Origin of the sequence: Streptococcus sp. TATVAM-FAB8 (assembly GCF_046592795.1) — a bacterium.
Taxonomy (GTDB): Bacteria; Bacillota; Bacilli; order Lactobacillales; family Streptococcaceae; genus Streptococcus; species Streptococcus ruminicola.
Genome location: NZ_JAWVPQ010000001.1, coordinates 115,343 through 171,910, shown reverse-complemented (window position 1 = coordinate 171,910; position 56,568 = coordinate 115,343). Strand labels below are relative to the sequence as shown.

Below are 56,568 nucleotides of genomic sequence, written 5' to 3'. Positions count from 1 at the left end.
AAATAAGATTTTGAATACAGTTATTTATGTATTATTAGCACTTTTTATAGTTGGAATTTTTTTCTTATTAAGCGAGTTTGAAACTGTTGTTACAGTAAGAAGTTTAATTCTTTCACCGATGATTAGTGTTATTTTAGCTTTATTTTTAAGCATAGTTGCGATATATATATCAGTCAAAAAGATTTTGTTCAAATCTTTTATTCCAATTATAGCGGGGTATTTTATTTCTGGAACATTAAGATTGGTTATTAATTTAACTGGAGTTCAGAATACTTTTTTAGACTATTTACCAGTCACTGTGATATGTGTTGGAATACTTTTATTTTTAAAACAATCACATATTATAAATTTTAAATAATCATGATAACCAAAACGAGCCTAGGTGCTCGTTTTTTGGTATACTAGTGGTATTAATTATCAAGGAGAGAGAAATGACTTTTGAAGAAATTTTGCCTGGTTTGAAGGCTAAGAAAAAATATGTGCGTACTGGCTGGGGCGGAGCAGAAAATTATGTTCAACTTTTTGACAGCATCGAGCAAAATGGTGTGGCACTTCCAGTGACACCATACTTCCTTATCAATGTGTCAGGTGAGGGCGAAGGTTTTTCAATGTGGTCACCAACACCTTGCGATGTCTTAGCTACTGATTGGGTCGAAGTAAATGACTAAGGTACTTATCACAGGTGTCAGCTCAGGAATTGGGCTTGCTCAAGCGCGACTTTTTTTGGAAAATGGCTGCGCGGTATACGGTGTTGATAAGTCGCAAGCGCCTGAGATTCAAAATGATAACTTTCATTTTCTACAGTTAGATTTGACGACGGATTTAGTTGCGCTTTACGATTTTGTATCTGACGTGGATATCTTGTGTAACACCGCTGGAATTCTCGACGCTTACAAAACTCTACTTGAGGTATCAGACGATGAATTAGAACGCGTGTTTCAGACTAATTTCTTTGCGACAGTTAAAATCACCCGCCACTATTTAGCTAAAATGGTTGAAAGACAATCAGGTATCATCATTAACATGTGCTCGATTGCTTCATTTATTGCAGGTGGGGGCGGAGCAGCTTACACAGCTAGTAAGCATGCACTTGCAGGTTTCACACGCCAGCTTGCACTTGACTATGCTAAAGACAAGATTCAAGTGTTTGGTATCGCACCAGGTGCGGTTAAGACAGCCATGACAGCTAGCGATTTTGAACCAGGAGGCTTGGCTGACTGGGTCGCCCAAGAAACACCAATTGGACGCTGGAGTAATCCTGAGGAAATCGCTGAGCTGACTGGATTTTTAGCATCAGGAAAAGCCACATCTATGCAAGGCGAAATTGTCAAAATAGACGGCGGCTGGAGTTTGAAGTAGAGGCATAAAAAGGAGGCTTCAAAATGAAGAGGAGAAAACCATAGTGGATATTTCTGTCATACAGATTGTAAGAAGAAGTAAGACAGAAAAGAATAGGAGATAAACATGAACGCACAAGAACTATGGAATGAATACAAGCAAATCAATCCCTCAATTGGTGATGACATTGATGCTTGGCAGTTTGGAGTTGAACCAGATTTATTAGCGCAATTGGTTTTAGACAGGACAAAAACAGCTACTGCCTCAGCCTATGACTTATACGCAGTTGACAATGACCCGTTACCTGAAGTTGGCTCCTATGATGTGGTATTAGATAGCAAAGACCAAGCGGTTTGCATTATTCAGATTAAAAAAGTTTCTGTGGTAGCTTTTGAAGAAGTTTCTGAGGAACATGCTTTTAAAGAAGGTGAGGGAGATAAAACTCTTGCCTACTGGAGGCAAGTTCATGAAGACTTTTTCAAACCTTATTATGATGACTATGGTTTGACTTTTAACGGTCGAAGTCTCATCGTTTTAGAAGAATTTGAAGTGGTTTATCCCAAAGGATAGTATGAGAAATACTTGTTATAGTATCAGTTTGTGAAACAAACTTGTGTTAAACTGTGCTTAGACATTAATTAGGAGGAAATCCATGAAATTAGCTATTTTAGGAACAGGAAAAATCGTTGAAGAGGTTTTACCAGTTTTAAAAGAAATTAATGGAATCGAATTATCAGCGATTTTATCAACACCGCGCAGCATTGAAAAGGCTGAAAAGCTAGCTGAGCTTTATGCGATTAGTCAAGCTAGTAGCGACTACGATAGCATTTTGGCAAATCCAGATGTGGATACGGTTTATGTTGCCCTTCCAAATCACTTGCATTATGACTACGCTAAAAAAGCTTTGCTAGCTGGCAAACACGTCATTTGTGAAAAGCCATTTACGTTAACATTAGCGGAATTTGAAGACTTGGCAAAAATTGCAGAGCAAAAAAATCGCATTTTGCTAGAAGCAATCACCAACCAATATCTAGGAAATTTTGCTTCGATTAAGGCGAATCTTGCAAAACTAGGGGATATTAAAATTGTTGAGTGTAACTATTCTCAATATTCTTCACGCTACGATGCCTTTAAACGTGGTGAAATTGCACCAGCTTTTGACCCAGCAAAAGGTGGCGGAGCTCTTCGTGACTTAAATATTTACAATATTCATTTGGTTGTTGGTTTGTTTGGTAAACCTGAAAAAGTTCAGTACTTGGCAAATGTTGAACGCGATGTGGATACTTCAGGAATTTTGATTATGGATTATGGACATTTCAAGGCTGCTTGTATTGGTGCCAAGGATTGCTCTGCGGATATTAAATCAACTATTCAAGGAAATAAAGGGTCAATTGCCGTTCTTGGTCCAACCAACAGTATGCCTGAGTTGTCGTTAAGTCTTAACGGTCAAAGCATGACAATGATTAATGAAAATTCACTTAATCACCGCATGCATGATGAGTTTGTAGCCTTTCAAGCTATCATTGAGCACCAAGATATGACAGCCATGAAACTGGCGCTTGAGCACAGCCGTTTGGTAATGGAAGTTTTAGAAGCAGCTGTTAATAGCCTCTAACGGATAAAAATGAGCCCAATGCTTATAAATGTGATATAATGGAGTAGCTTGTGTAAGTTAATGCAAGGAATTTTCCTTTCATAACTTGCAAATCTACTCTATTTTTTTAAGGAATTATAGTCATGTCAAATTATGCAATTATTTTAGCAGCTGGTAAAGGAACACGTATGAAATCTGACCTTCCTAAGGTCCTTCATAAAGTTTCTGGCATTACCATGTTAGAACACGTTTTCCGTGCGGTATCAGCTTTGAATCCAGAAAAAAATGTGACTGTTATTGGTCATAAAGCCGAAATGGTTCGTGAAGTTTTAGCTGGCAAATCAGAATTTGTCATGCAAACTGAACAACTTGGAACTGGTCATGCTGTCATGATGGCAGAAGATGAGTTGGCTGGTCTTGAAGGGCAAACACTTGTTATTGCAGGTGACACACCACTTATTACTGGTGAAAGCTTGAAAGAATTGATTGAGTTTCACGTTAGCCACAAAAACGTTGCGACTATCTTAACAGCAACAGCTGAAAATCCATTTGGTTACGGACGTATCATCCGCAACGAAAATGGTGAAGTGCTTAAAATCGTTGAACAAAAAGACGCTTCTGAATTTGAACGCCAAGTTAAAGAAATCAATACAGGAACTTACGTTTTTGATAACAAACGTTTATTTGAAGCTCTTAAAAACATCAACACAAACAACGCTCAAGGTGAGTACTACTTGACAGATGTTATCTCAATTTTCCGTAACGCTGGTGAAAAAGTTGGTGCTTATGTTCTTCATGATTTTGATGAAAGCCTTGGTGTTAATGACCGCGTGGCACTTTCTACTGCAGAAGACATCATGCGTCATCGCATCAATAAAAAACACATGGTTAACGGTGTTACTTTCCAAAATCCAGCAGCAACTTACATCGATGTTGACGTTGAAATCGCTCCTGATGTGATGATTGAAGCCAACGTTACCCTTAAAGGAAATACAAAAGTTGGCGCAGGTTCTGTTTTGACAAATGGAACATACCTTGTTGATTCAACAATCGGTGAAAATGTGGTTATCACAAACTCTATGATTGAAAAATCAGTGGTTAAAGATGGTGTTACCATTGGTCCATTTGCTCACGTACGTCCTGATTCAACACTTGAAGAAAAAGTTCACGTTGGTAACTTCGTTGAAGTGAAATCATCAACAGTTGGTAAAGGAACAAAAGCAGGTCACTTGACTTACATTGGAAATACAACAACTGGACACGATGTTAACTTCGGAGCTGGTACTATTATTGCTAACTACGACGGACAACACAAATTCAACACAACTATTGGAAATAATGTCTTTGTTGGAAGTAACTCAACAATCATTTCTCCAGTAACTTTGGGTGACAATGCTCTTACAGCAGCTGGTTCAACAATTTACCAAGATGTTGAAAAAGATGCTCTTGCTATTGGACGTGGTCGTCAAGTTAATAAAGCAGGTTATGCTCTTAATAAACCACACCACCCAAATAACAAAAAATAATCATTTTTGCTAAACTTTTTGGCATTTGAAAAGAGGATGACAAGCTCACCCTCTTTTTCTATTTTTTAGAAAAATTAAGTAGATTTCACGGATATTTCAGCAGTTTAAGCGTATTGGAATAGCAATTCTTAGGACTTTGTAGTAAAATTTAATGTGGAAATATTTTAAGGGAGATTGCTTAGTATGGATTTTGAAGAAAAAACGCTCAAGCGAACAGAGATTTTTGATGGGCATGTGATTAAAGTTGTTGTCGATGATGTTGAGTTACCAAATAATCTAGGACAAGCTAAACGTGAATTGATTTTTCACCGCGGAGCAGTTGCTGTTTTAGCTGTAACTGATGAGAATAAAATTATTTTGGTTAAACAATATCGTAAGGCTATTGAAAAAGTTTCTTATGAAATCCCTGCTGGTAAGCTCGAAATTGGTGAAAACGGCTCTGAGAAAGATGCCGCTGCGCGTGAATTAGAAGAGGAAACAGGATACTCTGGCGAGTTAAAACAAATTCATGAGTTTTACACTGCCATTGGTTTTTGCAATGAAAAAATTAAGCTTTATCAAGCAACTCATTTGCAAAAAGTGCCAAATCCACGACCACAAGATGATGATGAAGTTTTAGAAATTCTTGAATTAAGCTATCAAGAATGCATGGATTTGGTCAAATCTGGAGCAATCGAAGATGCTAAAACAATCATAGCCCTTCAATATTATGCTCTGCATTTTGGAGGATAAAAAATGGGTAGACCACTTTTAACAGACGAGATAATCGAACGTGCTAACCGTGGTGAAATCTTTTATGATGATAATTACTTAGAAGATGATGAAGAAACGAAGGTCATCCGAACAGACCAGTATGACACCTTGACTAGCTATGATCCTTATGAGGATTATGAAGACTCTCGTGGTGTTTTGGACAAATGGAAAGACCGCAAAAAAGACGATCAGCATGTTTACAAAAGTCGTCGAATTGAAAATGCGAAACGCAGTAAATTTCAACGAAAACTTAACATGATTATGTTTGTAGTTGTTGTTTTATTGATTGCACTCTTTTTCGCAGTATTTAATCTATAAAAATTAGAAGGAGAAGCAGGAGTAATAACTTTGGAAATAACAGTTGGTATTGCTCTTGTATTTTTGAGATGAAAATTGGAATTATTGCCGCAATGGAAGAAGAACTAAAACTTCTTGTTGAAAATCTTGGTGACAAAACAGAACACGATGTTTTGGGAAACACTTACTATGAAGGTAAGCTAGGCAACCATCAAGTTGTCCTTGTTCAATCAGGAATTGGTAAAGTCATGTCAGCTATGTCTGTTGCTATTCTTTCTGACCATTTTGGTGTTGATGCTGTGATTAATACAGGGTCAGCAGGTGCAGTAGCTCCTGGCTTGAAGATTGGTGACGTTGTTGTTGCTGACAAATTAGTCTACCACGACGTTGATGTGACAGCTTTTGGTTATGATTACGGTCAAATGGCTGCGCAACCACTTTATTTTGAATCAGACCAAAATTTTGTTAAAACATTTGAACAAGTGTTAACGGAAGCTAACATTGATAGCAAAATTGGTTTGATTGCGACAGGTGATTCATTTATTGCTGGGCAAGATAAAATCGATGCGATTAAAGCACGCTTCCCAGAAGTTCAAGCTGTTGAAATGGAAGGAGCTGCGATTGCGCAAGCTGCTCACAATTTGCACAAACCATTTATCGTTGTTCGTGCTATGTCAGATACAGCTGCACATGATGCCAATATTACATTTGATGAATTTATCTTGGAAGCTGGTAAACAATCAGCAAAAATCTTGATGACATTTCTTGAAAAATTAGCTTAAGTCAGAAAAAGCCTGAGGCAAGTACCTCAGGCTTTTAATATGGAATTTTAGTCAACTTTTTGAACATAAATTTGTTCAGCGATTCGTTCAGGAATCACGAGTTGTCGTGATTGATAGGCAAGAGTATGTGTCTTAGCATAGTCATCAACTTTAACCAATTCAACAGTATCGTTAATTGCTAAGCCGTGTTCTTCAAGGTAGTTTAACAAATGAGCTTCGTCGTGAGTACGGCTGATTTGATAAGTGCCAAGTTCTTCAATCTGGCTGAGTGTTTGGTTGTGAACTTCAATCAAGAGTTCGCCTTTTTTAGGAATTGTTCCACCGTGAGGACAAAATTCAGGATAATTGAGTTTTTCTTCTAGGCGATCAATGAAGATTGTTGAGACCGTGTGTTCAAGGACTTCAGCTTCTTGGTGGATTTCATCGGCATTGTAATGAAGGTGGTTAGCCAAAAAGACTTCGATGAGGCGGTGCTTACGATAGAGTTGTGAGACTAATAATAAGCCTTTTCTAGTCAGGTAGTAGCCAACCTCTTTATCCTTAACGATGAGCCCTTCAGCAATCATTTTTTTGACCATTTCAGTTACAGCTGGTGCTGAAACTTGCATTAAGGCAGCAATTCTTTTATTGGTTATCTTAGTTTTAGTTTCTCCTAGTTCATGGATACATTTTAGATAATCTTCTTTATTTGGTGTCATCTTATCTCGCTTTCTGTTCTTCTATTATAGCAAAAATCTTTTAACCGTGAGGTGGAAAGCCTGTTATTATAGGATTATTTTAGGAAAACAAGCAAAAAATCAAGGCAGGAAGTCCTAGCTTGATTTTTTAGGGATTATTTAAAGTTGTAATCTTTGACAATGTCAATCTTAGTAATGGTAATATCGCTAGTTGGTTTGTCGTTGCTATCAGTATCTACTTTAGAGATAGCATCAACAACATCCATACCATCGATAACTTGTCCAAATACAGTATAGTTTTTATCTAAGCTTGGGTTACCACCTTTGGTATAAGCGTCAATGATTGCTTTTGGATAGCTGTCGCTTGAGAGCTGACTAGATTGGTCAGCTGGATTTTGGTTGATGAAAAATTGACTACCATTGGTATCAGCACCAGCATTTGCCATAGCAAGAGCTCCTCGGATGTTATAGAGGTAAGGTGAGATTTCGTTAGCAAAACCATTACCAGAATCGATTTTCTTGTCTTTACCTTTCCAGATAGACTCTCCTCCTGTGCCGTTTCCTTTAGGGTCACCAGACTGAATCATAAAATCAGAAATCACGCGGTGAAATAGAAGACCGTCGTAGTAGCCTTTCTTAGCATGAGTTAGGAAATTTTCCACGGCAAGAGGTGCATGTTTTGGAAAGAGTTTAATGGTAATGTCACCTTTAGAGGTATGCATGATGACTTCAGCTTCATTTTGAGCAACCTCTGTTGATAATTGAGGAAAAGCAGATGCATCTGCCTGAAGAGCTTTTTTAATCTCTTTTTGGTATGCTTTTGATGATGATGCGCTGGCACTGGCTTGCGCGGCAGAAGAACTTGCTGCTGTCTTAGCATCGACATAATCATTTCCACGAATGGCTCGGGTCATGTTTCCACAACCAGATAAAGTAGCCAAGCAGACGACGGTTAAACCAAGTGACAATAGTTTTTTCATGATACCTCCTTATTGACAAATAGTTGTCATATCAGTAAATCCTTATGGTGACAAAGTGTCAATAAAATTATTGAAGTTATTTAGCTATTTCATTTTATCATAAATCTACGCTAATAACCTAAAAGCTTAAAAAATGCTATAATAAGGATATGGCAAAATCAAAAAGTAGAAGAAAAGGTCGTAAAACACGGCGACCGACAAAAGCAGAAATAAAAAGACAAAAGGCACTGGAACGCTTTATTTTAGCAATTGTGACAACGGTTATTTTTTTCTTTGCGATGGCTCGCTTGGGAATCTTTGGGATAACGGTTTACAATCTTGTGAGACTAGCAGTAGGAAGCTTGGCTTACGTGTTGATGGTTGCAGTCCTACTCTATTTTCTTGGATTTAAGTGGTTTCACAAGCAGGCTGGACTTATTGGCGGTTTTGTGGTGACCATGATTGGTCTCTTGTTAGAATGGCATGCTTACCTTTTTTCACTATCAGCCTTTCGTGATAAGGAAATCTTCTCCACAACAGCTAGTTTGATTTTTAGCGATTTGGTCAAGTTCAAAGTCACTAAATTTGTTGGTGGCGGTATGCTTGGTGCTGTTTTATACAAACCCGTTGCTTTTCTTTTTTCAAATGTTGGCACATTTTTGATTGGGGGACTTTTCATCATTCTTGGACTCTTTTTGATGAGTCCTTGGGAAGTTTATGACCTCATTGATTTCTTCAAAGAAAAATCACAAGAGTGGGCTGCCAAACATGAAATCAGAAAGCAAAAACGCTTTGTCAAACGTGAGGAAAAACGTGCGCTTGCTGAGCAAAAACGTCAAGAAAAAGCTCAAAAAGCCGAAGAAGAACGTTTGGCTCAGTTGACGGTTGATCAAGAGACTGGTGAGATTTTAGATGGTCCAGATGACAATGAAGCGTCATTATTTGACAATATTCCAGCCGAAAATGCTGCAGTTGAACCTGAAATTTTGGCTTATGAGCATGTACCAGAAGGTTTGGAAGAAACAGCTTCTGAAGAAAATCTTAAACCAGAAGTGACACCAGCTGAGCAAGAAATGATTGATCAAGAAGATGATGGGGAACCATTGGAAGTTGATTTCACAGCTAAGGCAAATCTTCTTTATAAGCTTCCAACCATTGATTTATTTGCACCTGATAAACCGAAGAATCAGTCAAAAGAAAAAAACATTGTCCGTAGAAATATCAAAGTCTTGGAAGATACCTTTAATAGTTTTGGGATTGATGTCAAGGTTGAACGAGCTGAAATCGGTCCGTCAGTTACAAAATACGAAGTCAAGCCAGCCGTTGGTGTGCGTGTCAACCGCATTTCAAACTTGGCTGACGATTTAGCGCTGGCTCTTGCAGCAAAAGACGTTCGTATTGAAGCACCGATTCCAGGTAAGTCATTAGTTGGTATTGAGGTACCAAACTCAGAGATTGCTACAGTTACTTTCCGTGAGCTTTGGGAACAAGCAGACACAGATCCAAATAAACTTCTTGAAGTCCCACTTGGTAAGGCTGTTAATGGAACTGCTCGTACCTTTGACCTCGCTCGTATGCCTCACTTACTTGTGGCAGGTTCTACAGGTTCAGGTAAATCTGTTGCGGTCAACGGTATCATTGCAAGTATTTTGATGAAAGCACGCCCAGACCAAGTCAAGTTTATGATGATTGACCCTAAAATGGTTGAGTTGTCTGTTTATAATGACATTCCACACTTGCTAATTCCTGTGGTAATCAATCCACGAAAAGCAGCGCGTGCGCTTCAAAAAGTGGTTGATGAAATGGAAAATCGTTACGAACTCTTCAGTCATTTTGGTGTGCGAAATATCGCAGGATACAATGCCAAGGTTGAAGAATTTAATGCACAGTCAGAGCAAAAACAAATTCCATTGCCACTTATCGTGGTTATCGTCGATGAACTTGCTGACTTGATGATGGTTGCCAGCAAAGAAGTGGAAGATGCGATTATTCGTTTGGGACAAAAGGCGCGTGCAGCAGGTATTCACATGATTCTTGCGACACAACGTCCATCTGTAGATGTCATCAGCGGTTTGATTAAGGCAAACGTGCCATCACGTGTAGCCTTTGCCGTATCATCAGGAACTGATAGTCGTACGATTTTAGATGAAAATGGTGCTGAAAAACTTCTTGGACGTGGTGATATGCTCTTTAAACCAATTGATGAAAATCACCCTGTTCGTTTGCAAGGTTCATTTATATCAGATGATGATGTTGAACGTATTGTTGGCTTTATCAAAAATCAAGCTGACGCAGATTACGATGATAGTTTTGATCCAGGTGAAGTGTCTGAATCTGATTTGAAATCAGGTGGAGGCGGTGCTTCGCAAGAAGGTGACCCGCTCTTTGAAGATGCTAAAGCTTTGGTTCTTGAAATTCAAAAGGCAAGCGCCTCAATGCTCCAACGTCGTTTGTCAGTCGGCTTTAATCGCGCAACCCGCTTGATGGATGAACTAGAAGCAGCAGGAGTCATCGGACCAGCAGAAGGAACAAAACCTCGCAAAGTCTTAATGACAAAGCCATCTCCAGAAGCATAATAAAAAAACGTTAGCCAGAAGGTTAACGTTTTTATTATGCAAGTGTAAAAACTAAAATTAAAACAATAATGTAAAAAATAAATGTGACGATAAAACCTGAACGCCAGAAAAATTTACCAAAACGACGGTAAGAAAATGAGTGATTTCTCTTTAAGAAAAATGCGGTTAAGCTAAGCGCCAGTAAGGATAAACAGATTAAATAGTAAAAGAAAACACTGCTATCTAAAAATTTATTAACGACCAAAGCAATCTCAAACGCAAAAAGTGGAAAAGCAAGGTCAGTGAAGAGAATTCCAAAACGTTTTAAATTGAAAAATTTAACAAGAATATAAGCAAAAATAGGTGTTAAAAAGATAAAAGAAAAGGAAAATAATTTGTACATCATCATGTCTTATATTTTATACTGAAAGTTTGAAGAAGTAAATAATTAGAAGATTATTCTTGAAAAATACTTTTAAATTTTTGATCAAGCTAGTAAAGGAAATTTAGCCGAATCAAAAAGTTGAAAGTGCTTGCTTTTAAAAACTAAGCTAAAAACTTGTCACATCAAGCATTTTTTAGGAAATATTTGATGTAAATTCCTTGCTTTTTCCTAGAATTAATGTATAATGGTAGGGTATGCTATTGAGCATATCTGTGGGAGGTAAAAATCTTAATTACCGCCAAAACCACAACAGGAGGATTTTATAAATGGCTAAAAAAGTCGAAAAAGTTGTTAAACTTCAAATTCCTGCTGGTAAAGCTACACCAGCTCCACCGGTTGGACCAGCTCTTGGTCAAGCAGGTATCAACATCATGGGATTCACTAAAGAATTCAACGCTCGTACAGCTGATCAAGCTGGTATGATCATCCCAGTTGTTATCTCAGTATATGAAGACAAATCATTTGATTTCGTAACTAAAACACCACCAGCTTCAGTTCTTTTGAAAAAAGCTGCAGGTGTTGAAAAAGGTTCAGGAACACCTAACACAACTAAAGTTGCAACAGTTACTCGTGCACAAGTACAAGAAATTGCTGAAACTAAAATGCCAGACTTAAACGCTGCAAATGTTGAATCTGCAATGCGTATGATTGAAGGTACTGCTCGTTCTATGGGATTCACTGTTGTTGACTAATCAATAGCAACCCAATTAGTGGATTAATTGAGGTAAACACACTGTACCGTTGAGATTAATTCACGCTAGACCCGCAAGACTTCATCGTAATTTGATGAGTGACGTGGGAGATTTTAAATCAAATCGATATGACCACATTACAAGGAGAATTTTAAATGGCTAAAAAAAGCAAACAAATGCGTGCTGCACTTGAAAAAATCGACAGCACTAAAGCTTACAGCGTAGAAGAAGCTGTAGCTCTTGCAAAAGAAACTAACTTCGCAAAATTTGATGCATCTGTAGAAGTTGCATACAAACTTAACATTGACGTTCGTAAAGCAGACCAACAAATCCGTGGTGCAATGGTATTGCCAAACGGTACTGGTAAAACACAACGTGTTCTTGTATTCGCACGTGGTGCTAAAGCTGAAGAAGCTAAAGCTGCTGGTGCAGACTTCGTTGGTGAAGACGATCTTGTTGCTAAAATCAACGACGGTTGGCTTGACTTTGACGTAGTTATCGCTACACCAGACATGATGGCTATCGTTGGACGTCTTGGACGTGTCCTTGGACCTCGTAACCTTATGCCAAACCCTAAAACTGGTACAGTAACTATGGACGTTGCTAAAGCAGTTGAAGAATCTAAAGGTGGTAAAATCACTTACCGTGCTGACAAAGCAGGTAACGTACAAGCTATCATCGGTAAAGTATCATTCGACGCAGACAAATTGGTTGAAAACTTCAAAGCTATCCACGAAGTTATGGTTAAATCTAAACCAGCTACTGCTAAAGGTACTTACATGACTAACTTGTCAATCACTACTACACAAGGTGTAGGTATCAAAGTAGATCCAAGCTCATTCTGATTGATACATTAATGAAGAATCCGTTTCTTTGAAACGGATTTTTTTATGGGCTGTGTGATCTTTCTAATGAAATGAAAAGGGAAATGATTTATCTGTTTGAATCACATAGTTGATCTGTTTTTAATCTTTCAAAATTCAACGAATTTTGCTAGGTAAAATAGGTAAATTATGTTAAAATAATAAAGATAAAAAAAGGAGTAACTTGAAGTGGAACCTAAGTATAAACGTATTTTAATTAAATTATCTGGTGAAGCGTTAGCTGGTGAAAAAGGTGTCGGAATCGATATTGAAACTGTTAAAACTATCGCAAAAGAAATTGCTGAAGTACATAGTTCAGGTGTAGAAATTGCTTTGGTTATTGGTGGTGGAAACCTTTGGCGTGGTGAACCAGCTGCTGCAGCTGGTATGGACCGTGTTCAAGCTGACTACACAGGTATGCTTGGAACAGTTATGAACGCTCTTGTTATGGCTGATAGCCTTCAACAAAATGGTGTTGATACACGTGTTCAAACATCAATCCCAATGCAAAACGTTGCTGAACCATACATCCGTGGTCGTGCGCTTCGTCACCTTGAAAAAAATCGCATCGTGATTTTTGCTGCTGGTATCGGCTCACCTTACTTCTCAACTGATACAACAGCTGCTCTTCGTGCCGCTGAAATCGACGCTGAAGCTATCTTGATGGCTAAAAATGGTGTTGACGGTGTTTACAACGCCGATCCTAAGAAAGATGCTAATGCTGTCAAATTTGATGAATTGACACATGGTGAAGTGATTAAACGTGGTCTTAAAATCATGGACGCAACTGCATCAACACTTTCAATGGACAACGATATTGATTTGGTTGTCTTTAACATGAACCAAGCTGGTAATATTAAACGTGTTGTCTTTGGTGAAGCTATCGGTACAACCGTTTCAAATAAAGCTGAACACCACGACAAATAATTGTCAGCTCTGCTATTTCCCAAAAAACAAGAAATGAGGACTAATACTATTTATGGCTAATGCTATTATCGAAAAAGCTAAAGAACGCTTTGAACAATCACACAGCTCATTAGCACGCGAATTTGCTTCAATTCGTGCTGGTCGTGCAAATGCATCTCTTTTGGACCGTATCCAAGTTGAATACTATGGTGCAATGACACCACTTAATCAATTGGCTTCTATCACAGTTCCAGAAGCACGTGTTCTTTTGATTTCTCCATTTGATAAATCATCATTGAAAGATATCGAACACGCAATCAACGCTTCAGACCTTGGTATTAACCCTGCTAATGACGGTTCAGTAATCCGCTTGGTTATTCCTGCCCTTACAGAAGAAACTCGTAAAGCACTTGCTAAAGACGTTAAAAAAGTCGGTGAAAATGCTAAAGTTGCTATCCGTAACATCCGTCGTGATGCTATGGACGAAGCTAAAAAACAAGAAAAAGCTAAAGAAATCACTGAAGACGAATTGAAAGTTCTTGAAAAAGACATTCAAAAAGCAACTGATGAAGCTGTTAAACATATCGACACTATGACAGCAAACAAAGAAAAAGAATTGCTTGAAGTCTAATCAGTAAGAAAAAAGGTTAGGGGGAGTGGGACAAAAATCGGTAATTTCGAAGAAATTCGATTTTGTCGTCCCACCCCCGCACAGTTGAGTAGGGTTGTAAAAGCTGATTTATCAGCGCATTAGAATCCACTCAACCACTGCGCCTTGATTATTACAATTGCATAAATAATGAGGCTGAGCACTTTTGTCTCAGCCCTTTTATAAAGGAAGAATAAATGAATAATTTACTTGCCACTGTCATCACAGGACTTGTGATTGACGAAAATGCGAAAGCGTATTTTGTACAAAAAGATGGCGTGACTTTTATGTTAGACAAGGCTGAAGGTGAGCATAAAATTGGTGATATGGTCAAAGGATTTGTCTACACTGATATGCACCAAAAAGCTCGTATGACAACAGCGGAAGTTGCCACAACTCGTACTAGCTACGGTTGGGGTGTTGTCACGGAAGTTCGCCGCGATTTGGGTGTCTTTTTGGATACAGGTCTTGCTGACAAACAATTTGTTGTGTCACTTGATGTCTTGCCTGATATGAAAGAACTTTGGCCTAAAAAAGGTGATAAACTTTATGTTCACCTTGACGTGGATAAAAAAGACCGTATCTGGGCAATTCCAGCGCAACCTGAAGTTTTCCAAAAAATGGCTGGACCAGCTTACAATAACATGCAAAATGAAAAATTACGTGCTATTGTTTACCGTTTGAAATTATCTGGAACATTTGTTTACTTACCAGATAACAACATGCTTGGTTTTATTCACCCAAGTGAGCGCTACGCAGAACCACGCCTTGGTGAAGAAGTAACTGCACGTGTGATTGGTTTCCGCGAAGTTGATCGTACCCTTAACTTGTCACTAAAACCACGTTCATTTGAAATGCTTGAAAATGATTCACAAATGATTTTGACTTATTTGCAATCAAATGGTGGCTTTATGACACTAAACGATAAATCATCTCCAGCAGATATCAAAGCAACATTTGGTATTTCTAAAGGTCAATTTAAAAAAGCACTTGGTGGCTTGATGAAAGCACGTAAAGTGAAACAAGACCAATTCGGTACAGAATTAATCGAAAACGAGGATTAAATATAAAAAAGATTACAGTGATGCCTTAAGCAAAGCTGTGGTCTTTTTTAGTTAAAATTGAAGTTTTTTTGATTTCCAGTCACGTGAAAAAAGTATTCACTGGACAACTCGATTTTTGATTTTTTTGATATAATAGATTCACTAGATTTTTGGAGGTTATAGAATGGAACGTGCGATTTTTGCGGGTGGTTGTTTCTGGTGTATGGTGCAACCATTTGAAGAACAAGATGGTATTTTGTCAGTTCGCTCTGGATATACTGGTGGGCATGTGGAAAATCCGACTTATGAGCAAGTTAAAGCGCATGAGACTGGACATACTGAAGCGGTTGAGATTATTTTTGATGAAGAAAAAATCTCTTATGGTGATTTGGTAGAGATTTATTGGGCACAGACTGATCCAACCGATGCTTTTGGGCAATTTGAAGATCGTGGTGACAATTATCGTCCTGTTATTTTTTATAGTGATGAATCTCAAAAAGAAATTGCTGAAGCTTCTAAAGCAGCTTTGCAGGCTTCTGGACGATTCAAAGATCCAATTGTAACTGCTATTGAACCCGTCCAACCATTTTATGTGGCAGAAGATTATCACCAAGGTTTTTACAAGAAAAATCCTGAGCACTACGCTGAAAGCAGCGCTATCAGACATGCATTTTTGGAGGAAAATTGGAAATGAGAAAGTCATTTTACACTTGGTTGATGACGCAACGTAACCCAAAAAGTCATGAGCCTGTAGCGATTTTAGCTGACCTTGTTTTTGAAGATACTACTTTTCCAAAGCACACTGATGATTTTGAAACCATTAGTCGTTATCTAGAAGATGAGGCTAGCTTTGCTTTTAATCTCAGTGAATTTGATAAAATTTGGGAAGATTATTTGGCGCATTAATGATTGTTAGATTCAAATAAAAAAGGAAATCACGGTAAGTCGTGATTTTTTGCTTTAAATAAGCTATAATAGGCTTATCAAACACAAAAGAAAGAGGGACTCTATTTGCAAGAGCATTCTGTTGAAATTACCTTAAGTCATCCTGATGATGTGCTAGCGCTATTTGGCTCAAATGAACGTCATTTGAAATTAATCGAAGATAATCTAGGGGTTATCATTCATGCCCGTACAGAGCGAGTGCAGATCTTAGGAGATGATAAAGAAAGTGTCGAATTAGCGCGTGTGACCATTCAAGCTTTGTTAGTCTTGGTTTCTCGTGGCATGTTGGTTAATACATCTGATGTTGTAACGGCTCTTTCAATGGCACAAAATGGCTCTATTGACAAATTTGTTGCCCTTTATGAAGAAGAAATCATCAAAGATAATTCTGGAAAACCGATTCGTGTTAAAACGCTTGGGCAAAAGGTTTATGCGGATAGTGTTAAATCACACGATGTGGTCTTTGGGATTGGTCCTGCAGGTACTGGTAAGACTTTCTTAGCAGTGACTTTGGCAGTGACAGCTTTAAAACGTGGTCAGGTCAAACGTATCATTTTAACACGTCCAGCAGTTGAAGCAGGTGAAAGTCTAGGATTTTTGCCAGGTGATTTAAAAGAGAAAGTTGATCCTTATCTTCGTCCTGTTTATGATGCTCTTTACCAAATTTTAGGAAAAGAGCAAACCACACGTTTGATGGAGCGTGATATTATTGAAATCGCACCGCTGGCTTATATGCGTGGTCGAACACTTGATGATGCTTTTGTGATTCTTGATGAAGCACAAAATACAACCATCATGCAAATGAAGATGTTTTTGACGCGTCTTGGATTTAATTCTAAGATGATTATTAATGGTGATACTAGCCAGATTGATTTGCCTAAGAAAGTCAAATCTGGTTTGATTGATGCGACGGAAAAACTAAAACATATCAAGCAAATTGATTTTGTTCATTTCTCAGCGAGCGATGTGGTTCGCCACCCTGTGGTTGCTGAAATTATCAATGCATATGAAAAAGACGCTGAGCGCAAAACTGCTCACCATCAAAAAGAAGTTATCGATAGCACTAGCGCTTCAGGTTTTGCAAGCTATGAAACTATTGGTCAACCAGCTAGCACCAAAGAAGAAAAATAATATTTTCATGTCACACCAAGGTGTGGCTTTTTTGATTAAAAAATGATTTTCATATCTGCGAATTCTCTATTAAGGTGGCTTTTTAGTGTAAAATAAGGTATACTGAAATTTTTCATGATATTTTCAGGAATAGAAATAGGTTAAAGCACATCAAAGGAGAAGTTTTATGGATAATCGTGAATTGATTGAGAATTTATCAGAAATGAGTAGTCAATTGTCGAAACAAGCTGAAGAATTGGATCAAAAGTTTAAACTGATTGATCAGTATTCTTCATCTAATCAAGAAAATTGCTCAGAGTTTTTTGCAACATTTGGAGAGGAAGTCAAAGATTTAGCTTGTGAATTTCAAACTTTGTTGTCTTACATGACTCCTAAGAAAATTTAGTCAAAATTGATAGGATTCTAGGATTTTTTGGACAGAAATGCCAGATTATCTAAAAAAACTAGTAAAATTCTCTTTTTTAGGTAAAATAAATATAGACATTGTACCTGAAAGTTTCAAAAAATTTCCAGAAAAGTACAAGTCTTATCTGAAAAAATTACTAGGAGGAGATTTATGTGTGATCGTGCGTCACTTGAAAAGTTGACTAAGATGAGCGAAATGCTCAATAGTCAAGCTGAAAGACTAGAAGGTGATTTGAAGGCTTTGGATTCTGAAATTGAAGCTGATGTTTTAAAAAATCTAGGAGATCAAGCTAAACATTTGGCTAGTGATTTTCAAGATTTGATAAATCATATTGATGAAGAGATGGTGAGTCCAAAAGAAAAGTAAGATAACTAAGTTGACCTGTTTTAGGTCGCTTTTTTAATAGAGTTTGAGGAAGAAAAGATGCTAGAAGAACAATTAAAAGAACATAGAGTGCTTAAGACAAAGCGCTTGTTACTTCGTCCAGTAACAATGGCAGATGCCGAGGCTATGTTTGCCTATACGTCAGATACCGAAAATACCAAATGGGATTTCCCAGCTAATCGGACTATTGAAGAAACTAAAAAGGTGATTGAAAACATTTATCTAAAGAGCCCTCTTGGACGATATGGAATTGTCTTAAAAGAGACTTCAGAGTTCATTGGGACTATTGATTTGATGAATTGGTCGGATGGAAAAGAAGCAGAAATTGGCTACATTATTAATAAAAAGTTTTGGGGACGTGGCTTTGCAACTGAAGCGAGTGCTGAGATTTTAAAACTTTGTTTTGATATTTTAGGTTTTGAAGAAATTCATGCTTTTTGTGCACTTGAAAATCCTGCTTCAGCACGCGTGTTGGAAAAAATTGGAATGACAGAAGTGGAACGGATTCCTAATGATAAACAATTTAATGGTCAATGGGTAAGTAGTCAGCATTTTAAAATGACAAAGGTAAACTATTTAAAATAAAAGGTTTCATAAGGGATTTGTCAATTTTTTGATTAAATTATCAAAAAATTGACATTTTTTGGTTAAATTATCAAAAAATTGACATTTTTTGGTTGCGATTCCAAAAAAATATGCTATAATATAGACAAATATGCAACCGATTGCAACAAAAATTGGAGGAATGCCTATAAGAAAATGATGTGCTAATTATTCTTTCTAGACACGCAGGTATATGTTGTTGATTGGACAGGTTTCACGCATAATACTGCTTTATTTTTTGTTTGTTTCTGAAAGCGGTTGCGTATTTTAACTTATCTTTATAGGAGATTATTTATGTCACTTCGTAATAAAGTAAATTTGAAAAAGAAAATGAAAAAAGGTTTAGGCTCTCTATTAGTTTTGACAGCAGTCAGTGCTGGTGCTTTTGCACAAGCTAATGCTGTTAAGGCTGATGAACAAGTCTCAATGAAAGAAGGAACAGTACTTCACGCATGGTGCTGGTCTTTCAATACTATTAAAGATAATATGCAAGCAATTAAGGATGCTGGTTACACTAGTGTTCAAACATCACCAATTAACCAAGTTGTTGTTGGAAATGGTGGTAATAAGAGCTTGAAAAATTGGTACTATCAATATCAACCAACATTGCATACTATTGGTAACTACCAATTAGGTACTGAAGAAGAATTTAAAGAAATGAACCGTGTGGCTGATCAATATGGTATTAAAATTATTGTTGATGCTGTTCTTAACCACACAACATCTGATTACAATCAAATCAGCCCAGAAATCAAAAAAATTCCAAATTGGACACATGGTAACAAAGAAATTAAAAACTGGAATGACCGTTATGATGTGACACAAAATGCTCTTCTAGGTTTGTATGATTTGAATACTCAAAATCCACAAATTCAACAATATCTTTTGAATTTCTTGAAAACAGCAGTTGCTGACGGTGCTGATGGTTTCCGTTATGATACTGCTAAACATATTGAATTGCCAGGCGAATATGGTAGTAATTTCTGGAATGTTATTTTGAATAATGGATCTGAATTCCAATATGGTGAAGTTCTTCAAGATAGCATTTCTCACGAAGCAGATTACTCTAAATTGATGAGTGTTACAGCTTCTAATTACGGTAATCAAATCCGTAATGACTTGAAAGATAAACGTGCTGCTGCTGGTAACTTGATGAATTATCAAGCGCAAGGTGTTGATCCATCTAACCTTGTCACTTGGGTTGAATCTCATGATACTTATGCTAATGATGATCAAGTGTCAACTTGGATGAGCGATGATGACATTCGTCTTGGTTGGTCAATGATTACTGCGCGTGCTAAAGGAACTCCATTGTTCTTCTCACGTCCAGTAGGTGGTGGTAATGGTACACGCTTCCCAGGTCAATCACAAATTGGTGATGCTGGTAGCGACCTTTACAAAGACCCAACAGTCAAAGCGGTGAACAAATTCCACAATGCCATGGTTGGTGAATCAGAATACATTCGCAACCCTAATGGCGATGAACAAGTGGCTATGATTGAACGTGGTAATAAAGGTGCTGTTATTGTTAACCTTGGTAATGGCGACAAACAATTGAATTCAGATACAAAATTGGCAGATGGTACTTATACAGACCAAGTTTCTGGACGTCAATTTAACGTTTCAAATGGTCATATCACTGGTAATGTGTCATCTCGCTCATCAGTTGTTTTGTATGATGCTAAACCTGATGGTACTGCACAAGTTTCAATCGATGGTTACAAAGAGGGTGATAACAGTATTTCTGCTGCAACAGAAGTAACATTGAAAGCTAAAAATGCTGAGTCTGCTACTTACAAACTTGACAATGGTCAAGAAGTAGCTTTCCAAGATGGTGATAAAATCACTGTTGGTGAAGGGCTTGAAGCAGGACAATCAACAAGTGTTACATTGACTGCAACAGGTGCTGATGGTCAAGCAACAACTAAAACGTATACTTTCACAATGAAAGATCCTAGCGCTGAAACAAGCATTTACTTCCAAAATCCAGATAACTGGTCAGACGTTTATGCTTACATGTACTCAGCTAAAGACACTAAACTTCTAGGTGCATGGCCTGGAACTAAGATGACAAAAGACTCAACAGGTCGCTACACTATCTCAGTTCCTGCGTCATATGCTGAAGAAGGTGTAAAAGTCATCTTTACAAACAACCAAGGTTCTCAATTCCCTCAAAAAGAAGGATTTGATTTCAAAGCTGAAGGTGTTTATTCTAAAGCTGGCTTAGTTCCAGATGTTCCTGCTGGTAAAACACGTGTAACATTTGATAACCCTGGCGGTTGGGATAACGCCAATGCTTATGTCTACTATGGTAATCCAGTTCAATACCCTCTTGGTGCATGGCCTGGAACACAAATGACTAAAGATGATGCTGGTAACTTCTACCTTGATCTCCCAGAAGAATACGCTACTGTAAACGCCAAAATCATCTTCAACCAACCAGGTACTAGCAACCAATTCCCTTACAGTGTCGGATTCGACCTTGTGAAATCTGGTAACTACAATAAAGATGGTCTAAAATAGTCGGTCATTAACTAACTTTTTAACCCAATTCTAACTCCTTTTCCCAGAAAGAAGTAGCATTCCTCAGGCTACTTCTTTTTTTATGATTAAATGGTACTAAAAAGTTTCTTAGTGCCTAAAATGGCGCTGTTATCCTTAATATGGTATAATATCCTTGATATAATTAGTTTTGAAAGAAGATAGATATGTACGTTGAAATGATAGATGAAACTGGTCAAGTTTCAGAAGAAATTAAAAATCAAACTTTAGATTTATTACAATTTGCTGCTGAAAAGACTGGTAAAGAAAATAAAGAAATGGCAGTGACTTTTGTGACTAATGAGCGCAGCCATGAATTGAACTTAGAATACCGTGACACAGACCGTCCAACGGATGTTATCAGCTTAGAGTACAAACCAGAGTCAGATTTGACTTTCTCAGAAGAAGATTTAGCTGAAAATCCAGAGCTAGCTGAAATGCTCGATGAATTCGATGCTTATATCGGTGAGCTCTTTATCTCTGTTGATAAAGCGCGTGAACAAGCAGAAGAGTACGGTCATTCTTTTGAACGTGAAATGGGATTCTTAGCGGTGCATGGTTTCCTACACATCAATGGCTACGACCATTATACCCCTGAAGAAGAAAAAGAAATGTTTACTTTACAGGAAGAAATTTTAACTGCCTATGGACTTAAGAGACAATAATTCCCCTAAAAAGTGGAAAAATCGCACCTTGGTATCTAGTATGGAATTTGCCATCACTGGAATAGTTACAGCCTTCAAGGAAGAAAGAAATATGCGTAAACACATGGTGTCAGCTATTTTAGCAACTGCAGCAGGAGCTGTTTTTCGTATATCTGCGATTGAATGGTTATTCTTATTTTTAGCCATCTTTTTAGTCATCACTTTAGAAATGGTTAATTCTGCTCTTGAAAATGTGGTTGACTTGGCTAGTGATTATCATTTTTCAATGCTAGCAAAAAATGCCAAGGATATGGCAGCAGGAGCGGTATTGGTGGTATCAACTTATGCCGTGATTACAGGATTGATTATTTTTGTACCGAAAATTATTGCCTTGATTTTTGGCAATCGATAAAATATTTTGCAAATAATGAAAGGAGTAGGGACGTTTAACGTCCTTTATATCTTATGTTTAAATCAGGTTTTGTAGCGATTTTAGGTCGCCCAAATGTTGGGAAATCGACATTCTTGAACCACGTTATGGGGCAAAAAATTGCTATCATGAGCGACAAAGCTCAAACAACTCGTAACAAAATCATGGGTATCTATACAACAGATACCGAACAAATCGTCTTTATCGACACACCAGGAATTCACAAACCCAAAACAGCACTTGGTGATTTCATGGTTGAGTCAGCATACAGCACACTTCGTGAAGTTGAGACAGTTCTTTTCATGGTCCCAGCTGACGAAAAACGTGGTAAAGGTGACGACATGATTATCGAACGCTTGAAAGCAGCTAACATTCCAGTTATTTTGGTTATCAATAAAATCGATAAAGTGCACCCAGACCAACTTTTGGAACAAATTGATGATTTCCGTAGCCAAATGGATTTCAAAGAAATTGTGCCAATTTCAGCCCTTCAAGGAAATAACGTTGAAACACTTCTTAATATCTTGAAAGATAACTTGGAAGAAGGTTTCCAATATTTCCCTGAAGACCAAATCACTGACCACCCAGAACGTTTCTTGGTATCAGAAATGATTCGTGAAAAAATCTTGAAGTTGACAGAACAAGAAGTGCCTCACTCTGTTGCAGTTATCGTTGATTCAATGAAACGTGATCCAGAGACAGACAAGGTTCACATTCGTGCAACAATCATGGTTGAACGTGACAGCCAAAAAGGTATTATCATCGGTAAAAAAGGCGCTATGCTTAAGAAAATTGGTAAAATGGCCCGCCGTGATATTGAAATCATGCTCGGTGATAAGGTTTATCTTGAAACATGGGTTAAAGTTAAGAAAAACTGGCGTGATAAAAAACTTGATCTCGCAGACTTTGGTTACAACGAGAAAGAATATTAATAGGTCATTTAATTAGGAGGTGTTTGTTGATGAGCACCTCCTCTTTTCAAATAATATTTAGAAAGGAGCGCCAAGCGGTTGGTTGACTAGAACCCGCCTACGACTCTTTGAAAAAAGATAAATGGTGACTAGGTGTTTATCACCGTCGTCCCATTTCCTATTTTTCTTTGAGTCGCTTAACGGCTTGGTATCGTATTATTATGCCGGAATTACCTGAGGTTGAGACTGTTCGTCGTGGTCTTGAGCGTTTGATTGTTGGGCGAAAAATTGTATCGGTTGATGTTCGTGTGCCGAAAATGGTTAAAACGGATTTAAGTGCTTTTGAGTCTGATTTACTTGGTCAAACCATTCAGTCGATTGGTAGACGTGGGAAGTACTTGCTGCTGAACCTAGATGAGCAAGTGATTATTTCTCATCTGAGAATGGAAGGAAAATATTTGCTGTTTGAGCACCAGGTTCCTGAGGATAAACATTTTCATATCTTTTTTGGTTTAGATGATGGGGCGACTTTGGTTTATAAGGATGTTCGGAAATTTGGAACCATGGAATTGGTAGACGAAAATCAAGTTGCAGCTTATTTTCAAAAAAGGAAATTAGGTCCTGAACCGACTAAGGAAGATTTTGATGTGGCAGAATTTACTCGAAAACTATCTACCTCTAAAAAACTCATAAAGCCTTATCTTTTAGACCAGACTTTGGTGGCTGGTCTTGGAAATATTTATGTGGATGAGGTACTTTGGGCAGCTAAAATTCATCCTGAACGCCAAGCAAATAGTCTTCAAAAAGCTGAAATCAATTTGCTTCACGATGAGATTATCCGTATCTTACAACTTGGCATTGAAAAAGGTGGAACAACTATCCGAACTTACCAAAATGCTTTTGGTGAAAATGGGACAATGCAAGAGTATTTACAAGTCTACGGAAAAACGGATGAGCCCTGCCCGCGTTGTGCCACACCAATTGAAAAAATAAAAGTAGGAGGTCGCGGGACGCATTTTTGTCCTGCTTGTCAAAAACGATGACGAAAATAATTGGAATAACAGGAGGTATTGCTTCTGGCAAGTCAACCGTTGTTGCTGAAATCAGAAAACATGGCTATCAAGTGATTGATGCTGATCAGGTGGTTCACGAACTTCAGGCTAAAGGTGGAAAGCTTTATCAAGCCCTTTGTAACTGGCTTGGCACTGACATTCTTCAAGAAAATGGTGAACTTGATCGTAAAAAATTGGGACAGCTGATTTTTTCAAGTAAAGATATGCTAGAAAAGTCGTCGCGTCTGCAAAATGGTATTATCCGAGAAGAGTTGGCTAGAAGACGAGATGAACTAGCTAAGACTCAAGATGTGTTTTTTATGGATATTCCGCTTTTGATTGAGCATGATTATATGGAGTGGTTTGATGATATTTGGTTGGTTCATCTTGATGAGAAAACACAATTGGAGCGTTTGGTGATGCGTAATCATTTCTCAAAAGAAGAAGCTAAAAAACGCATGGCTAGCCAAATGTCGACAGAAGCTAAAAAGCCTTATGCTGACAAATTGCTAGATAACAGTGGTGACCTTACGGAATTAAAAGCACAAATCAATCAGCTTTTGCAAGAATTATAGGCGATGAATGATTGGAAAATCGTCTGATTTTCTGCATATTTTTCAGGAAAACGTTTTGCGTAGCAAGTTTTTAGTAATTCTTTTGGAATGTGTTATAATAGCAATTGACGTTTTTTTGAAAAGAAGGTGAACAATCATAAGTAACGAAGTTAATTGGAAACAAAATTTACGAATAGCTTGGCTTGGTAACTTTTTTACTGGGGCAAGCTTTTCGCTTGTCATGCCATTTATGGCTTTATATGTGGAAGAACTTGGCGCTCCTAAAAACAAAGTTGAATGGTATGCTGGGTTGGCAGTGTCCCTATCAGCACTTGCTTCAGCATTAATTGCCCCAGTTTGGGGGCGCTTGGCAGACCGCTATGGAAGAAAACCGATGATGGTAAGAGCTAGCCTTGCAATGACTTTTACCATGGGTGGACTAGCTTTTGTTCCTAATGTTTTCTGGTTGCTAGCGCTACGCGTTTTAAATGGTCTGTTTTCAGGTTATGTTCCAAATTCAAATGCCTTAATTGCCAGTCAAGCACCTAAGAGTCGTTCTGGTTACGCGCTTGGGACGCTGGCAACAGGAGTTATTGGAGGTAGCTTAGTTGGTCCATTATTAGGTGGCGTTTTAGCTGAAATCATGGGAATTCGACAAGTTTTTCTACTAGTTGGTTTCATTTTATTAATCTGTAATTTACTAACAGTCTTTTTTATTAAGGAAGAATTTCAGCCAGTTACAAAAGCAAATGCGATGTCAACTCGAGAAGTCTTTTCTTCAATTAAAGACAAACAAATCCTTATTGGTTTATTTGTAACGAGTATGATTATCCAAATTTCTGCACAATCAATTTCCCCAATCCTAACACTGTACATTCGTAATCTCGGACAAACTGAGAATTTGATGTTTGTATCAGGTTTGATTGTGTCTGCTCTTGGGTTTTCAAGTATGTTATCGAGCTCGACTCTTGGTAAAATTGGTGATAAAATAGGTAATCATAGACTACTTTTGATAGCTCTGTTTTATAGCTTTGGTATGTATGTCTTGTCTGCCATGGCCCAAAATTCATTACAGTTGGGAATTGTTCGTTTCTTGTATGGGTTTGGTACGGGTGCCTTGATGCCAAGTGTTAATTCGCTGTTGACTAAAATCACACCTCGAGAAGGTATTTCACGTATTTTCAGCTATAATCAAATGTTTATGAATATTGGACAAGTCTTGGGGCCGTTTGTCGGTTCAGCAGTAGCGACAGGAATGGGGTACCGTTCGGTCTTCTACGTGACAAGTCTTATTGTCTTTGTAAACTTCGCATGGAGCTTTATCAATTTTAGAAAATATTTGAAAGTTAAGGAAATCGTGTGAGAGTAAAGATTAATTTAAAATGCAGTAGCTGCGGAAGTAAAAACTATTTGACAAGCAAAAATAAAGCAACTCATCCCGATAAAATTCAGGTTTTGAAATATTGTCCTAAAGAGCGAAAAGTAACCTTACATGTTGAATCTTAAGGATAATTATGATAGAATAATCAAGACCATAGTGTAGGAAAGGAATAGAACCCAGAAGGTTGATGTAGTGGATGTTTTCCCGATTTTAAGCCCTTCTGACGCGTTCTTAGTGAAAAATATGTACAATGTACTACTGACAATTTTGCTGGTATTATCTGTTATTATCGTGATTGCCATCTTTTTGCAACCACAGAAAAATCCAAGTAGCAATGTATTTGATAACAGCGGTTCAGAAGCTTTATTTGAACGTACTAAAGCGCGTGGCTTCGAAGCGTTTATGCAACGTTTTACAGCAGTTCTAGTATTCTTTTGGCTAGCAATTGCTTTAGCGCTAGCAATCTTATCAAGTAAATAGATAGCAACTGACGATAAAGCTGCTTAATAGCTTACGTTGGCTGCGCATCTTGAATTTTGTACGAAAATTCATGGGCTGGTCATTCAGCTCATTTTTTATTATTAAGTAAGTAGTGAGGAGTCTGTCCAATAGCGGATTGGAATTTGAAATTCAGTGACTTTTCACAACTTCCATCAAGCTAGAAAACGAGAGGATAGAAGATAGCAGGACTTTTTTTTGCAAAGCAGTCTTGCTAATAATCACAATTATGAATGAAAATATTATTGCTTATTTAAAAGAGCATGGAAAAGTTAATATTAATGATTTAGCTGCTGGTTTGGATATGACTGGCGCTGAAAAATTTCCATTGCTTGTTAAAGAAATTTCACAGTTAGAAAGTCAGGGTGAACTCCGTTTTGATGATAGCGGTAGCCTCGCCCTTCGTAAAAAAGTAGAGAAGAAAAAAGAAATTACAGTCACTGGTGTCTTTCGTGCTAACAAAGCTGGTTTTGGTTTCTTGTCTGTTGATGAGGACGAAGATGACATGTTTGTTGGGCGTAATGATGTTGGTCATGCTGTTGACGGCGATACAGTTGAAGCTGTGATTAAGAAACCTGCTAACCGTCTTAAAGGAACAGCAGCTGAAGTCCGTATTGTCGGAATCGTTGAACGCAGTTTAAAAACTGTCGTTGGAAAATTTATCTTAGACGATGAAAAACCAAAATACGCTGGTTATATCAAGTCTAAAAATCAAAAAATCCAACAAAAAATCTACATCAAAAAAGAACCTGTTGTTTTAGATGGAACTGAAATCATCAAGGTTGATATCGATAAATACCCAACGCGTGGTCACGATTACTTTGTTGGTCATGTTCGTGATATCGTTGGTCACCAAGGTGATGTCGGAATTGATGTTCTTGAAGTCCTTGAATCAATGGATATTAAATCAGAATTTCCAGAAGATGTTATGGCAGAAGCCAATGCTGTTCCAGATGCGCCATCTGAAAAAGATTTGATTGGTCGTGTTGATTTACGTAATGAAATCACCTTTACCATTGATGGTGCTGATGCCAAGGACTTGGATGATGCGGTTCATATCAAACTTTTAGATAACGGTAACTTTGAGTTAGGTGTTCACATCGCTGACGTGTCTTACTATGTCACAGAAGGCTCTGCCCTTAACCGTGAAGCGGTAGCTCGTGGAACATCTGTGTATGTGACTGACCGTGTAGTGCCAATGTTGCCAGAACGTTTGTCAAATGGTATCTGTTCGTTGAATCCAAATGTGGATCGTTTGACACAATCATGCTTGATGGAAATTGACCGCAATGGTCATGTGGTTAATCACCAAATCTGTCAATCAGTCATTAAAACAACTTTCCGTATGACTTATAGTGATGTCAATGACATCATTGCTGGCGATGAAGAGTTGATTGAAAAATACCAGCCAATCGTTGAGTCAATTCACCACATGGCTGCCCTTCACAATATCTTAGAGAAGATGCGCGTGCGTCGTGGGGCACTTAATTTTGATACTAGCGAAGCTAAAATCATTGTCAATGACAAAGGAATGCCAGTTGACATCGTGATTCGTGAGCGTGGTATTGCAGAACGCATGATTGAATCATTCATGTTAGCAGCTAACGAAACAGTGGCAGAGCACTTTGCAAAACGCAAATTGCCATTTATCTACCGTATCCACGAAGATCCAAAAGCTGAAAAATTACAAAAATTCCTTGATTACGCAAGTATTTTTGGAGTACAAATTCATGGTACAGCTAACAAAATTAGCCAACAAGCCCTTCAAGATTTCATGGCAAGAGTAGAAGGTAAACCAGGTGCAGAAGTTTTGAATATGATGTTGCTACGTTCAATGCAACAAGCGCGTTATTCTGAACATAATCATGGTCACTATGGTTTGGCTGCTGAGTACTACACACACTTTACAAGTCCAATCCGTCGTTATCCTGACCTTCTTGTTCACCGTATGATTCGTGAATACACACAAGTGACAGATGAGAAGATTGAACACTTCAGAAATGTGATTCCAGAATTGGCAACTTCATCTTCAACTCTCGAACGTCGTGCTATTGATGCCGAACGTGTGGTTGAAGCGATGAAAAAAGCTGAATACATGGAAGAATACGTTGGTCAAGAGTTTGACGGTGTGGTGGCTAGTGTCGTGAAATTTGGTATGTTTATCGAATTACCAAATACTATTGAAGGTCTTGTCCACATCACAACTCTTCCAGAATTCTACAACTACAATGAGCGTACTTTGACCCTTCAAGGTGAAAAATCAGGTAAAGTCTTCCGCGTTGGTCAACAAATCAAGATTAAATTGACACGTGCCGACAAAGAAACTGGTGATATTGACTTTGAATACATTCCAAGTGATTATGATGTGATTGAAAAAGTGAAGAAATCACGAAAAGATCGTTCTGGAAAAGACAAACGTCGTCCAAAATCTGACAATCACAAAGACCATAAAAAAGACCACAAATCAAATAAACAACGCAATCATAAATCGTCAAAATCATCTTCTAAAAAATCAGGTAAGAAACCTTTCTACAAAGAAGTAGCTAAGAAAAAAACTCGTAAAGCTAAAAATAAAAGGTGACAAGCCTCATTGCTAACCCAAAAATTTTGACACAAGAGAGGTAGCTTAATATGCCAAAAGGTGAAGGAAATGTCGTTGCCCAAAATAAAAAGGCACGTCATGACTATAATATAGTTGATACCATTGAAGCTGGAATCGTCTTGACAGGAACTGAAATTAAGAGTGTTCGTGCTGCACGTATTCAGCTAAAAGACGGTTACGCTCAAATTAAAAATGGTGAAGCTTGGTTGATCAATGTCCACATTTCTCCATTTGAGCAAGGAAACATTTGGAACCAAGAGCCTGAGCGTACACGTAAATTATTGCTTAAAAAACGTGAAATTGAAAAATTATCAAATGACTTAAAAGGAACAGGGATGACCCTTATTCCTCTTAAAGTTTATTTGAAAAATGGTTTTGCAAAAGTCTTACTAGGCGTGGCTAAAGGTAAGCACGACTATGATAAACGCGAAACTATTAAGCGACGTGAACAAGATCGTGACATCAAACGTCAAATGAAAAATTTCAACGCAAGATAATAAAACAAAAGGAGTTTGGATTTAATCCAAACTCTTTTTTAAAGCATTTTTTTCAATTCTTCAATCAAGATGTGATTGTCTTCAATCATTTCCTCAATCTTTCCCTGTAAAGCAGGTGTAAATCTTCCTACGCAAGTGTGTAATTCTTGTTCAACATCAGCTTGAAGTGCTTTGCCAGCTTCTGTAAGGGCAATAATCAGCTGACGATGGTCTTCTTTAGGACGAATGCGTGTTAGATAACCTTTGTCTTCTAAACGCTTGAGAAGTGGTGTCAGTGTATTGCTAGCAAGGTCTAATTGTTTTCCTAATTCACGCAAAGCAAGATTGTCAGTTTCCCAAAGTGCTAAGAGAACAATATATTGTGTATAGGTTAAATCAAATTTAGCTAGTTTTTGTTTGTAAAATTGATTGAAAACCCTATTAGCATTGTAAATAGCAAAACATAGTTGATTAGTTAAGGTAGGATGTTGTTCTGGCATAACGTCCCTTTCTTTGTCTTTACTTGCTCTTATCATAACATAGAAAAAAATAAATGTAAAAGTTGACAACTTGAAAATGGAGTAGTAAACTATAATCAATCGCGCGCGACTGATTATAAAAAGAGGTTGAAATTATGGAAAATACAATCGAATTATTACAAAAAATCGGAAATAAAATTTTAAATCAAGCAAATATTCATGATCTTGTCGCTTTGAACTTTGAGGCACAAGGATTTTCAAAACTTGGTGACAAATACAAAAGCCACGCTTTGGAAGAACGTGACTTTTCACAAAAACTCTTTAATCGCATTTTAGATTTGGGTGGTAAAATTTGCTATCAAAATCAAGTAAGCTTTGGAGTGCCAGCTAGTCCTTTGGAATGGCTAAGACATGATTTGGAAGTTTCAAAAGAAGGACTGAAAGAATTATTGCCATTGGTTGGTGCTGCATCTAATGATTTGGTGACTTACGATTTGTTAAAAGATTATTATAAAGATGAAGATGATGATTTGCAGTGGACACAACAACAACTAGATTTAATTGATACTGTTGGTTACCAAAACTGGTTAACACAACAGCTTTAAGGAGAAAACATGACTTACGATTACGATGTGGTTTTTATTGGCTCAGGACATGCTAATTGGCATGCAGCAGTGACTTTGTCTCAAGTCGGCAAAAAGGTTGCCATTGTTGAAAAAGATGTTACTGCTGGTACTTGTACCAATTATGGCTGTAATGCCAAATTTTTATTAGACAGTCCATTTGAGTTTATCGATGCTCTTTCACGTTATGAAAAGGCTGGTATTACTGGAAATACTAAGGTTAACTGGCAAGAGCTTATGGCTTATAAAAAATCTGAAATTCCGACTTACGCTCCTCTTATGGAAGGTATGTTTGCGCAAATGCAGATTGATTTGCTAAAAGGTTATGGAAAATTAGTCGACGCTCACACGGTCAGTGTGGATGAGGATAAAGTCAGTGCTGAGTATATCGTTCTTGGAACTGGTCAACGTCCAGCACGTTTAGCCATTAAAGGGCAAGAATATCTTCATGATAGTCGTGATTTCCTTGATTTGGATAAGATGCCAAAACGCATCACCTTTATCGGTGCAGGAATCATTTCTATGGAATTTGCAACTATGGCTGCTAAACTTGGTTCTGAAGTGCATGTTATTGAATACGCCGACAGAGCTTTAGCGGCTTATCAAGAAAATTATGTTGATAGTGTGGTAGCTAAAATGACAACAGAGGGTGTTCACTTTCATTTCAACCAAGCAGTTCAAGCAGTTGAAGAAACTGCCGCTGGTTTACGTGTCACAACGGCGCAAGGTTTGGAATTAGAGACTGACTACGTCCTTGATGCAACAGGACGCATTCCAAACGTTGAAAATCTTGGCCTTGATGAACTTGGCATTGCCTACAATCGTTCAGGAATCGTTGTTAATGATCACCTGCAAACTTCTGTGCCAAATATTTTTGCTAGTGGGGATGTCATTGATAAAACAATCCCACGTTTAACGCCAACAGCAAGTTTTGAGTCGGATTATATTGCTGCTTTCATCCTTGGTTTGAATCAGGAAGCTATAAAATACCCAGCTATTCCAAATCTTGTTTACACTTTCCCACGTATTGCACAAGTTGGGGTGAGTGTTGCTGAGGCTCGTGAGAATGATGCTTACCGCATTGTTGAGATTCCATTTGGACAACAATTGAAATTCCAGACAAAATTGGAAGATGAAGCGCATGTGACACTGATTATTAATCAGAATAAAGAATTGGTCGGTGCAAGTCTTCTGGGTAATGAAGCTGGTGAAATGATTAATCTTTTGACTCTGATGATCAATCAAAAAGTCACAGCACATGAACTTAGTCAAATGATTTTCGCTTTCCCAGGTACAACTAGTGGATTACTTAGCGCAGTAAAAATGGCATTAATGTAAGCAAAAAAGCTTGAACATGTGTTCAAGCTTTATCTATTTATTCGAGCCAAGTAATGACTTCATTTTTAGGTTTACGTGAGCGTGGGTGTTTTGGATCGCGTAGTCGATAACCAAATGATACCATGCTTGCAATGCCTTCTTTATCAGGATTAATAATGCCTGCTTTGGCAAGAATAGCATTGACTTTGTCATAGTTAAAGCCTTCGATTGGGCAAGAATCAATACCAATCATGCTGGCTGATGTCATCATATTTCCAAGAGCAATGTAGGTTTGCTTAGCGGTCCAATCAAAGAGGGCGCGTGGATTCTCAGCAGTTTTCATATCATTTTTTTGAAATGACTTGTAAGTGGCTAGGCGACTATTGAGAGCGTCACCATCACCGAGACCACGTCGAACGAGGCTATCTTTGACAGAGTCAGAATCATAGCGTGCATTTTTTTCTGCAAGTAACAAAACAAAATGACTGGCTGTATCAAGTTGAGACTGTGCTCCCCAAGCAACAGCTTTTAAGTCATCACGAAGTTTTTCGATTTGCTTACGATTAAGGACAACAAAACGCCAAGCCTCTAAACCAATTGAAGAAGGACTTAACCATGCTGTGTCAAGGATGAATTCCATATCTTCACGTGAAATCTCTTGGTCATTGTAGACACGTACGGCAACTCGATGGTCAAAGGCATCGAGAACTTGTTTTTTGATAGCTTCTTTACTCATGTTAGCCTCCCAGTTTTCTTTCTATCATAGCATTTTCAGCTAGTTTTAGCCAGTTTTCAGGCATAAGAAAAAGAGCTTAAGCTCTTTTATTTTAGTTGATTTGTCAGATGATTAATTTGGTCAATCAGATTGTTAAAATCGCAAGGTTGAGAGATTTCCATAAATTCTTGTCGCGTTTTATGAAAGACTTCCCCGATGATGGGGATAATTTCTCTTCCTCTATCGGTAATATAGACACGTTTTGTTCGTCCATCACGAGCGATAGCGACAAAATCTCTACTGGCTAGTTTATCGATGATTTTTGTTAAAGAAGGCGGAGCAATACAAAGGATATTAGCTAGGTCTTTATAACGTTTACCATTTTCTTGGTTTAAAATAAAAAGAACGAGAGCATAGGAATGTGACATTCCGATTTTTCTAAAAGCTTCTTCCGTAAATTTATCAAGAGCGCGATCCAATCTTTTGACCGAAAAGAATAGGCAACCATCCAATACCTCTTGAATATTATCGGACACGATGATCTCCTTGAAAATAAGTTTACAGTGACTATCTTAACACAGTTGCAGATAGATGACAAATCTGTCATAATTTTGGCATTTAAAAAAGGCCATGACAATGTTCAGTCAAGACCCTTAAAAAATTATTGTAATTGGTTAGCAATTTGGTTTAGTTCAGTAAGAAGGTTATCGGAAAAACCGGTTTTGACCAAACGATTGAATTCTTCTTGTGTCTCAATGTGAGCTTGAATAATATCTGGAATTATTGCCTTTCCTTTATCTGTGAGGTAGACACGTTTGGTACGTCCTTCACAAACGACTTTAACAAATCCTTTGTGGACAAGTTTTTCGATAAGTCTTGTCATAGATGGGGCTGCAATGCAGAGCATTTTAGCCAAGTCTTTTTGAATTTTGCCATTTTCATGACTTAAAATCAGAAGAATAGAAGTGTAAGATGGATTTAAACCGACTTTTTGAAAGGCATTTTCGGTTAATCTATCAAGTGCTCGATTTAGTTTTTTTACGGTAAAAAACAAACAAGAGTCCAAGTAATCTTGGGCAGAATTGGGCATAGAATTCTCCTTTTATTTTTAATTATGGACAATATGTTAGCAAACTAAGAATAAAATGACAAATAATATGCTCAAGAAAATGTATTCATAATTGTTGATGTGAAAACGTTTATTAAAAAAATAAGTTCCAAAAACATGGAACTCATTTTCTAATTTTTCTAAAATTATTAGATTTTATAATAATGGCATGATGACATTGACCCAGAACCACGATAAAGGCATAACAAGGACCATTGCTGGAATCATATCAGCTGTTGGAAACATTTTGACACGAATCATACGAAAACCTGTTGCGACCATCAAGAAACCACCACAGGCTTTAAAATCAGCAATCATATCAGGTGTTGTTAATGGCACAATGATTCCGGCAAGTAAGAAAAGAGCGGTAAAAATGACGAACTGTGGAATTGCAATCAAAGAAACCACAAAGCCAAGGTTACAAGCAAAGATGGCTGCGGTGAAGAAATCAAGAATTGATTTTGAAATCAGGATAGTTGAGTCACCAGTCATCCCAGAATCAAGACTACCATAGATACCAGTACCGCTAGCGCAGAAAAGAACGATAACAGTTAGTAAAGTTGCTAAAAATTCATCGTTTGATAGTTGGCTGTGTTTTTGTGGCAAGATTTTTGAAACAGCTTTTTGCATCAAAGAGCCACCTTTATTAATCCATTCTCCAAGATTAATAGCAAGTCCGATAGCTGTACCGACAACGATAGCAAAGATGACTGCAGGCATGTATTTCATGAGTCCAATGGATGAAATCCCCATTCCCATTGAACAAACGCCAAAGATAAGATTTAATTGGTTTTTAAAATCCTCGGACAAGATATGACCAAAAATTCCACCGAGAATTCCGCCAAAAATAATGGCAAATGAATTGATGATGACACCAGTTGGCATAAAATTCCTCCTTTTTGATAGTAAAAATAAGACAAAAAAATAAGCTCACTTGTGCAAAGTGACTTAACTTGAAACCATAAGGTCATTAACTAGTGTAACACGATTTAGCCAAAAATCAATTTGCTTTTGGTGATGAGATATTCTAAAATGGAATAAAAAGGAGGCTGCTGATGAATCTTCAAAAATTACAAGTTTTTTTAACCTTGTGTGAGACTCTTAATTATACTGAAACTGCTGAGCGCTTGTACATTAGCCAAGGAAATGTGTCAAAGCAAATCATGGCTTTAGAAAAAGAACTCGGGGTGCAGCTATTTGACCGCAGCCGTCGTCACATCAGAATCACTAAGGAAGGGCAAATGGTTGAAACTTATGCTAGACGGATTTTAGATAATTACCAGCAGATGACTGCCGAGCTTTCGCAGTTGCAGGAAGTAAAAGAGCACAAGCTTTTACTTCACGGTATTCCGAGTATGCCTTTTTATGCTATCATCTCTGAAATTGCAGGCTTTAAAAAAAGCCATATGAATTTTGAGGTTAGTGTTGAAGAAGAAGAGGCAGATGTCTTATTGGATAATCTCCTTAAACACAAGTGTGATATTATTTTTGCGAGACAATTTAATGCTAAATTGCCAAAAGAAGTTGAAATGCTCACCATTGATCAAGACCGTTGGGTGGTTGTTTTGCCAAGTCAGCATCCTTTAGCAAGAAAAGAAAGTATCAATCTTAAAGAGCTAGAAGGAGAAAAATTCTTACAACTTAGCGAGAAAACGCAGCTATTACAGCCTCTATTAGAATTATGTCATGCTTATCAGTTTGATCCCAAGATTACCTATAAAGGGAATCGTATTAATTTAATTATTGATTTTATCGAAAATGATTTAGGGCTTTCTCTCATGATGGAAAAGATGGTTAGACCTTTTGAGGGTAAGCAGATTATTTGGCGACCACTTGATATTGAGACAGAGTCTCTGATGGTCTTGATGAAATTAAAGACAAATAAATCAGAAGCTGTCCAACAATTTTGGCAAGAAATGCAAGAAAAGTATGCAAAAAAGGATTGAGTTTTTCTCAATCCTTTTCGATTTTAGCTAAAAATTCTAGTAAAAAACTTTCGGCAAGAGAACCGTCTTTGATGGCTTTTTTGGCATCTTCGATTGAAAACCAGTCCCAGTCATCAATTTCGTGATTGGGAGTGACTGCTCCAGATACTGTTACGGCAAAATTAATCATGAGTGAATTGCTGCGTTCGTAGTATTTAGTGGCGTTAAAGGTTAAGGATTTTACTTTCAAGCCTAATTCCTCGTTGATTTCTCTAGCGACAGTAGCCTCAGCATTTTCGCCTTGTGACACATAACCAGCTAGCAAAATGTGTTCAGTCATCTTGTACTGTTTGATTAAGAGAATTTTGTCATGACTTTCGTTAAATAAAATGGCACTGATAGCTGTATTAAAGACAGGAAAGCGAAAGCTATTACACTGAGAACAATAAGGAATGTCACCTTCGTCTTTTAAGAATTTCTTTTCTAAAGGGTGCCCACATTCGGGACAATAAGTCATTGTTTTATAAAACATAAGAGCCTCTTTTTGGATTTCTTAGGCTCATTTTAGCAGTAATTGAGGTTTCCTGCAATATAAAAAACTTCCTAGTGCTACTAGGAAGTTTTTAGGTTTATGAGAATTATCCTTCAAAATAAAGCAATTCTTTTGGTGTGTGTGTGAAGACTTCAAAGCCAGATTTTGTGACGTGACCACAATCTTCGATACGAACACCAACTTTGCCAGGAATGTAGATACCAGGTTCAACTGAGAAACACATACCTTCTTGGATTTCCATATCATTACCTTCCATGATTGAAGGAAATTCGTGACAAGTCATTCCAATACCGTGTCCAAGACGGTGGTTGAAGTATTCACCGTAACCTGCTTTTTCAATGACTTTACGAGCAGCAGCATCCACTTCACTAGCAAGAACACCAGGTTTGATGAACTCTAGAGCTGCCATGTGAGCTTCTAAACATAAGTTGTAAATGTCTTTTTTGAATTGGTCAGGTTTACCAACGGCAACAGTACGAGTCATATCACTAGCGTAACCATGCATATCTGTTCCAAGGTCAAACAAAAGTAGAGCATTGTTTTCGATTTTATTTGTACCAGGAATACCATGTGGATTTGCAGCGTTATCTCCAGTCAAGACCATAGTTTCGAAACTCATTTTTTCAACACCTTGTTTTTTCATTTCAAATTCAATCATGGCAATAATGTCAGTTTCAGTGTTGTTAAGTGAGATGTTATCGAAACCAACTTTGACAGCTTTATCAGCGAACTGACCAGCTACCATCATTTTATCGATTTCATCTTGAGATTTGATAAGACGCATTTTTTGAACAAATGGTGTCAAATCTTCAAAACGTCCATCAAAGACAGTTTGCAAACCTTGGAATTTAGTAACGTTCAAATTATCAAATTCAGCAAAGATTTTGGCGCTATCTGTTGAAGGAAGACCGTTTTTAATTTTTTCCCATGGATTTTCTGAATCAACGTAGCCAAAAACAGGGAAATTGACGATTTGGCTGGCGCGTGCGACTTCAAGCGCAGGGACGAAAAGTGCTGGTTCACGGTCAGCGTAAACAAACAAGAACATTTGACGTTCGTGTGGATCGCAGAAGAAACCAGTCAAATAGTTAACAGTTACTGGATCAGAGAAAACAGCGATATTTGCTTTTTCTTGATTCAAATATGAGCGGATTTGATCTAATTTAGACATGAGAAACCTTCTTTCTAATTACCCCCATTTTTTCAAAAAAATCACAAAAAATCAAGAGTTGAAGTCGAAAAAATTAAATGCACTTAATTTTCATAAAATCATGCTAAAAAAGTTTAAAAAGATGAAAGAGTTTCAGAAGTTTACTAAAAAGTTAGCAGAAAATTTTCTGAAAATAACTACTTTTTGACTTTTTTAGCCTTTTATGAGAAAAATAACCCTTTAAACGTTTTCAAAATATGAAAAGTTTTCAAAAATTCTAAGTTTGCACTTGAAAGTGTTTCCAAAAGGTGCTAAAATATTTGTGAAAGCGAAATTTTCAAATAGAAAGGAAGTCCAATAATGAACACTGATGATACGATTACAATTTATGATGTTGCACGAGAAGCAGGCGTCTCAATGGCAACAGTTAGTCGTGTTGTAAATGGCAATAAAAATGTAAAGGAAAACACTCGTAAAAAAGTCCTTGAAGTTATTGACCGTTTAGACTATCGTCCAAATGCAGTTGCTCGTGGTTTGGCAAGTAAAAAAACTACGACAGTTGGTGTTGTTATTCCAAATATCGCTAATAGCTATTTCTCAATTTTAGCGAAAGGTATCGACGATATTGCTGCAATGTACAAATACAATATCGTTCTTGCGTCAAGTGATGAAGATGACGATAAAGAAGTTAATGTTGTTAACACTTTGTTTGCAAAACAAGTGGACGGTATTATCTTCATGGGACACCATTTAACTGAAAAAATTCGTGCAGAGTTCTCTCGCTCACGCACACCAGTGGTTCTAGCAGGAACAGTTGATTTAGAACACCAACTTCCAAGTGTTAATATTGATTACAAAGCTGCCGTGGCTGATGTTGTTGATATTTTGGCTAAAAATAACAAAGATATTGCCTTTGTTTCAGGACCACTTATTGATGACATTAACGGTAAAGTTCGTCTTGCAGGATACAAAGAAGGACTTGAAAAGAACAACCTATCATTCAAAGAAGGACTTGTATTTGAAGCTAACTACAACTACAAAGATGGTTATGAACTAGCTCAACGCGTGATGAATTCAGGTGCTACAGCTGCATATGTTGCTGAAGACGAACTAGCTGCAGGTCTTTTGAATGGATTGTTTGCCGCAGGTAAAAAAGTTCCTGAAGACTTTGAAATTCTTACAAGTAATGATTCACCAATCACATCATACACTCGTCCAAACCTAAGCTCAATTAGCCAACCGGTTTATGACCTTGGTGCGGTAAGTATGCGTATGTTGACTAAAATCATGAACAAAGAAGAACTTGAAGAAAAAGAAATTATTCTTAATCATGGTCTTAAATTGCGTGGTACTACACGTCAATAATTCCAAAAAAGGATACTATGACAAAATCAGCCTTTGGGCTGATTTTTTTTAGTCTTAGTGAAAAAAATTACAAAATAAGCTATAATAGAATTTATGAAAGTTTTACTGTATTTGGAAGCCGAAAATTATTTAAGAAAATCAGGAATTGGTCGTGCCATCAAGCACCAAGAGCGTGCTCTTAGCATGGTTGGCCAAGATTATACAACAAATCCAAACGATGACTATGATTTGGTTCATATCAATACTTATGGTTTTAAGAGTTGGAAATTATTGAAAAAATCCAAAAAAGCGGGTAAAAAAGTGTTGATGCATGGTCATTCTACCGAGGAAGATTTTCGCGACTCTTTTATCGGCTCTAATTTAGTATCACCAATTTTTAGATGGTATCTTTGTCATTTCTATAATAATGCGGATGCTATTATTACACCGACTGAATACTCAAAATCATTAATTAGTGGTTATGGCGTTGACAAGCCGATTTATGCCGTTTCAAATGGGATTGATTTGTCTCGTTATGTTCCAAATCCAGCTAAAGAAGAAGCTTTTAGACGTCATTTTGGTATTAAACCAGATGAAAAAGTTGTGATTTGTGCTGGGCTTTATTTCATGCGAAAAGGTATTGATGACTTTGTTAAAGTAGCAGAGCAAATGCCTGATGTGCGTTTTATTTGGTTCGGTGAGACTAATAAATGGGTTATTCCTCATAAAGTACGAAGCATTGTGACACGTAAGCATCCTGATAATGTGATTTTTGCTGGTTACATTAAAGGGGATGTTTTTGAGGGGGCCATGAGTGGAGCAGATGCATTCTTCTTCCCAAGTCGTGAAGAAACTGAAGGTATTGTTGTGCTTGAAGCGCTTGCTAGTCACCAACATGTGGTTTTGCGAGATATTCCTGTTTATCACGGCTGGGTTGACAGTAGCTGTGCGGAGTTAGCACAAGATGTTCCTGGTTTTGTTAAAGCCCTTCGCAAGGTTTTATCAGGAAATAGCGAAAAACAAGAGGCGGGTTATCATATTGCTCAAAGTCGTAGCATTGATAAAGTTGCTCATGAATTAATTGATGTTTATCACAAAGTAATGGAGTTGTAAAATGAGAATTGGTCTTTTTACGGACACATATTTTCCTCAAGTTTCTGGGGTAGCAACGAGTATTTGTACCCTCAAGGAAGAGTTGGAAAAAGAAGGACACGAGGTCTATATTTTTACAACCACAGATAAAGCGGTGAAACGCTATGAAGATCCAACGATTATCCGACTTCCTAGTGTGCCTTTTATTTCATTTACAGATCGCCGCATTGTTTATCGTGGATTGATTTCGTCTTATAAAATTGCAAAACAATATAAACTAGATATTATTCATACCCAAACGGAATTTAGTGTTGGAATGCTTGGAAAAATGATTGCTGCAGCTCTTCGTATCCCAGTAGTCCACACTTATCACACACAATATGAAGACTATGTAGGGTATATTGCTAAAGGAAAAATCATCAAACCAGGTATGGTCAAATACGTCATGCGTGGTTATATGAATGACTTGGACGGCGTGATTTGTCCATCTCGTATTGTGTTAAATTTGCTTGATGGTTATGATATCAAGATTCCAAAACGTGTCATTCCGACAGGTATTCGTGTGGAAGAGTATGAACGTAAGGACATTACAAGAGAAGATGCGCTAGCACTTCGTGAAAAACTTGGAATTGCTGAGGATGAGACAATGTTACTTAGTCTGTCTCGTATCTCTTATGAAAAAAATATTCAAGCTATTGTCCAACAATTTCCAGATGTTTTAGCTCAAAATCAAGCTGTTAAATTGGTTATTGTTGGTGATGGACCATATTTATCAGATTTGAAAAAAATGGTTGAGGAGCTTGGTATCGAAGATAGTGTGATTTTCACGGGAATGGTTGCCCATGAGGAGACTGCAATTTATTATAAAGCAGCTGATTTCTTCATTTCAGCCTCAACTAGTGAAACTCAAGGCTTGACTTATACAGAAAGTCTTGCCAGCGGAACACCAGTTATTGCGCATGGAAATCCATACTTGGATGACATCATTGACCAAAAAATGTTTGGAACATTGTTCTATCAAGAAGAGGATTTAGCGAATGCTATTTTAGATGCGATTGAAAGCACACCTGCTATGGACGACAAAGCATATCAAGCAAAAATGTATGCTATCTCTGCAGAGCATTTTGGAAAATCGGTTTATGCTTTCTATCTTGATGTCTTGATTTCAGCTAAGAACAAGAAAAAAGAAAAATTCTCTTTAACGGTTCGTGGTCAAAAAGAAAAAACGTCTGTGAAGCTAGCACATTCTGCTATTAAACTACCAGCAGAAGCAGCCAAAGCAACGGTTAAGACCTCAGCGAAAGTTTTCAAGGCTCCAAAACGCTTGATTAATTCGATTCGAGATTTCCTTAATTAAATTCTTGAAAAATAAAAAATTCGTGTTATAATATCTATCGAAGACAAGTTGAACAGGGTTCAACCTTTAGAGCGAGTGCCGGTTGGTGAGAAGGGCGCAGGGTTGACTGATTCAATACTACTTCCTTTGCTTTTTATGCAAACATAAAACGGTGGCTACGATATAGCCGATTTGAGGTTTACGACTCTTTTTTGTCGTAGATAAATGAAGGTGGAACCACGTTGCGACGTCCTTTTTGGACGTCGCTTTTCTTTTATCTCGGGGAAAAATTTTTGTAAACTCATCAAATTCCTTTTGCCCGGTTCCCAAAAAGGAATTCTCAACAATGTAAATCTTTTAAAGGAGAATAGTATGGTTAAAATTACTTTCCCAGATGGCGCTGTGCGCGAATTCGAATCTGGAGTAACAACTTTTGAAATTGCTCAAAGTATTAGTAATTCACTAGCTAAAAAAGCTTTGGCTGGTAAATTTAACGGAGAATTGATCGATACTACTCGTGCAATCACTGAAGATGGTAGCATCGAAGTCGTAACACCTGATCATGAAGATGCTCTTGGTATCTTGCGTCACTCAGCAGCTCACCTATTTGCTCAAGCCGCAAAACGTCTTTTCCCAGACCTTTGCCTTGGTGTAGGTCCTGCAATCGAAAATGGTTTCTACTACGATACTGATAACAAATCAGGTCAAATCACTGATGAAGACCTTCCTCGTATCGAAGAAGAAATGAAAAAAATCGTTAAAGAAAACCTTCCATGTGTTCGTAAAGAAATCTCTATCGATGAAGCGCGTGAATTGTTCAAAAACGATCCTTACAAACTTGAATTGATCGAAGAACACGGTGAAGACGAAGGTGGTCTTACTGTTTACACACAAGGTGAATTTACAGACCTTTGCCGTGGCCCACACGTTCCTTCAACAGGTCGTATCCAAGTCTTCCACCTATTGAACGTAGCTGGTGCTTACTGGCGCGGAAATAGCGATAACGCTATGATGCAACGTGTTTACGGTACTGCTTGGTTTGACAAAAAAGACCTTAAAGCTTACCTTAAACAACGTCAAGAAGCTAAAGAACGTGACCACCGTAAACTTGGTAAAGAACTTGATTTGTTCATGATTTCTCAAGAAGTTGGTCAAGGTCTTCCATTCTGGTTGCCAGATGGTGCTACAATCCGTCGTACTTTGGAACGTTACATCGTTGATAAAGAAGTTGAATCAGGATACCTTCACGTTTACACTCCACCTTTGGCTTCAGTTGACCTTTACAAAACTTCAGGTCACTGGGATCACTACCGTGAAGACATGTTCCCAACAATGGATATGGGTGATGGTGAAGAATTCGTTCTTCGTCCAATGAACTGCCCACACCACATCCAAGTTTACAAACACCATGTACACTCATATCGTGAATTGCCAATCCGTATCGCTGAAATCGGTATGATGCACCGTTACGAAAAATCTGGTGCTTTGTCAGGTCTTCAACGTGTTCGTGAAATGTCACTTAACGATGGTCACTTGTTCGTAACTCCTGAACAAATCCAAGAAGAATTCCAAAAAGCTCTTCAATTGATTATCGACGTTTACGAAGATTTCAACTTGACCGAATATCGTTTCCGTCTATCACTTCGTGACCCTAAAGATACTCACAAATACTATGATGACGATGAAATGTGGGAAAATGCACAATCAATGTTGAAAGCTGCCTTGGATGAAATGGGTGTTGAATACTTTGAAGCAGAAGGTGAAGCTGCCTTCTACGGTCCAAAACTTGATATCCAAGTGAAAACTGCTCTTGGTAATGAAGAAACATTGTCAACTATCCAACTTGACTTCCTTCTTCCAGAACGCTTTGGTTTGACATACATCGGTGCTGATGGTGAAGAACACCGTCCAGTTATGATTCACCGTGGTGTTATCTCAACAATGGAACGCTTCACAGCTATCTTGATTGAAAACTACAAAGGTGCATTCCCAACATGGCTTGCTCCTCACCAAGTAACTGTTATCCCAGTTTCTAACGAAGCTCACGTTGACTACGCTTGGGAAGTTGCTAAAGTTCTTCGCGACAAAGGTGTTCGTGTTGACGTCGATGAACGTAACGAAAAAATGCAACTTAAGATTCGTCAAAGCCAAACTAAGAAAATTCCTTACCAATTAATCGTTGGTGATAAAGAAATGGCTGATAAGACTGTTAACGTTCGTCGTTACGGAAGCAAACAAACTCACACTGAATCAATCGATGAGTTTGTAGAAAATATCCTTGCTGACATCGATCGTAAATCACGTCCAGACGCTGAATAATTCCTTATATTTGCATAATAAATTCGGTAAAAAAGAAGTCCTGCGGGGCTTCTTTTTGTGTCTTTTTAACGGATGATTTTTCCAGATTTGCAAAAAACTAAGAATGCTAAAATGAAATGTTAAAATAAAGAAAGCGTTCGCAAAAAAGGGGGAGTTAAAATATGCGAAACTTTAAGCAACATTTTTTGTCGCTTGGCTTTGGTCTTTTAATAGCATTAGCTACGCTTTTGTCTCATTTAGGACCTGGTCCAGTGATTGTTAAAGCCGATTCTTCGGTTGCTTGGAATTTTAGTGATTATTCATTTAAAGATTTGGGTCAGCTAAGTTCTGAAAAAACGATTGATGGGTTGACTTTATTAGCAAATGAAGAGTCATCATTGTCCATTAAAGCAGAAGAAGCTAATGTTTCAGAAAGTAATTATACATCTGCCTTGCAGTTAAATGCTACAGGTAGTAAGGATAAAGCTTCGTTGAAATTTTCCGTATCTGATAACGATGTGATTAAAGTCGTTTTGAAAAGTACTTCACAGACTGATGAGGGTCATCTCGTTTTAGCTGATAGCCAAGGTCAAGACCTAACCAATCTGACTGCAGGTGTGCAAGCCAGTGAAGTAACTTACACTTATTCAGGTGAAGCTGGTGAGCTTTATTTATATGCTAAAGATGCTGACCTTGATTTATTTAGTATTCAGGTGGAATCAACGTCATCTGATGATGCCGTTTCAGAAAGCCAATCAAGTGATGCTACTAGCAGTTCAAGTGAGACAACTGAAGTTGATTTGTCCCAAACAGAAAGTGCTGATGAAAGCTTAATCTCCTCTTCATTAGCAGCTTCAAATGGTGCGACAGTATCAACTTACAACGATCTTCGCTCTGCTATTTCAAAAGCTGAAAAAGCTGGTGGCGGCAAGATTTATGTGAAGGGAAACAAGATTGCTTGTGACGGGCAAATTGCTTTGTCTAAAGCAAATGCTAATGTTCAAATCATCGGTGTGCAAAATGCGGATGGCTCTTACCCAGAGCTTGATTTTTCAAACTTTATGGCAAAATACATCGGTAAAGCTTCATCAGATGCGGCAGTTGGTGTCAGAATTTCTGGCTCAAACTACACTCTTCAAAATCTGATTATTGAGCATGCACCAGATAACGGTATCCAAATCAAAGGAAAAACTGCTGGTAATAACAAGGTTTCAAATTGTATTGTCAGATATAACAACGATGCTGGTTTGCAAGTAACAGCTGGTGCTTATCGTAATACGATTGAAGCGGTTTACAGCTACCGTAACTGCGATGTTTACACTCGCGGGGGAAATGCTGACGGCTTTGCACCAAAACTCGGTGCAGGTAGCGGCAATACCTTTACTTACTGTTATGCTTGGGATAATTCTGACGATGGTTGGGATTCCTTTGATAAAGCAGGGGATGTGACACCAGATATTACTTACACGAATTGTGCAGTTTGGAATAACGGTAACCCTGATGTCTTTACTGGAAAATATGATTTTGACCACAAAAAAGCTTTAGATGAAAATCTTCATCTGGTTCAACTCATCAAAGCTAAGGATGGCTCATTTGCTTCAAATTATGCAAAAGGTAAATTTGCTTTGCCATCTGGAAACTTCATAAAGACTGATGCTGGTACGGTTAGCCTTTCAGCTTGGACTGGCAATTCATTTGACGGTAATCCAAATGGCTTTAAACTTGGTTCTGTCAATTCAAAATCAAGTGTGACACGTAAATTGTCATACTGTCTTACTTTTGATGAAGCTAAAAAAGGTTTTGATAATAACAACAGTTCCGTTACAGCTTATTTAGACCACTGTGTGGCATTTGATAATGGTTATAACTATTACATTCAACCATTGACCATTAAAGCATGGTCTGCTGTTCAAGGCTTTGCTGGTAAGAGTGGTGATAAATTACCAAGTGGCCGTTCTGTCACAACACCATCATCTGGCACTCAATCAGCTATTCGCAAGTCAGTTGAAAATACTAAAAACTCAATTATTGCTAGTTGCCAAGCCAATAAAATTCCTGGCAAAGTCGACTTTAATATTTATTAATCTGGCATAGCACTGTGAAAATCTAAAAAAATAGCTCCTCAATCGAGGGGCTATTTTAGTGATAAAAACTTTGTTATGGATGATTACAGCAAGTGGTATTCTTTGAGTAATTCTTCGATGTAAGTGCCGTGCACTTTTTTAAGAGCTTCTTTGAGGACGGCTTTTTCTGCCCAAGGAATGTCAATTTCTGTTAGTGATTTTTGGTCATTTAGATAGTAAAGGGCATTGAGTAGCATGCGAACATCAAAGGCTGACGCGAAGACTTCAGGAACACCGCGGTCAACATCAAGTAGTGTGTAGACGGCTTCCATAGCTGTTCTGACAGAATATTCTGTGGTAAAGACAGTGTCACGTGGTGTTTCAGCATAGTTACCAATAAAGGCTAAGTTTTGACTATCTTTTGGTACTACTAATGGACGGTCATTCAAGCCACGTGGCATGAAGTAAGTAGTGATGTAAGGCATGTGGCAAGGAATAGTTGAAGCAGTATCAGCAATTTCTGCAATTTCAGTTTCAGGAACTCCCATGTGGTAGAGCCATTCTTGGCAAAGTTCTTTACCTGTACATTCATCAGGGCGTTTTGCAATGTAATTACCCTTACGATCTGTGTAAAGAGGGTAAAGCCAAACGACCAGTTCATTATCTTTTTGAACTTTGAAATGCGGTTGACGGCTGATAGAATAGCCAAGGAGCCAGTTAGAATCTTTAATGCTTGTTGGACCGCTGGTTACGATTGAGCCACTGTATGGGTCTTTGTGGTTGACGGCTTCGATGTAAGGTGCGATACGTTTGTCCTTGAATGTGATGGTAGCTGAGATAGTCCAGTTAGCATCTGGAATGTTTTGACAGAATTTTTCTGGGTGACCAAAGCTTTCATCTTGGACAGCCAATTTTTGCCAGAGTTCCCAGCTAGCACCTAATTCGTGTTTAACTGGGGCTGGGTGGTCGTTGTCACCATAAGTTGTGCTTTCGGTGATTGAACCATTTGTGACAAAGACCAAATCATTTTCACTTAAAAAGAGTTCTTTTGCTTGACCTGCTTTTGTAAATTCAAGCTTGCTTGCTACTTTTTTATTGCCTTTGCGGTTAACTAAAATATTTGTCACGGTAGTATCATAACTAAAATCAACACCATGTTCAGATAAGTAGTGGACGATTGGTAAAATCAAAGATTCGTATTGGTTGTATTTGGTGAAGCGAAGAGAAGAAAGATTTTTGAGGCAGCCAACGTGTTGAATAAAGCGCATGAGATAACGACGCATTTCCATGGCACTTGACCAAGGTTCAAAGGCAAACATTGTACACCAGTAGAGCCAGAAATTAGAATTGAAAAATTCGTCATCAAAAACTTGGTCGATTTGAACATTTTCCAGTTTGCTTTCAGGCATCAAAATCAAATCAATAATTTCCTTGATAGCTTTTTCAGAAAGGGTTAGTTGACCATCGTTAGGAAGAGCTTTACCACGATTGCAAATGATACGCGTCTTGGCATAACAAGGGTCTTCTTTATTTAACCAATAAAATTCATCTAAGATGGAGTTTTCTGGATTTTCAAGGGAAGGAATGGAGCGGAATAAGTCCCAGAGCACTTCAAAGTGAGGTTCCATTTCACGACCGCCACGAATAATATAGCCTAAGCGATCGTTTTTGATACCATCCATGCTACCACCGGGAAGACTCAATTCTTCTAGAATATGAATGTGATCGCCAGGCATTTGGGCATCACGGACAAGAAAGACTGCTGTAGAAAGAGCTGCTAAGCCACTTCCGACAATATAGGCTGATTTGTCATCGACGTTTTCAGGTTTTTTAGGACGAGCAAATGCTTCATAATTACCATTTGAATAATACATACATGTCAACTCCTTTGTTAAAATCACTTTTATTAAAACGCTTTCTTTGAGAAAATAAAATAGACAGGAAATCTTTCCTGTCTAAATTTTTGACACTTAGCTGACTTTGTCTAGTGATTCAAAAGTTGATAAATACGCTTGGCTAAGGTATCAGGATTTTCTTGCAATCCTGAATCAATCCAATCAAGGATAAAACCAACCAAGCCATATTTGCAAAAATGAACCCTAAAATCAAGTTCACTGGCACTTAAGTCAGGATTTTTGGCTTTTAGGACTGGTTTGATTAAGTCATAAGCTCGGTCATATAAAAAATGCTCCAAATAATTACGATTGATAGAATAATAGGTGTTGCAGACAAACGCTTTGTTGGCTAAAATGTATTGAAAAATCGCAAGCATGCCTTTTTCCCAAGAATCGTCTGTTCGGTTATCACCAATCATTTGCTCACCATCTGAAATATATATCTTTTCAAGCAGGTCATACAAATCATTGAAATGATAGTAAAAGGTTTGACGATTGACATGCATGCGCTGAACCAACTCTGTCACAGTTACTTTGTCAAAGGATTTTTCCTGCATAATGTCTTTTAAAGTGCGGGCAAAGGCCTCTTCAGTTAATGTCTTCATAAATTCCCCTTCATCTATAACTATTTTATCATAAGCCCCTTTAAAAAAGGTGTTAGCGCTGTAATGTGCTATAATTGACCTATGAAAATCGGAGATAAAGACTTTTTCTACTTTTGGGAAAATAGCAAAGCTGCAAGCACAAGTGACAAAGCACGACTTGTATTACAAGAATTAATGGACATCTTAGAAATGCCAGAAGAATTATCTGGCGAGATTGCCCAGACTCGTAAGCTTTTAAATCAATTTTCGGATAACCTTTCGCCAAATCACCTTTTTTGGAGTGAGTTAGCAAGACTAGTTCAAGTAGCTTACCCAGGAGAGAGCATGGCTGAGGATAATTTATTAGCGCACCAAGTTCATCAATTTCGCTATGTGATTTCAGCCTACCAAGCTCAGTGGATCAGAGAAGAATTTCCTGCTAAGTCAGATTGGCAATCGATGTTAGCTTACTTAAAAGATAAAAAAGAGCGACGGTTTTGGCGGAGGCGATTTGATTTTGATTTGACAGAATCAGCTAGGCTCCATAATAAAGCACCTAAACGTATCGTTTTAGGATTTGAGCTGCCAATTAATCTAAAAATTTTGCTGGCTTTTCACACAGAATTTATCTTAGATAGCAGGGGACATTTTGCTAATGAAATTGACCCGCAAGGTCAGACACATAATGGCATTATCAACGGAGCTAGTTTTAACTATGCCAATCGTAACGACCAGAGACACTATGAACTTGATGTTGCAGCGATAAAACGTCATGACCCCCTCTTTCGAAAACACATTTTAGCCAATCAAGGCAATGCTTTTCTAGCACCGCTCTGGATTAAGCGCCATCGTCATATAGATTGGGAGCGCAGCTATTTTAATAAAAAAGGCCACTACGCCAGACAAGGGCGTAGCAGCTATCAAATGGTAAAACAATTGATTCAAAGATTTCGAAAAGATTTGCGCAACTGTTCGTAGGATTAATCCGCGAACAGTTTTTGAATAGCCAAACGGCATTTCGAAAGAGCGCTTGGGATATTTTCAAATAAGAAAGTCAAGCTTCTCATCACGGTTACTTCAGCAAGAGCAAAAATAAGGCAAAGCACCATGCTTTCGTTGCTGAATTCATTTAGCATGAATAGTGAGCGTAGCGATGGAATAAGACTACAAATAATGAAACCAGCAAAGCAAGTGATAAAAATAGAAATCTTATACTTGTTGAGAGGTCTTGAAACATTTCTCAAAATCAAGAAACCGACAACAGCAAGTAGATAAGTACTAGCAATACCAATATCGCTTTGCGGAATGTCAAACAATTGACCGAATACAACCAAGCAAGCAATGGCTGAAAATGAAGTAAGCGAAGCTGGTAGAGCTGTCAGAATAGTTTCTTTTAGGAAGTTCTGATTTTTCTTGACAGTGTTTGTTTCTAATGACAGTAAGAATGCTGGAATCCCGATATTGAACATTGAAATGAGAGAGACTTGAGTAGGAGCAAGGGGATAAGTAAAAATCGTAATGATTGAAAAGATAGCTAGCAACATTGAAAAGATATTCTTGTATAAGAATAAGGTTGCTGAACGAGTGATGTTGTTAATAATTTGGCGACCTTGAGAGACAATATCTTTCATTTTTGAAAAATCTGAATCAAGCAAGACCACTTGGGCTGCTTGACGAGCTGCTTCGCTACCACTTCCCATTGCAATAGAGCAATCAGCTTCTTTCATCGCTAAAATATCATTGACACCGTCTCCAGTCATTGCGACTTTGTATTTGTTCTTTTTGAAGGCAAGCACCAAATCTTTCTTTTGTTCGGGAGTCACTCGTCCAAAAATAGTATGACTTAACGCAGCTTTTTCAATGTCTTCCTTAGTTTTTAAAATACTGGCATCGATGTAGTTTTCTGAATCTAAAATTCCTGCTTGGTTAGCAATTCTTGAAACGGTTAGGGGGTTATCACCAGAGATGACTTTAATGGCAACGTCGTTTTCATTGAAGAATGAAAAAATTTCTTTAGCGTTTGCTCGGATATCATTTTTTATAGCTACAAATAGAAGTGGTACTGCATGGTCTTTGGTCATTTCAACTAAAGCTAAGATGCGTTTACCGTCTGAAGCATATTGAGTGAGTTTGGTTTGATTGACTTCTAGCATGTCCTGGTTTAGTAAGATATCTGGAGCTCCTAAACGATAAGTGGCATTTTCTGTTTTGATTTGAGAATATTTGACTTTGGATGAGAATGGGGTTGCTTCAGCATTTTTAAAAACTTCTTTCGAGGTGAAATATTCTCGTAAAGCCAACATTGTAATATTAGAATCAGGGATAGTATTGATGTATTTAGAAAGAATTTCTTGGTTAATGGTTAAATCTTTTTGTGCGACATGCTCAGGTAAGATAAGGTCTGTTACGGTCATTTTATTGGCTGTGATGGTTCCTGTCTTATCCACGCATAAAATGTCAACACGAGCTAAAGATTCAATACTTTTCATATCGTGTAACAGAACTTTTTTTCTAGCCAATTTCATTGCACTGATAGCAAGAGCAACAGTTACCAGTAAATAAAGCCCTTCAGGAATCATCCCAATCAAAGCACCGACTGTCGACACGATACTGTCACTAAATGTTTTGTGATTTAAAAACAGTGATTGGCTAAATAAGGTGATACCAATGGGAATAATGATAATCCCAGCAAATTTGATGATGCCTTCGATAGCGCGAATCATATCTGTTTTTTTGTGTTTGACTTCTTTAGCTTTTTGCGTTAGTTTGGCGGCATATGAATCGTTTCCGACTGCGGTTAGTTTTGCGAGGCATTTTCCTGAGATAATAGAGCTACCTGATTTTAAATCACTGCCGATGACTTTTTCGATTTCATCTTCTTCACCTGTTAGAAGAGATTCGTTGACAGAGACTTTCCCATCGACTAAAGTGGCATCGGCAGGAATTTGTCTTCCTTCATCTAGTAAAATGATGTCATCCAGCACCAATTCATCGATTGGGATAGACTGGTATTTTCCGTCTCTGATAACTTGGTAGGATGATTTTGAAATGACATTCAGCTGGTCTAATACTTTTTTAGAGCGCAGTTGTTGAGCGATTCCGATGATAATGTTAATGATAATAACAGGTAAAAAAGTTAAACTTTTAAAAGAACCAGCAATAATCAATAATAAGGTGATAATGGCAAAGATTAAATTGAAGTAGGTGAAAATATTTTGGCGAATGATAGAGCTTGTTGTTGCCGCATTTTCGTCGACCATTTTATTATTTTGACCATTTTTTAGACGTTCTTCAACCTCTTTGATTGATAAGCCAGAAATATTATTTGCTATCATTTTTTCATCCATTTTTGTTATCTCCTGAAATCTAATACTAAAAAATCTAATAATTCTTACTAGGTCAGGGTAATTCTACTTTACTTTTTCAGGGAAATCAAGGAAAAACGGGGTCTCAAATTGTAAGATTTTTGTGGCAAGTTTAGCTAGCTTTGGAGCTTTTGAGAGGAATTATGGTATGATGAAGGTAAGAAATTAAGCAAGTCGAGGTGTTCTATGGCAAAGGTTTATGTAGCAGATGATGAGAAGAATATTCGTGAGTTGATTGCCTCATTTTTGCGCGATCAAGGCTTAGAAGTTGAAGCCTTTGAAACGGGTGATCAGTTGCTTTTACGTTTTATGGAAGAAGAAGCGGATGTGGTTATTCTTGATGTCATGATGCCAGGAACAAGTGGTATTGATATTGCGGCTATGTTGCGTAAACGCTCTGAGGTGCCGATTATTCTTTTAACCGCGCGTGATAGTGATGATGATTTTGTGAAGGGCTTTTCAGCTGGGGTTGATGATTATTTTACCAAACCATTTTCACCCTTGAAATTAAGCTTGCGCGTCAAAGCTATTTTAGCGCGCCAACCAGTCGTAAAAGATGATGTTAATGAGGAAGATAAACCACTCACTTATGAAGGCTTGGAGATTTCTGATAAAGAACGCTCAGCTAGTTATCAAGGAAAAATGATTAAGCTAACGAACACAGAATTTGAACTCTTGAAAGTATTGTTGTCGCACAGCGAGGAGGCTGTTTCACGTGATGACCTTTTGCGTCTGGTTTGGGGCTATGAAAGTGATGTTGAAACACGTGTGACAGATGATACTATCAAACGCCTGCGAAAAAAATTGAGAGGGGTTGAGAGTCATGTCCTTATTGAAACGGTTTGGGGCTATGGGTTCAAGCTCACAAAAAAAGATTAAGAAAGACAATCACTTGACGAAGAAAAAAAGATGGCAATCGCGTTTTCGAACGACCTTGTTTTTGCAGCCATTGACGATTTTGATTACTTCCTTCGCTATTATTTTGCTAGTCTTTAATGGTTTGTTAAAGTTGTTTCTGGCTGAAGAAGCTTTTACAGCGATTCAAAATCAATACGATACTTTAGATGCACTTTATGTCGGTGAGGATTTGCCAAAAATTTCAGATGGTAACATCTTTGAAACTACTTATGCCATCGTTGATGAAAAGTTTGACATCAAATATATTTCAGCATCAACCTATGATTTGTCTGAAAAGCAAATTTCTGAGAAAGTCGTTGATTACTTTTCAGATAACAAGTCGATTGATTGGTTTGATGATGAATTTGATAATAGTTCGCAGCATTTTAAGAAGGTCAAGGTCTATGATTCGACTTATATGGTTAAGATGCAAGAATATCCTGGTACCTTTTCAGAAAGTTATATCAAGCAAGATAGTGATGACAGTAAGTCGCAAAACTATTATGTCTTTGTCTTTGCCAATGTCACTCCGATTGCGGACTTTGAAACCTATATCAATTACCTTCTGCTTTCGCTGATGGTGATTGTTGGTTTGATTGCTATCATAACCATCTTCTTAACCTCACGGAAATTAGATAAGCATTTTGGTGCTTTGAAATCTTACATTTTACGCGTCGGTAACCGTGAAGGTGATTTGCAGCCAGAAAATTTTGCTTACCGTGAATTTAACGAAGTTGGTCAGACCGTTGAGAAGATGAATGACATGATTGATGCTAACCAGCGCAGTCAGCAACTCTTTTTCCAAAATTCTTCTCACGAGCTGCGCACTCCGCTCATGTCCATTCAAGGTTATGCAGAGGCTATTAAAGAAGGAGTGGCTGCGGATGACCAAGAAGCAGCTAGTGTAATTTTAGATGAAAGCAGGAAAATGGCAGAGCTGGTAGATGATATTTTAACTTTGTCAAAAATGGAATCTGCTCAGCAACCTTTGAAACTAGAAAACTTCAATATGGTTGATTTACTTTACGATGTGAGTTGGCACTTAAAAGCTAAAGCAGATGCGCGTGGTCTTGTCTTTGAACATAGATTTGCTTCTGACTATCTAGATATTGAAGCTGATGAAAAGCTTATCGAGCGAGCTATTGCTAATATCTTATCAAATGCGGTTCGTTACGCTAAAAAGACAGTTAGCATTTCTTGTGAATTGTTAGAAAATCAAATGCTTGAAATTCGCTTATCAAATGATGGAAAAGCTATTTCTGATAAGGATAAAGCTCATCTTTTTGAACGTTTTTATAAAGGTGAGGGAGGGCATTTTGGTATAGGACTTGCCATCACTAAGGAAATCATCGAACGTCATCATGGTGACATTCAAGTGACCTCAGATGACCAAGAAACTTGCTTTGTCATTAGACTTCCGCTGCGACAATATTAGAGAAATCCCCATTTAGATTAAGTATCTAGATGGGTGTTTTTCTTTTCTTACACTTTTGTAAGCGGGAGATTCCTTAAAATAAGATAAACTAAATTGAGGCCAAAACTTGCCACACTTTTGCCACAGCTTTTCGAGACTTTATCCAAGCTTTCTCAAGTAATCTTCGTTATAATATGGTTACAATATTGAAGCGAGGAAAAGATGAAAGGAATTAAGAAGTATTGGGCTATTCTTGTCTTACTTGGTTCACTTGCTTTGGGGCTTTTAGGAACTTATGCTTATCATCAATTTGGCTATAAGTTAACGACAAATGAGATCAAACAAATTGCTTACCAAAACGCAGGAATTAAGAGTAAGGATATAAAATCACAAGAATTTGTAAAAAGTAGAACTGGTTTAGCAGCAACTTATGTGGTTAAACTAGAAACAAATTCAAAATCATATGCCTATACTATCAATGCTTCTTCAGGTTCTATTATCGAACGACACTACAAGAAAAAATAAGCCTTGGCTTGGTATTGGTAAAGAATGAAATGAAAGAGGAATTCAATCTTATTGCTGAATTGAATGTAATATCAGAATGAAAAAGAAGATTATGTATATATTGCTATTAATCGTTTTGCCACTTGCTTTGATTAGTTACCTATTAGAAGTATTTGGGTTAAAACTCATCAGTTGGCGACGATAAGACTACGACAATTAAGGGAGGGGATGCGATGACAGAAACAGGATCACAGAGAAAGTACATTCAGATTTTAACTGGAATTGGATTTATTATCTCCATTGCTTTGTTTATTTTCTTCAAACAGCACCCAGCTTACTTCCAAGTTGGCGGGCTTTTCCAAAGTTATTTAGGAAATCTTGGTCTCTTTGCACCGCTGATTTTTATGGCTTTGCAAGTGGTTCAGGTGATTTATCCAATTGTTCCTGGTGGGATGACCAGTGTGATTGGTTATATTGCTTTTGGTCCGATTTGGGGATTCGTTTATAACTTCACCGGTATCTTTATTGGTTCTCTTATCGCCTTTGCTTTGGCGAGACGTTACGGAGAAACATTTGTGAAGGCTTTTGTTTCCCAAGAGACTTACGATAAGTATATTGGTTATTTGGATAAGAATAACGGGAAATCTTATGCGATGATTCTTGGAGCTGCTTTTGCTCTACCTGGTTTCCCAGATGACTTTCTTTGCATGGTTTCTGGGCTATCGAAAATGTCGTTTAAGAAATTCGTTACGATTTTCCTGATTACAAAACCTGTCACACTCTATCTCTATACGATTATTGGTTACAAAGGACTTAGCTATTTGCTTACTTTATTCCAATAAAAAAGCTCCAGCTTTAAAGCTGGAGTTTTTTGTTGTTTTATTCGGCTGCTTTCTCCCATTTTTTAGCTAAGCGACGAGAAATCGTTGAAATACTAAAGTTAATCACAAAGTAAATGGCAGCGATAAGAGCATAAAGGGTAAAGACTTGACTGGCTTCAAAATAGCGTCCCATCAAGATTTGACTTTTACCGAATAATTCTTGAATAGCGATAACAGAGTAAAGAAGTGAAGTATCTTTAATAACTGTTACAAATTGTGAAATGATAGCTGGCAACATTTTACGAAAAGCTTGTGGGAAGACAATGTAGATAAAAATCTGGAAGTTTGTCATTCCTTGAGCTAGACCAGCTTCGGTTTGCCCGTGGTCAACACCATTTAAACCACCACGAATGATTTCTGCAAGAGCAGCAGAGGTAAAGACAGTGAAGGCTGTGATACCAGCAGGTGTTGACTTCATTTGGAAAACAAGAAAAATAATGAATATCCAAAGCAAGTTTGGTACATTGCGGACAAATTCAATATAGATACTTGAAATCAAATGAAGTACAGGATTTTTTCCATTTCGCATGACGGCAAGCACTGTTCCGATAAGCGTTGAGAGTACAATGGAAATAAATGAAATATAAATGGTTAGCCACAATCCTTGGAGGATGAAGCTAAGGTTGGTCGGTGTTAATACTGACATTTAATTCTCCTCCTAAAGTGAATATGATTTTTTGTTTTCTTCTTCTTTGTGGCGCGCCCAAGTTGCTAGTGGGAAGCACATGATGAAGTAAAGGAGTGCTGCACCAGCAAATGCAGGAACATAGTTGGTTGTTTCGTAAGCCCAAGCTTTGGCTGTGAACATGATATCTGCTCCTGAAATGATAGCAACAGTAGAAGTATTTTTAATCAAGTTAACCACTTGATTAGTTAGTGGTGGCAAGATAGTACGCACAGCTTGTGGCAGGATAATCAAACTCATGGTCTGACTATAAGTGAATCCTTGTGATAGTGCGGCTTCTGTTTGTCCTTTTGGAACTGCTTCGATACCTGAGCGAATGACTTCGGCGATGTATGCCCCGTGATAAAGTCCAACACAAAGGACTGCTGTAAAGAATGTTGAAATCATGATAAGACCATTAGTCATAATGGCAAGACCATAATAGACGAAAACAAATTGCACCAAAAGTGGTGTGTTTTGAAAGACTTCTACATAAACACGCGCAATAGCTTTCAAGACTTTGCTTTTTGATGATGACATTGCACCAAAAATCACACCGAGGACAAAGGCTAAAAGCAAAGCACAAAATGACATTCCTAAGGTGTATAGAAAACCTTTGGCAAATTCACCAAAGTTGGCAAAGAAATCTGCCCAACGTGAGAGGGCAAATGGACTCGCTGCTGCGGTTGTTAATAAAAACATGTCAATTCTCCTCTCTTAATTA

General features: G+C 37.7%; 61 protein-coding genes (2 of these 61 only partly in view). 45 read left to right on the top strand and 16 right to left on the bottom strand.

All coding sequences use genetic code 11. The features are described from left to right. From SFC32_RS00820 to SFC32_RS00780, 9 genes are all read left to right on the top strand, one after another. Positions 1-358, top strand: partial view of an ABC transporter permease gene (locus tag SFC32_RS00820; protein ID WP_411050217.1) — the end only. It extends 464 nt beyond the left edge of the window; the window shows 358 of its 822 coding nt (coding positions 465-822); the start codon falls outside the window, past its left edge; the stop codon is at positions 356-358. 73 nt (positions 359-431) lie between these two features. Beyond that, positions 432-668 carry a DUF2829 domain-containing protein gene (locus SFC32_RS00815; protein WP_074868213.1) on the top strand — a complete coding sequence of 79 codons (237 nt, stop codon included), beginning with the start codon at positions 432-434 and terminating at the stop codon, positions 666-668. Continuing rightward, positions 661-1,359 (top strand): 3-oxoacyl-ACP reductase, encoded by a 699-nt coding sequence (locus tag SFC32_RS00810; RefSeq protein ID WP_411050160.1) that lies wholly within the window; start codon positions 661-663, stop codon positions 1,357-1,359. The genes SFC32_RS00815 and SFC32_RS00810 overlap by 8 nt, the downstream gene beginning before the upstream one ends. 105 nt (positions 1,360-1,464) lie before the next feature. Further along, entirely contained in the window at positions 1,465-1,908 is a 444-nt protein-coding gene (locus tag SFC32_RS00805; protein ID WP_411050159.1) for an ASCH domain-containing protein, read from the top strand. Between the two features lie 82 nt (positions 1,909-1,990). Then, on the top strand, positions 1,991-2,953 hold the full coding sequence (locus tag SFC32_RS00800) for a Gfo/Idh/MocA family protein (protein ID WP_411050158.1): 963 nt from the start codon (positions 1,991-1,993) through the stop codon (positions 2,951-2,953). Between the two features lie 122 nt (positions 2,954-3,075). Next, positions 3,076-4,458, top strand: coding sequence for a bifunctional UDP-N-acetylglucosamine diphosphorylase/glucosamine-1-phosphate N-acetyltransferase GlmU (gene glmU, locus SFC32_RS00795; protein WP_411050157.1), 1,383 nt, complete (start codon positions 3,076-3,078; stop codon positions 4,456-4,458). 183 nt (positions 4,459-4,641) lie between these two features. Next, positions 4,642-5,190: an NUDIX hydrolase gene (locus SFC32_RS00790; protein WP_093814936.1), complete on the top strand. Its 549-nt coding sequence runs from the start codon at positions 4,642-4,644 to the stop codon at positions 5,188-5,190. 3 nt (positions 5,191-5,193) lie between these two features. Further along, the gene (macP, locus tag SFC32_RS00785; protein ID WP_074479925.1) at positions 5,194-5,529 is read left to right on the top strand and encodes a cell wall synthase accessory phosphoprotein MacP; all 336 of its coding nucleotides are present in this window, start codon (positions 5,194-5,196) and stop codon (positions 5,527-5,529) included. A 68-nt stretch (positions 5,530-5,597) separates the two neighbouring features. Continuing rightward, a complete protein-coding gene (locus SFC32_RS00780; RefSeq protein ID WP_074564203.1) occupies positions 5,598-6,290 on the top strand; it encodes a 5'-methylthioadenosine/adenosylhomocysteine nucleosidase in 693 nt (230 codons plus the stop codon). 47 nt (positions 6,291-6,337) lie between these two features. Here the strand turns inward: SFC32_RS00780 and SFC32_RS00775 are convergent, their stop codons facing one another. Further along, complete coding sequence (locus tag SFC32_RS00775; RefSeq protein ID WP_074560738.1) at positions 6,338-6,988, bottom strand: metal-dependent transcriptional regulator; 651 nt, start codon at positions 6,986-6,988, stop codon at positions 6,338-6,340. A gap of 134 nt (positions 6,989-7,122) precedes the next feature. Beyond that, positions 7,123-7,947, bottom strand: coding sequence for a peptidylprolyl isomerase (locus tag SFC32_RS00770; protein WP_411050156.1), 825 nt, complete (start codon positions 7,945-7,947; stop codon positions 7,123-7,125). A 149-nt stretch (positions 7,948-8,096) separates the two neighbouring features. Between SFC32_RS00770 and SFC32_RS00765 the strand changes: the two genes are divergently transcribed. Continuing rightward, the gene (locus SFC32_RS00765; RefSeq protein ID WP_411050155.1) at positions 8,097-10,502 is read left to right on the top strand and encodes a DNA translocase FtsK; all 2,406 of its coding nucleotides are present in this window, start codon (positions 8,097-8,099) and stop codon (positions 10,500-10,502) included. 34 nt (positions 10,503-10,536) lie between these two features. Here SFC32_RS00765 and SFC32_RS00760 read toward each other — a convergent pair whose 3' ends face one another. Continuing rightward, positions 10,537-10,890, bottom strand: coding sequence for a DUF3397 domain-containing protein (locus tag SFC32_RS00760; RefSeq protein ID WP_133017523.1), 354 nt, complete (start codon positions 10,888-10,890; stop codon positions 10,537-10,539). Between the two features lie 302 nt (positions 10,891-11,192). On the opposite strand from SFC32_RS00760, the gene rplK reads away from it, so the two are divergent. The 22 genes from rplK (at position 11,193) to smpB (ending at position 29,658) form a co-directional block, all read left to right on the top strand. Further along, positions 11,193-11,618 (top strand): 50S ribosomal protein L11, encoded by a 426-nt coding sequence (gene rplK, locus SFC32_RS00755; protein ID WP_020917264.1) that lies wholly within the window; start codon positions 11,193-11,195, stop codon positions 11,616-11,618. A gap of 155 nt (positions 11,619-11,773) precedes the next feature. Continuing rightward, complete coding sequence (rplA, locus tag SFC32_RS00750; RefSeq protein WP_004232886.1) at positions 11,774-12,463, top strand: 50S ribosomal protein L1; 690 nt, start codon at positions 11,774-11,776, stop codon at positions 12,461-12,463. Between the two features lie 207 nt (positions 12,464-12,670). Further along, entirely contained in the window at positions 12,671-13,408 is a 738-nt protein-coding gene (gene pyrH / locus SFC32_RS00745) for a UMP kinase (protein ID WP_074560734.1), read from the top strand. Positions 13,409-13,460: 52 nt separating this feature from the next. Next, positions 13,461-14,018 (top strand): ribosome recycling factor, encoded by a 558-nt coding sequence (frr, locus tag SFC32_RS00740; RefSeq protein ID WP_004232884.1) that lies wholly within the window; start codon positions 13,461-13,463, stop codon positions 14,016-14,018. A gap of 215 nt (positions 14,019-14,233) precedes the next feature. Next, positions 14,234-15,100, top strand: coding sequence for a S1 RNA-binding domain-containing protein (locus tag SFC32_RS00735; RefSeq protein WP_074560733.1), 867 nt, complete (start codon positions 14,234-14,236; stop codon positions 15,098-15,100). Between the two features lie 163 nt (positions 15,101-15,263). After that, a complete protein-coding gene (gene msrA / locus SFC32_RS00730; protein WP_006532814.1) occupies positions 15,264-15,773 on the top strand; it encodes a peptide-methionine (S)-S-oxide reductase MsrA in 510 nt (169 codons plus the stop codon). After that, complete coding sequence (locus SFC32_RS00725) at positions 15,770-15,985, top strand: YozE family protein (protein WP_006532813.1); 216 nt, start codon at positions 15,770-15,772, stop codon at positions 15,983-15,985. The genes msrA and SFC32_RS00725 overlap by 4 nt, the downstream gene beginning before the upstream one ends. Positions 15,986-16,090: 105 nt before the next feature. Continuing rightward, positions 16,091-17,155: a PhoH family protein gene (locus tag SFC32_RS00720; RefSeq protein WP_074868190.1), complete on the top strand. Its 1,065-nt coding sequence runs from the start codon at positions 16,091-16,093 to the stop codon at positions 17,153-17,155. A gap of 166 nt (positions 17,156-17,321) precedes the next feature. Next, the gene (locus tag SFC32_RS00715) at positions 17,322-17,540 is read left to right on the top strand and encodes a hypothetical protein (RefSeq protein WP_074564193.1); all 219 of its coding nucleotides are present in this window, start codon (positions 17,322-17,324) and stop codon (positions 17,538-17,540) included. Between the two features lie 171 nt (positions 17,541-17,711). Continuing rightward, positions 17,712-17,927 carry a hypothetical protein gene (locus SFC32_RS00710; protein ID WP_252519613.1) on the top strand — a complete coding sequence of 72 codons (216 nt, stop codon included), beginning with the start codon at positions 17,712-17,714 and terminating at the stop codon, positions 17,925-17,927. Between the two features lie 57 nt (positions 17,928-17,984). Then, on the top strand, positions 17,985-18,530 hold the full coding sequence (locus SFC32_RS00705; protein ID WP_411049499.1) for a GNAT family N-acetyltransferase: 546 nt from the start codon (positions 17,985-17,987) through the stop codon (positions 18,528-18,530). A gap of 312 nt (positions 18,531-18,842) precedes the next feature. Then, positions 18,843-21,071, top strand: coding sequence for a starch-binding protein (locus SFC32_RS00700; protein WP_411049500.1), 2,229 nt, complete (start codon positions 18,843-18,845; stop codon positions 21,069-21,071). A 185-nt stretch (positions 21,072-21,256) separates the two neighbouring features. Continuing rightward, positions 21,257-21,754, top strand: a complete 498-nt coding sequence (gene ybeY / locus SFC32_RS00695; protein WP_039696488.1) for an rRNA maturation RNase YbeY — start codon at positions 21,257-21,259, stop codon at positions 21,752-21,754. Beyond that, positions 21,735-22,145, top strand: a complete 411-nt coding sequence (locus SFC32_RS00690) for a diacylglycerol kinase family protein (protein WP_039696489.1) — start codon at positions 21,735-21,737, stop codon at positions 22,143-22,145. Before ybeY ends, SFC32_RS00690 begins: the two co-directional genes overlap by 20 nt. A gap of 53 nt (positions 22,146-22,198) precedes the next feature. Next, complete coding sequence (gene era / locus SFC32_RS00685; protein ID WP_074560727.1) at positions 22,199-23,095, top strand: GTPase Era; 897 nt, start codon at positions 22,199-22,201, stop codon at positions 23,093-23,095. Positions 23,096-23,295: 200 nt separating this feature from the next. After that, positions 23,296-24,117: a DNA-formamidopyrimidine glycosylase gene (gene mutM / locus SFC32_RS00680; protein ID WP_411049501.1), complete on the top strand. Its 822-nt coding sequence runs from the start codon at positions 23,296-23,298 to the stop codon at positions 24,115-24,117. Continuing rightward, complete coding sequence (coaE, locus tag SFC32_RS00675) at positions 24,114-24,701, top strand: dephospho-CoA kinase (protein ID WP_074564798.1); 588 nt, start codon at positions 24,114-24,116, stop codon at positions 24,699-24,701. Before mutM ends, coaE begins: the two co-directional genes overlap by 4 nt. A gap of 172 nt (positions 24,702-24,873) precedes the next feature. Continuing rightward, complete coding sequence (locus SFC32_RS00670; protein ID WP_074564186.1) at positions 24,874-26,043, top strand: multidrug efflux MFS transporter; 1,170 nt, start codon at positions 24,874-24,876, stop codon at positions 26,041-26,043. Beyond that, positions 26,040-26,186, top strand: coding sequence for a 50S ribosomal protein L33 (gene rpmG, locus SFC32_RS00665; protein ID WP_074450694.1), 147 nt, complete (start codon positions 26,040-26,042; stop codon positions 26,184-26,186). The genes SFC32_RS00670 and rpmG overlap by 4 nt, the downstream gene beginning before the upstream one ends. Positions 26,187-26,304: 118 nt before the next feature. After that, entirely contained in the window at positions 26,305-26,541 is a 237-nt protein-coding gene (gene secG, locus SFC32_RS00660; protein ID WP_004232859.1) for a preprotein translocase subunit SecG, read from the top strand. A gap of 247 nt (positions 26,542-26,788) precedes the next feature. Next, complete coding sequence (gene rnr / locus SFC32_RS00655; RefSeq protein ID WP_411049502.1) at positions 26,789-29,140, top strand: ribonuclease R; 2,352 nt, start codon at positions 26,789-26,791, stop codon at positions 29,138-29,140. Positions 29,141-29,190: 50 nt separating this feature from the next. Next, positions 29,191-29,658: an SsrA-binding protein SmpB gene (gene smpB / locus SFC32_RS00650; protein ID WP_006532795.1), complete on the top strand. Its 468-nt coding sequence runs from the start codon at positions 29,191-29,193 to the stop codon at positions 29,656-29,658. A gap of 38 nt (positions 29,659-29,696) precedes the next feature. On the opposite strand, the gene SFC32_RS00645 is transcribed toward smpB, so the two are convergent. Then, a complete protein-coding gene (locus SFC32_RS00645) occupies positions 29,697-30,137 on the bottom strand; it encodes a MarR family winged helix-turn-helix transcriptional regulator (protein ID WP_133017511.1) in 441 nt (146 codons plus the stop codon). Positions 30,138-30,271: 134 nt separating this feature from the next. Here SFC32_RS00645 and SFC32_RS00640 point away from each other — a divergent pair, with 134 nt between their 5' ends. Continuing rightward, the gene (locus SFC32_RS00640) at positions 30,272-30,721 is read left to right on the top strand and encodes a ferritin-like domain-containing protein (RefSeq protein WP_074560720.1); all 450 of its coding nucleotides are present in this window, start codon (positions 30,272-30,274) and stop codon (positions 30,719-30,721) included. A 9-nt stretch (positions 30,722-30,730) separates the two neighbouring features. After that, positions 30,731-32,077, top strand: coding sequence for a dihydrolipoyl dehydrogenase family protein (locus SFC32_RS00635; RefSeq protein ID WP_411049503.1), 1,347 nt, complete (start codon positions 30,731-30,733; stop codon positions 32,075-32,077). Positions 32,078-32,114: 37 nt separating this feature from the next. On the opposite strand, the gene SFC32_RS00630 is transcribed toward SFC32_RS00635, so the two are convergent. From SFC32_RS00630 to SFC32_RS00615, 4 genes are all read right to left on the bottom strand, one after another. Next, a complete protein-coding gene (locus SFC32_RS00630; protein ID WP_411049504.1) occupies positions 32,115-32,792 on the bottom strand; it encodes an NAD(P)H-dependent oxidoreductase in 678 nt (225 codons plus the stop codon). Between the two features lie 86 nt (positions 32,793-32,878). After that, positions 32,879-33,307 carry a MarR family winged helix-turn-helix transcriptional regulator gene (locus tag SFC32_RS00625; RefSeq protein ID WP_411049505.1) on the bottom strand — a complete coding sequence of 143 codons (429 nt, stop codon included), beginning with the start codon at positions 33,305-33,307 and terminating at the stop codon, positions 32,879-32,881. Between the two features lie 125 nt (positions 33,308-33,432). Then, positions 33,433-33,861, bottom strand: coding sequence for a MarR family winged helix-turn-helix transcriptional regulator (locus SFC32_RS00620; RefSeq protein WP_006532789.1), 429 nt, complete (start codon positions 33,859-33,861; stop codon positions 33,433-33,435). 174 nt (positions 33,862-34,035) lie between these two features. Next, positions 34,036-34,764, bottom strand: coding sequence for a DUF554 domain-containing protein (locus SFC32_RS00615; RefSeq protein WP_039696497.1), 729 nt, complete (start codon positions 34,762-34,764; stop codon positions 34,036-34,038). Between the two features lie 170 nt (positions 34,765-34,934). Here SFC32_RS00615 and SFC32_RS00610 point away from each other — a divergent pair, with 170 nt between their 5' ends. Further along, positions 34,935-35,825: a LysR family transcriptional regulator gene (locus SFC32_RS00610; protein ID WP_411049506.1), complete on the top strand. Its 891-nt coding sequence runs from the start codon at positions 34,935-34,937 to the stop codon at positions 35,823-35,825. A gap of 7 nt (positions 35,826-35,832) precedes the next feature. Here the strand turns inward: SFC32_RS00610 and SFC32_RS00605 are convergent, their stop codons facing one another. Next, on the bottom strand, positions 35,833-36,336 hold the full coding sequence (locus SFC32_RS00605; protein WP_411049507.1) for an NAD(+) diphosphatase: 504 nt from the start codon (positions 36,334-36,336) through the stop codon (positions 35,833-35,835). Positions 36,337-36,442: 106 nt separating this feature from the next. After that, positions 36,443-37,528 (bottom strand): M24 family metallopeptidase, encoded by a 1,086-nt coding sequence (locus SFC32_RS00600; protein ID WP_039696499.1) that lies wholly within the window; start codon positions 37,526-37,528, stop codon positions 36,443-36,445. A 339-nt stretch (positions 37,529-37,867) separates the two neighbouring features. Here SFC32_RS00600 and ccpA point away from each other — a divergent pair, with 339 nt between their 5' ends. The 5 genes from ccpA to SFC32_RS00575 all read left to right on the top strand — a co-directional run bounded on the left by ccpA (position 37,868) and on the right by SFC32_RS00575 (position 45,661). Next, complete coding sequence (gene ccpA / locus SFC32_RS00595; RefSeq protein WP_074481405.1) at positions 37,868-38,872, top strand: catabolite control protein A; 1,005 nt, start codon at positions 37,868-37,870, stop codon at positions 38,870-38,872. A 93-nt stretch (positions 38,873-38,965) separates the two neighbouring features. Next, positions 38,966-39,964 (top strand): glycosyltransferase, encoded by a 999-nt coding sequence (locus SFC32_RS00590; RefSeq protein WP_411049508.1) that lies wholly within the window; start codon positions 38,966-38,968, stop codon positions 39,962-39,964. A gap of 1 nt (position 39,965) precedes the next feature. Further along, positions 39,966-41,300: a glycosyltransferase family 4 protein gene (locus SFC32_RS00585; RefSeq protein WP_411049509.1), complete on the top strand. Its 1,335-nt coding sequence runs from the start codon at positions 39,966-39,968 to the stop codon at positions 41,298-41,300. Between the two features lie 351 nt (positions 41,301-41,651). After that, positions 41,652-43,598, top strand: coding sequence for a threonine--tRNA ligase (thrS, locus tag SFC32_RS00580; protein ID WP_074560709.1), 1,947 nt, complete (start codon positions 41,652-41,654; stop codon positions 43,596-43,598). A gap of 161 nt (positions 43,599-43,759) precedes the next feature. After that, positions 43,760-45,661, top strand: coding sequence for a right-handed parallel beta-helix repeat-containing protein (locus tag SFC32_RS00575; RefSeq protein ID WP_411049510.1), 1,902 nt, complete (start codon positions 43,760-43,762; stop codon positions 45,659-45,661). 83 nt (positions 45,662-45,744) lie between these two features. Here SFC32_RS00575 and SFC32_RS00570 read toward each other — a convergent pair whose 3' ends face one another. Together SFC32_RS00570 and SFC32_RS00565 are read right to left on the bottom strand one after the other, a co-directional pair. Next, positions 45,745-47,514, bottom strand: coding sequence for an oleate hydratase (locus tag SFC32_RS00570; protein WP_411049511.1), 1,770 nt, complete (start codon positions 47,512-47,514; stop codon positions 45,745-45,747). A gap of 110 nt (positions 47,515-47,624) precedes the next feature. Further along, positions 47,625-48,140, bottom strand: a complete 516-nt coding sequence (locus SFC32_RS00565; RefSeq protein ID WP_006532773.1) for a TetR/AcrR family transcriptional regulator — start codon at positions 48,138-48,140, stop codon at positions 47,625-47,627. 81 nt (positions 48,141-48,221) lie between these two features. Here SFC32_RS00565 and SFC32_RS00560 point away from each other — a divergent pair, with 81 nt between their 5' ends. Continuing rightward, on the top strand, positions 48,222-49,097 hold the full coding sequence (locus tag SFC32_RS00560) for a DUF3114 domain-containing protein (RefSeq protein WP_411049512.1): 876 nt from the start codon (positions 48,222-48,224) through the stop codon (positions 49,095-49,097). Between the two features lie 2 nt (positions 49,098-49,099). Here SFC32_RS00560 and SFC32_RS00555 read toward each other — a convergent pair whose 3' ends face one another. Next, positions 49,100-51,466, bottom strand: coding sequence for an HAD-IC family P-type ATPase (locus tag SFC32_RS00555; protein ID WP_411049513.1), 2,367 nt, complete (start codon positions 51,464-51,466; stop codon positions 49,100-49,102). Between the two features lie 204 nt (positions 51,467-51,670). Between SFC32_RS00555 and SFC32_RS00550 the strand changes: the two genes are divergently transcribed. The 4 genes from SFC32_RS00550 to SFC32_RS00535 all read left to right on the top strand — a co-directional run bounded on the left by SFC32_RS00550 (position 51,671) and on the right by SFC32_RS00535 (position 55,141). Next, complete coding sequence (locus SFC32_RS00550) at positions 51,671-52,363, top strand: response regulator transcription factor (protein WP_411049514.1); 693 nt, start codon at positions 51,671-51,673, stop codon at positions 52,361-52,363. Continuing rightward, positions 52,335-53,816: a sensor histidine kinase gene (locus tag SFC32_RS00545; protein WP_411049530.1), complete on the top strand. Its 1,482-nt coding sequence runs from the start codon at positions 52,335-52,337 to the stop codon at positions 53,814-53,816. The genes SFC32_RS00550 and SFC32_RS00545 overlap by 29 nt, the downstream gene beginning before the upstream one ends. 201 nt (positions 53,817-54,017) lie before the next feature. Next, complete coding sequence (locus SFC32_RS00540; RefSeq protein ID WP_074602537.1) at positions 54,018-54,320, top strand: hypothetical protein; 303 nt, start codon at positions 54,018-54,020, stop codon at positions 54,318-54,320. A 212-nt stretch (positions 54,321-54,532) separates the two neighbouring features. Next, complete coding sequence (locus SFC32_RS00535) at positions 54,533-55,141, top strand: TVP38/TMEM64 family protein (protein WP_006532767.1); 609 nt, start codon at positions 54,533-54,535, stop codon at positions 55,139-55,141. A 37-nt stretch (positions 55,142-55,178) separates the two neighbouring features. Here SFC32_RS00535 and SFC32_RS00530 read toward each other — a convergent pair whose 3' ends face one another. The 3 genes in view from SFC32_RS00530 to SFC32_RS00520 are tightly spaced (at most 15 nt apart) and all read right to left on the bottom strand, a layout consistent with a single transcriptional unit that may run on beyond the window. After that, entirely contained in the window at positions 55,179-55,826 is a 648-nt protein-coding gene (locus SFC32_RS00530) for an amino acid ABC transporter permease (RefSeq protein WP_006532766.1), read from the bottom strand. 12 nt (positions 55,827-55,838) lie between these two features. Beyond that, positions 55,839-56,546, bottom strand: coding sequence for an amino acid ABC transporter permease (locus SFC32_RS00525; protein ID WP_039696506.1), 708 nt, complete (start codon positions 56,544-56,546; stop codon positions 55,839-55,841). Positions 56,547-56,561: 15 nt separating this feature from the next. Further along, a protein-coding gene (locus SFC32_RS00520) for a transporter substrate-binding domain-containing protein (RefSeq protein WP_411049515.1) crosses the window boundary here: on the bottom strand, positions 56,562-56,568 show its final stretch. The gene runs 806 nt beyond the window's last position; only the last 7 of its 813 coding nucleotides appear in the window; its start codon lies beyond the right edge, outside the window; its stop codon occupies positions 56,562-56,564.

What these genes read in the sequence shown, in the direction of transcription:
- SFC32_RS00815 (WP_074868213.1), top strand. Translation starts at nt 432, where the DNA reads ATGACTTTTGAAGAAATTTTGCCTGGTTTGAAGGCTAAGAAAAAATAT.
- SFC32_RS00810 (WP_411050160.1), top strand. Translation starts at nt 661, where the DNA reads ATGACTAAGGTACTTATCACAGGTGTCAGCTCAGGAATTGGGCTTGCT.
- SFC32_RS00805 (WP_411050159.1), top strand. Translation starts at nt 1,465, where the DNA reads ATGAACGCACAAGAACTATGGAATGAATACAAGCAAATCAATCCCTCA.
- SFC32_RS00800 (WP_411050158.1), top strand. Translation starts at nt 1,991, where the DNA reads ATGAAATTAGCTATTTTAGGAACAGGAAAAATCGTTGAAGAGGTTTTA.
- glmU (WP_411050157.1), top strand. Translation starts at nt 3,076, where the DNA reads ATGTCAAATTATGCAATTATTTTAGCAGCTGGTAAAGGAACACGTATG.
- SFC32_RS00790 (WP_093814936.1), top strand. Translation starts at nt 4,642, where the DNA reads ATGGATTTTGAAGAAAAAACGCTCAAGCGAACAGAGATTTTTGATGGG.
- macP (WP_074479925.1), top strand. Translation starts at nt 5,194, where the DNA reads ATGGGTAGACCACTTTTAACAGACGAGATAATCGAACGTGCTAACCGT.
- SFC32_RS00780 (WP_074564203.1), top strand. Translation starts at nt 5,598, where the DNA reads ATGAAAATTGGAATTATTGCCGCAATGGAAGAAGAACTAAAACTTCTT.
- SFC32_RS00775 (WP_074560738.1), bottom strand. Translation starts at nt 6,988, where the DNA reads ATGACACCAAATAAAGAAGATTATCTAAAATGTATCCATGAACTAGGA.
- SFC32_RS00770 (WP_411050156.1), bottom strand. Translation starts at nt 7,947, where the DNA reads ATGAAAAAACTATTGTCACTTGGTTTAACCGTCGTCTGCTTGGCTACT.
- SFC32_RS00765 (WP_411050155.1), top strand. Translation starts at nt 8,097, where the DNA reads ATGGCAAAATCAAAAAGTAGAAGAAAAGGTCGTAAAACACGGCGACCG.
- SFC32_RS00760 (WP_133017523.1), bottom strand. Translation starts at nt 10,890, where the DNA reads ATGATGATGTACAAATTATTTTCCTTTTCTTTTATCTTTTTAACACCT.
- rplK (WP_020917264.1), top strand. Translation starts at nt 11,193, where the DNA reads ATGGCTAAAAAAGTCGAAAAAGTTGTTAAACTTCAAATTCCTGCTGGT.
- rplA (WP_004232886.1), top strand. Translation starts at nt 11,774, where the DNA reads ATGGCTAAAAAAAGCAAACAAATGCGTGCTGCACTTGAAAAAATCGAC.
- frr (WP_004232884.1), top strand. Translation starts at nt 13,461, where the DNA reads ATGGCTAATGCTATTATCGAAAAAGCTAAAGAACGCTTTGAACAATCA.
- SFC32_RS00735 (WP_074560733.1), top strand. Translation starts at nt 14,234, where the DNA reads ATGAATAATTTACTTGCCACTGTCATCACAGGACTTGTGATTGACGAA.
- msrA (WP_006532814.1), top strand. Translation starts at nt 15,264, where the DNA reads ATGGAACGTGCGATTTTTGCGGGTGGTTGTTTCTGGTGTATGGTGCAA.
- SFC32_RS00725 (WP_006532813.1), top strand. Translation starts at nt 15,770, where the DNA reads ATGAGAAAGTCATTTTACACTTGGTTGATGACGCAACGTAACCCAAAA.
- SFC32_RS00715 (WP_074564193.1), top strand. Translation starts at nt 17,322, where the DNA reads ATGGATAATCGTGAATTGATTGAGAATTTATCAGAAATGAGTAGTCAA.
- SFC32_RS00710 (WP_252519613.1), top strand. Translation starts at nt 17,712, where the DNA reads ATGTGTGATCGTGCGTCACTTGAAAAGTTGACTAAGATGAGCGAAATG.
- SFC32_RS00705 (WP_411049499.1), top strand. Translation starts at nt 17,985, where the DNA reads ATGCTAGAAGAACAATTAAAAGAACATAGAGTGCTTAAGACAAAGCGC.
- SFC32_RS00700 (WP_411049500.1), top strand. Translation starts at nt 18,843, where the DNA reads ATGTCACTTCGTAATAAAGTAAATTTGAAAAAGAAAATGAAAAAAGGT.
- ybeY (WP_039696488.1), top strand. Translation starts at nt 21,257, where the DNA reads ATGTACGTTGAAATGATAGATGAAACTGGTCAAGTTTCAGAAGAAATT.
- SFC32_RS00690 (WP_039696489.1), top strand. Translation starts at nt 21,735, where the DNA reads ATGGACTTAAGAGACAATAATTCCCCTAAAAAGTGGAAAAATCGCACC.
- era (WP_074560727.1), top strand. Translation starts at nt 22,199, where the DNA reads ATGTTTAAATCAGGTTTTGTAGCGATTTTAGGTCGCCCAAATGTTGGG.
- mutM (WP_411049501.1), top strand. Translation starts at nt 23,296, where the DNA reads ATGCCGGAATTACCTGAGGTTGAGACTGTTCGTCGTGGTCTTGAGCGT.
- coaE (WP_074564798.1), top strand. Translation starts at nt 24,114, where the DNA reads ATGACGAAAATAATTGGAATAACAGGAGGTATTGCTTCTGGCAAGTCA.
- secG (WP_004232859.1), top strand. Translation starts at nt 26,305, where the DNA reads ATGTACAATGTACTACTGACAATTTTGCTGGTATTATCTGTTATTATC.
- rnr (WP_411049502.1), top strand. Translation starts at nt 26,789, where the DNA reads ATGAATGAAAATATTATTGCTTATTTAAAAGAGCATGGAAAAGTTAAT.
- smpB (WP_006532795.1), top strand. Translation starts at nt 29,191, where the DNA reads ATGCCAAAAGGTGAAGGAAATGTCGTTGCCCAAAATAAAAAGGCACGT.
- SFC32_RS00645 (WP_133017511.1), bottom strand. Translation starts at nt 30,137, where the DNA reads ATGCCAGAACAACATCCTACCTTAACTAATCAACTATGTTTTGCTATT.
- SFC32_RS00640 (WP_074560720.1), top strand. Translation starts at nt 30,272, where the DNA reads ATGGAAAATACAATCGAATTATTACAAAAAATCGGAAATAAAATTTTA.
- SFC32_RS00635 (WP_411049503.1), top strand. Translation starts at nt 30,731, where the DNA reads ATGACTTACGATTACGATGTGGTTTTTATTGGCTCAGGACATGCTAAT.
- SFC32_RS00630 (WP_411049504.1), bottom strand. Translation starts at nt 32,792, where the DNA reads ATGAGTAAAGAAGCTATCAAAAAACAAGTTCTCGATGCCTTTGACCAT.
- SFC32_RS00620 (WP_006532789.1), bottom strand. Translation starts at nt 33,861, where the DNA reads ATGCCCAATTCTGCCCAAGATTACTTGGACTCTTGTTTGTTTTTTACC.
- SFC32_RS00615 (WP_039696497.1), bottom strand. Translation starts at nt 34,764, where the DNA reads ATGCCAACTGGTGTCATCATCAATTCATTTGCCATTATTTTTGGCGGA.
- SFC32_RS00610 (WP_411049506.1), top strand. Translation starts at nt 34,935, where the DNA reads ATGAATCTTCAAAAATTACAAGTTTTTTTAACCTTGTGTGAGACTCTT.
- SFC32_RS00605 (WP_411049507.1), bottom strand. Translation starts at nt 36,336, where the DNA reads ATGTTTTATAAAACAATGACTTATTGTCCCGAATGTGGGCACCCTTTA.
- SFC32_RS00600 (WP_039696499.1), bottom strand. Translation starts at nt 37,528, where the DNA reads ATGTCTAAATTAGATCAAATCCGCTCATATTTGAATCAAGAAAAAGCA.
- ccpA (WP_074481405.1), top strand. Translation starts at nt 37,868, where the DNA reads ATGAACACTGATGATACGATTACAATTTATGATGTTGCACGAGAAGCA.
- SFC32_RS00590 (WP_411049508.1), top strand. Translation starts at nt 38,966, where the DNA reads ATGAAAGTTTTACTGTATTTGGAAGCCGAAAATTATTTAAGAAAATCA.
- SFC32_RS00585 (WP_411049509.1), top strand. Translation starts at nt 39,966, where the DNA reads ATGAGAATTGGTCTTTTTACGGACACATATTTTCCTCAAGTTTCTGGG.
- thrS (WP_074560709.1), top strand. Translation starts at nt 41,652, where the DNA reads ATGGTTAAAATTACTTTCCCAGATGGCGCTGTGCGCGAATTCGAATCT.
- SFC32_RS00575 (WP_411049510.1), top strand. Translation starts at nt 43,760, where the DNA reads ATGCGAAACTTTAAGCAACATTTTTTGTCGCTTGGCTTTGGTCTTTTA.
- SFC32_RS00570 (WP_411049511.1), bottom strand. Translation starts at nt 47,514, where the DNA reads ATGTATTATTCAAATGGTAATTATGAAGCATTTGCTCGTCCTAAAAAA.
- SFC32_RS00565 (WP_006532773.1), bottom strand. Translation starts at nt 48,140, where the DNA reads ATGAAGACATTAACTGAAGAGGCCTTTGCCCGCACTTTAAAAGACATT.
- SFC32_RS00560 (WP_411049512.1), top strand. Translation starts at nt 48,222, where the DNA reads ATGAAAATCGGAGATAAAGACTTTTTCTACTTTTGGGAAAATAGCAAA.
- SFC32_RS00555 (WP_411049513.1), bottom strand. Translation starts at nt 51,466, where the DNA reads ATGGATGAAAAAATGATAGCAAATAATATTTCTGGCTTATCAATCAAA.
- SFC32_RS00550 (WP_411049514.1), top strand. Translation starts at nt 51,671, where the DNA reads ATGGCAAAGGTTTATGTAGCAGATGATGAGAAGAATATTCGTGAGTTG.
- SFC32_RS00545 (WP_411049530.1), top strand. Translation starts at nt 52,335, where the DNA reads ATGGGTTCAAGCTCACAAAAAAAGATTAAGAAAGACAATCACTTGACG.
- SFC32_RS00540 (WP_074602537.1), top strand. Translation starts at nt 54,018, where the DNA reads ATGAAAGGAATTAAGAAGTATTGGGCTATTCTTGTCTTACTTGGTTCA.
- SFC32_RS00535 (WP_006532767.1), top strand. Translation starts at nt 54,533, where the DNA reads ATGACAGAAACAGGATCACAGAGAAAGTACATTCAGATTTTAACTGGA.
- SFC32_RS00530 (WP_006532766.1), bottom strand. Translation starts at nt 55,826, where the DNA reads ATGTCAGTATTAACACCGACCAACCTTAGCTTCATCCTCCAAGGATTG.
- SFC32_RS00525 (WP_039696506.1), bottom strand. Translation starts at nt 56,546, where the DNA reads ATGTTTTTATTAACAACCGCAGCAGCGAGTCCATTTGCCCTCTCACGT.